51 protein-coding genes, 1 tRNA gene, 2 pseudogenes and 1 riboswitch (2 of these 55 running past the window's edge) are annotated in these 57,671 nt (G+C 39.6%); of the genes and pseudogenes, 49 read left to right on the top strand and 5 right to left on the bottom strand.

The annotated features are described in order from the left end of the window. The 9 genes from ACWJAF_RS00595 to ACWJAF_RS00555 form a co-directional block, all read left to right on the top strand. Positions 1-726, top strand: partial view of a hypothetical protein gene (locus ACWJAF_RS00595; protein WP_448861492.1) — the 3' end only. It extends 777 nt beyond the left edge of the window; only the last 726 of its 1,503 coding nucleotides appear in the window; the start codon falls outside the window, past its left edge; it ends in the stop codon at positions 724-726. Positions 727-779: 53 nt separating this feature from the next. After that, positions 780-1,067 (top strand): hypothetical protein, encoded by a 288-nt coding sequence (locus tag ACWJAF_RS00590; RefSeq protein WP_448861489.1) that lies wholly within the window; start codon positions 780-782, stop codon positions 1,065-1,067. Between the two features lie 146 nt (positions 1,068-1,213). Continuing rightward, entirely contained in the window at positions 1,214-2,320 is a 1,107-nt protein-coding gene (locus ACWJAF_RS00585; protein ID WP_448861487.1) for an AAA family ATPase, read from the top strand. Continuing rightward, positions 2,313-3,116: a hypothetical protein gene (locus tag ACWJAF_RS00580; RefSeq protein ID WP_448861485.1), complete on the top strand. Its 804-nt coding sequence runs from the start codon at positions 2,313-2,315 to the stop codon at positions 3,114-3,116. Before ACWJAF_RS00585 ends, ACWJAF_RS00580 begins: the two co-directional genes overlap by 8 nt. Positions 3,117-3,579: 463 nt before the next feature. After that, on the top strand, positions 3,580-4,797 hold the full coding sequence (locus ACWJAF_RS00575; protein ID WP_448861483.1) for a PD-(D/E)XK nuclease family transposase: 1,218 nt from the start codon (positions 3,580-3,582) through the stop codon (positions 4,795-4,797). 57 nt (positions 4,798-4,854) lie between these two features. Beyond that, positions 4,855-5,421, top strand: a complete 567-nt coding sequence (locus ACWJAF_RS00570; RefSeq protein ID WP_296033089.1) for a chromate transporter — start codon at positions 4,855-4,857, stop codon at positions 5,419-5,421. After that, positions 5,418-5,981, top strand: coding sequence for a chromate transporter (locus ACWJAF_RS00565; RefSeq protein WP_448861480.1), 564 nt, complete (start codon positions 5,418-5,420; stop codon positions 5,979-5,981). The genes ACWJAF_RS00570 and ACWJAF_RS00565 overlap by 4 nt, the downstream gene beginning before the upstream one ends. 4 nt (positions 5,982-5,985) lie before the next feature. Next, positions 5,986-7,374, top strand: a complete 1,389-nt coding sequence (locus ACWJAF_RS00560) for an MATE family efflux transporter (protein WP_448861478.1) — start codon at positions 5,986-5,988, stop codon at positions 7,372-7,374. A gap of 268 nt (positions 7,375-7,642) precedes the next feature. Next, the gene (locus tag ACWJAF_RS00555; RefSeq protein ID WP_448861476.1) at positions 7,643-9,676 is read left to right on the top strand and encodes a diguanylate cyclase domain-containing protein; all 2,034 of its coding nucleotides are present in this window, start codon (positions 7,643-7,645) and stop codon (positions 9,674-9,676) included. Positions 9,677-9,750: 74 nt separating this feature from the next. On the opposite strand, the gene ACWJAF_RS00550 is transcribed toward ACWJAF_RS00555, so the two are convergent. Together ACWJAF_RS00550 and ACWJAF_RS00545 are read right to left on the bottom strand one after the other, a co-directional pair. Further along, a complete protein-coding gene (locus ACWJAF_RS00550) occupies positions 9,751-11,160 on the bottom strand; it encodes an alanine/glycine:cation symporter family protein (protein ID WP_296033083.1) in 1,410 nt (469 codons plus the stop codon). Positions 11,161-11,355: 195 nt separating this feature from the next. After that, positions 11,356-12,213, bottom strand: coding sequence for a MurR/RpiR family transcriptional regulator (locus ACWJAF_RS00545; RefSeq protein ID WP_296033082.1), 858 nt, complete (start codon positions 12,211-12,213; stop codon positions 11,356-11,358). A 284-nt stretch (positions 12,214-12,497) separates the two neighbouring features. On the opposite strand from ACWJAF_RS00545, the gene ald reads away from it, so the two are divergent. The 16 genes and pseudogenes from ald to ACWJAF_RS00465 all read left to right on the top strand — a co-directional run. Further along, positions 12,498-13,613, top strand: coding sequence for an alanine dehydrogenase (gene ald, locus ACWJAF_RS00540; RefSeq protein WP_296033079.1), 1,116 nt, complete (start codon positions 12,498-12,500; stop codon positions 13,611-13,613). Between the two features lie 361 nt (positions 13,614-13,974). After that, positions 13,975-15,354, top strand: a complete 1,380-nt coding sequence (locus tag ACWJAF_RS00535) for a dicarboxylate/amino acid:cation symporter (RefSeq protein WP_448861473.1) — start codon at positions 13,975-13,977, stop codon at positions 15,352-15,354. Continuing rightward, positions 15,354-15,830 carry a hypothetical protein gene (locus ACWJAF_RS00530; RefSeq protein WP_296033075.1) on the top strand — a complete coding sequence of 159 codons (477 nt, stop codon included), beginning with the start codon at positions 15,354-15,356 and terminating at the stop codon, positions 15,828-15,830. Before ACWJAF_RS00535 ends, ACWJAF_RS00530 begins: the two co-directional genes overlap by 1 nt. 152 nt (positions 15,831-15,982) lie before the next feature. Then, a complete protein-coding gene (locus tag ACWJAF_RS00525; protein ID WP_448861470.1) occupies positions 15,983-17,467 on the top strand; it encodes a hypothetical protein in 1,485 nt (494 codons plus the stop codon). 277 nt (positions 17,468-17,744) lie between these two features. Further along, positions 17,745-18,389: a redoxin domain-containing protein gene (locus tag ACWJAF_RS00520; RefSeq protein WP_448861469.1), complete on the top strand. Its 645-nt coding sequence runs from the start codon at positions 17,745-17,747 to the stop codon at positions 18,387-18,389. After that, on the top strand, positions 18,379-18,558 hold the full coding sequence (locus ACWJAF_RS00515; protein ID WP_296033069.1) for a CD1871A family CXXC motif-containing protein: 180 nt from the start codon (positions 18,379-18,381) through the stop codon (positions 18,556-18,558). Before ACWJAF_RS00520 ends, ACWJAF_RS00515 begins: the two co-directional genes overlap by 11 nt. Positions 18,559-18,567: 9 nt before the next feature. Continuing rightward, positions 18,568-19,419, top strand: a complete 852-nt coding sequence (locus ACWJAF_RS00510) for a 4Fe-4S binding protein (protein ID WP_448861467.1) — start codon at positions 18,568-18,570, stop codon at positions 19,417-19,419. A gap of 132 nt (positions 19,420-19,551) precedes the next feature. After that, the gene (locus tag ACWJAF_RS00505) at positions 19,552-20,991 is read left to right on the top strand and encodes a carbon starvation CstA family protein (protein ID WP_448861465.1); all 1,440 of its coding nucleotides are present in this window, start codon (positions 19,552-19,554) and stop codon (positions 20,989-20,991) included. Between the two features lie 112 nt (positions 20,992-21,103). Beyond that, complete coding sequence (locus ACWJAF_RS00500) at positions 21,104-22,108, top strand: ATPase P (protein WP_448861463.1); 1,005 nt, start codon at positions 21,104-21,106, stop codon at positions 22,106-22,108. Positions 22,109-22,751: 643 nt separating this feature from the next. Further along, positions 22,752-24,278, top strand: coding sequence for a Y-family DNA polymerase (locus tag ACWJAF_RS00495; protein WP_448861461.1), 1,527 nt, complete (start codon positions 22,752-22,754; stop codon positions 24,276-24,278). A gap of 122 nt (positions 24,279-24,400) precedes the next feature. Continuing rightward, positions 24,401-24,589 (top strand): hypothetical protein, encoded by a 189-nt coding sequence (locus tag ACWJAF_RS00490; protein ID WP_296094797.1) that lies wholly within the window; start codon positions 24,401-24,403, stop codon positions 24,587-24,589. A 128-nt stretch (positions 24,590-24,717) separates the two neighbouring features. Beyond that, on the top strand, positions 24,718-25,095 hold the full coding sequence (locus tag ACWJAF_RS00485; RefSeq protein ID WP_448861459.1) for a hypothetical protein: 378 nt from the start codon (positions 24,718-24,720) through the stop codon (positions 25,093-25,095). Then, positions 25,085-26,170, top strand: coding sequence for a MerR family transcriptional regulator (locus ACWJAF_RS00480; protein WP_448861457.1), 1,086 nt, complete (start codon positions 25,085-25,087; stop codon positions 26,168-26,170). The genes ACWJAF_RS00485 and ACWJAF_RS00480 overlap by 11 nt, the downstream gene beginning before the upstream one ends. A gap of 5 nt (positions 26,171-26,175) precedes the next feature. Then, entirely contained in the window at positions 26,176-26,418 is a 243-nt protein-coding gene (locus ACWJAF_RS00475) for an RDAC family protein (protein ID WP_296033060.1), read from the top strand. Positions 26,419-26,630: 212 nt separating this feature from the next. Further along, positions 26,631-27,135 (top strand): annotated as a pseudogene (locus ACWJAF_RS00470) (hypothetical protein); the annotation flags it as partial. Beyond that, positions 27,128-27,415, top strand: a pseudogene (locus ACWJAF_RS00465) (solute carrier family 23 protein); the annotation flags it as partial. The pseudogenes ACWJAF_RS00470 and ACWJAF_RS00465, both read left to right, overlap by 8 nt. Before the next feature lie 112 nt (positions 27,416-27,527). On the opposite strand, the gene ACWJAF_RS00460 reads toward ACWJAF_RS00465, so the two are convergent. Next, the gene (locus ACWJAF_RS00460; protein ID WP_448861456.1) at positions 27,528-27,881 is read right to left on the bottom strand and encodes an SH3 domain-containing protein; all 354 of its coding nucleotides are present in this window, start codon (positions 27,879-27,881) and stop codon (positions 27,528-27,530) included. A 154-nt stretch (positions 27,882-28,035) separates the two neighbouring features. Here ACWJAF_RS00460 and ACWJAF_RS00455 point away from each other — a divergent pair, with 154 nt between their 5' ends. The 4 genes from ACWJAF_RS00455 (at position 28,036) to ACWJAF_RS00440 (ending at position 30,909) form a co-directional block, all read left to right on the top strand. After that, positions 28,036-28,731 carry a response regulator transcription factor gene (locus tag ACWJAF_RS00455; protein ID WP_448861453.1) on the top strand — a complete coding sequence of 232 codons (696 nt, stop codon included), beginning with the start codon at positions 28,036-28,038 and terminating at the stop codon, positions 28,729-28,731. Continuing rightward, entirely contained in the window at positions 28,724-30,034 is a 1,311-nt protein-coding gene (locus tag ACWJAF_RS00450) for a HAMP domain-containing sensor histidine kinase (protein ID WP_448861451.1), read from the top strand. The genes ACWJAF_RS00455 and ACWJAF_RS00450 overlap by 8 nt, the downstream gene beginning before the upstream one ends. Positions 30,035-30,338: 304 nt before the next feature. Further along, positions 30,339-30,548 (top strand): hypothetical protein, encoded by a 210-nt coding sequence (locus tag ACWJAF_RS00445; protein WP_448861449.1) that lies wholly within the window; start codon positions 30,339-30,341, stop codon positions 30,546-30,548. A gap of 85 nt (positions 30,549-30,633) precedes the next feature. Beyond that, positions 30,634-30,909, top strand: a complete 276-nt coding sequence (locus ACWJAF_RS00440; RefSeq protein ID WP_448861448.1) for a hypothetical protein — start codon at positions 30,634-30,636, stop codon at positions 30,907-30,909. Positions 30,910-30,913: 4 nt separating this feature from the next. On the opposite strand, the gene ACWJAF_RS00435 is transcribed toward ACWJAF_RS00440, so the two are convergent. Then, positions 30,914-31,825 (bottom strand): LysR family transcriptional regulator, encoded by a 912-nt coding sequence (locus tag ACWJAF_RS00435; RefSeq protein WP_448861446.1) that lies wholly within the window; start codon positions 31,823-31,825, stop codon positions 30,914-30,916. Positions 31,826-32,047: 222 nt separating this feature from the next. Here ACWJAF_RS00435 and ACWJAF_RS00430 point away from each other — a divergent pair, with 222 nt between their 5' ends. The 5 genes from ACWJAF_RS00430 (at position 32,048) to ACWJAF_RS00410 (ending at position 39,317) form a co-directional block, all read left to right on the top strand. Continuing rightward, a complete protein-coding gene (locus tag ACWJAF_RS00430; RefSeq protein WP_448861444.1) occupies positions 32,048-33,943 on the top strand; it encodes an ABC transporter ATP-binding protein in 1,896 nt (631 codons plus the stop codon). Then, positions 33,943-35,649, top strand: coding sequence for an ABC transporter ATP-binding protein (locus ACWJAF_RS00425; RefSeq protein ID WP_448861443.1), 1,707 nt, complete (start codon positions 33,943-33,945; stop codon positions 35,647-35,649). The genes ACWJAF_RS00430 and ACWJAF_RS00425 overlap by 1 nt, the downstream gene beginning before the upstream one ends. Positions 35,650-35,793: 144 nt before the next feature. Then, entirely contained in the window at positions 35,794-36,855 is a 1,062-nt protein-coding gene (locus ACWJAF_RS00420) for a LacI family DNA-binding transcriptional regulator (protein WP_448861441.1), read from the top strand. A 233-nt stretch (positions 36,856-37,088) separates the two neighbouring features. Further along, positions 37,089-37,715, top strand: coding sequence for a glucose PTS transporter subunit IIA (locus ACWJAF_RS00415; protein ID WP_448861439.1), 627 nt, complete (start codon positions 37,089-37,091; stop codon positions 37,713-37,715). 171 nt (positions 37,716-37,886) lie between these two features. Beyond that, on the top strand, positions 37,887-39,317 hold the full coding sequence (locus tag ACWJAF_RS00410) for a glycoside hydrolase family 32 protein (protein WP_448861437.1): 1,431 nt from the start codon (positions 37,887-37,889) through the stop codon (positions 39,315-39,317). Positions 39,318-39,473: 156 nt separating this feature from the next. Here the strand turns inward: ACWJAF_RS00410 and ACWJAF_RS00405 are convergent, their stop codons facing one another. Continuing rightward, a complete protein-coding gene (locus ACWJAF_RS00405; RefSeq protein ID WP_448861435.1) occupies positions 39,474-40,361 on the bottom strand; it encodes a pyridoxamine kinase in 888 nt (295 codons plus the stop codon). Between the two features lie 307 nt (positions 40,362-40,668). On the opposite strand from ACWJAF_RS00405, the gene ACWJAF_RS00400 reads away from it, so the two are divergent. From ACWJAF_RS00400 to ACWJAF_RS00330, 15 genes are all read left to right on the top strand, one after another. Continuing rightward, positions 40,669-40,742 (top strand) — tRNA-Arg (locus ACWJAF_RS00400). A gap of 223 nt (positions 40,743-40,965) precedes the next feature. Beyond that, positions 40,966-41,154: riboswitch (cobalamin riboswitch) on the top strand. A 183-nt stretch (positions 41,155-41,337) separates the two neighbouring features. Further along, positions 41,338-42,543, top strand: a complete 1,206-nt coding sequence (locus tag ACWJAF_RS00395) for a sirohydrochlorin cobaltochelatase (protein WP_296031664.1) — start codon at positions 41,338-41,340, stop codon at positions 42,541-42,543. Positions 42,544-42,567: 24 nt separating this feature from the next. Then, a complete protein-coding gene (locus tag ACWJAF_RS00390; RefSeq protein WP_448861433.1) occupies positions 42,568-43,116 on the top strand; it encodes a hypothetical protein in 549 nt (182 codons plus the stop codon). A 367-nt stretch (positions 43,117-43,483) separates the two neighbouring features. Next, a complete protein-coding gene (locus ACWJAF_RS00385) occupies positions 43,484-44,731 on the top strand; it encodes a 6-phosphofructokinase (protein ID WP_296031660.1) in 1,248 nt (415 codons plus the stop codon). 458 nt (positions 44,732-45,189) lie between these two features. Then, the gene (locus ACWJAF_RS00380; RefSeq protein ID WP_296092842.1) at positions 45,190-46,758 is read left to right on the top strand and encodes a bacterial transcriptional activator domain-containing protein; all 1,569 of its coding nucleotides are present in this window, start codon (positions 45,190-45,192) and stop codon (positions 46,756-46,758) included. Next, on the top strand, positions 46,743-48,923 hold the full coding sequence (locus ACWJAF_RS00375; RefSeq protein ID WP_448861431.1) for a hypothetical protein: 2,181 nt from the start codon (positions 46,743-46,745) through the stop codon (positions 48,921-48,923). The genes ACWJAF_RS00380 and ACWJAF_RS00375 overlap by 16 nt, the downstream gene beginning before the upstream one ends. A 457-nt stretch (positions 48,924-49,380) precedes the next feature. Further along, positions 49,381-50,397, top strand: a complete 1,017-nt coding sequence (locus tag ACWJAF_RS00370) for a glycosyltransferase family 2 protein (RefSeq protein WP_296031653.1) — start codon at positions 49,381-49,383, stop codon at positions 50,395-50,397. A gap of 219 nt (positions 50,398-50,616) precedes the next feature. After that, a complete protein-coding gene (locus ACWJAF_RS00365) occupies positions 50,617-51,426 on the top strand; it encodes a metal-dependent transcriptional regulator (RefSeq protein WP_296031651.1) in 810 nt (269 codons plus the stop codon). Positions 51,427-51,466: 40 nt separating this feature from the next. Beyond that, a complete protein-coding gene (locus tag ACWJAF_RS00360) occupies positions 51,467-52,303 on the top strand; it encodes a hypothetical protein (RefSeq protein ID WP_448861429.1) in 837 nt (278 codons plus the stop codon). Between the two features lie 319 nt (positions 52,304-52,622). Continuing rightward, positions 52,623-53,174, top strand: coding sequence for a hypothetical protein (locus ACWJAF_RS00355; RefSeq protein WP_448861427.1), 552 nt, complete (start codon positions 52,623-52,625; stop codon positions 53,172-53,174). Positions 53,175-53,343: 169 nt separating this feature from the next. Continuing rightward, positions 53,344-54,303 carry a hypothetical protein gene (locus ACWJAF_RS00350; protein WP_448861426.1) on the top strand — a complete coding sequence of 320 codons (960 nt, stop codon included), beginning with the start codon at positions 53,344-53,346 and terminating at the stop codon, positions 54,301-54,303. A 107-nt stretch (positions 54,304-54,410) separates the two neighbouring features. Then, positions 54,411-55,274, top strand: coding sequence for a hypothetical protein (locus tag ACWJAF_RS00345; RefSeq protein WP_448861424.1), 864 nt, complete (start codon positions 54,411-54,413; stop codon positions 55,272-55,274). A gap of 3 nt (positions 55,275-55,277) precedes the next feature. Continuing rightward, entirely contained in the window at positions 55,278-56,312 is a 1,035-nt protein-coding gene (locus ACWJAF_RS00340; RefSeq protein WP_448861422.1) for a heme-binding Shp domain-containing protein, read from the top strand. After that, positions 56,302-57,333, top strand: a complete 1,032-nt coding sequence (gene isdE / locus ACWJAF_RS00335; protein ID WP_448861420.1) for a heme ABC transporter substrate-binding protein IsdE — start codon at positions 56,302-56,304, stop codon at positions 57,331-57,333. The genes ACWJAF_RS00340 and isdE overlap by 11 nt, the downstream gene beginning before the upstream one ends. Further along, on the top strand, positions 57,330-57,671 hold the 5' portion of the coding sequence (locus ACWJAF_RS00330; RefSeq protein ID WP_448861418.1) for a FecCD family ABC transporter permease. 642 nt of this gene lie beyond the right edge of the window; the window shows 342 of its 984 coding nt (coding positions 1-342); the start codon lies at positions 57,330-57,332; its stop codon lies off the right edge, out of view. The genes isdE and ACWJAF_RS00330 overlap by 4 nt, the downstream gene beginning before the upstream one ends.

Raw genomic sequence — 57,671 nt, 5'->3', positions numbered from 1 at the left:
GCAAAATTTACACTTTTTTTGCCTGTAAGAATTGTATTGTTCTTATACACAGAATTTACAGGAGATAATTTCTGGGAGATTTGGAGAGCTGAAAAAAATAATCTGTATCATGACGAAAAAATGAAAAAGTATGCAAGCAAAGAACTAGAACTCTACAGAAAGATTTTTATTGAAGGACCAATTGCTCCAGTTACAACATCGGATTTTTTACGCCAAGATGGATACTTTACATTTTGGGAAACGCCCCCGGAACTAGGTGGAGAAGAAAATTATTATATATCAGATTGGGATCGTTTATATTGCTGGGGAAAAATAGAAGATGTAGAGATTACGGAAGAGATAGATACATGGTTAAACATGCTGGTGAAAGAATACGAAATGATATTGAAAGGCAAAGAACAAGAGACAGAAAATGCATTTGTGGGCCATATATTTAATACCATGGAATATTTAAATACATTCTACGGAAGAATTTATTTGTTCAAGGAATTTTATAATGAACTTTTGAATAATTCACACGAAGTGAGATTTCAGGCTATATTAGATTTATTGGATAAATTTGGAGAAAAGAATAAAGAAATAGGACGTGTGTATCAAAAATATGGAAATAAAGAATGGTGTATGCTAAGTAAGAATTTAAAATGTAATAGAGGAAGAATGGAAATAAAACGGATAATAGGTGTGATGGCAAATAAAGAATTAAGAAAGAAATATTTCGGATTTTAAGAGTACATAGGCGGATACGGAGAGTGTTCGCCTTTATCATATGAGGAAAAACAATGCAATTTAAGAATTTAGCGGAAGAAATGACAGAAAAAGATTTAAAAGAAGTACTGGAAATAATATATCCAGATACTATCTTTTGTGGATATAAAAGAATGGAAAGAGAAATAAAGATTTTTTTTAGACTACATGGAAAGATTAGGTCTTGTGTATTGATGGCAGATCAAGTTGTCGATATGCCAAGTGGCATGAGGTTAGATAATAACACGCAATATGAGTTTCAAAAGTATATGGTTGCTCATGGATACAGCGAATTATGGTTGAATAACAGGTATGCGGAATAAAAGTGTAAAGATAATATTATTAAAAGCTGGTTGATTATAAATGCGTTGGAAAATAATAAAATATAACCCGTAAAAAAACTACGGATAAACTTGAAAAAAACTACGGATAATCATATAATAAGAAAAAAGTATGGAGAGTGATTATCATGTTAAAGAAATTCAGTGTAGAAAACTTCAAAGGATTTAAAGAAAAAATTACATTAGATATCGGCTCACCGAATAATTATAATTTTAATTCTGAACTAATTGAAAAAGGATGCGTCACAAAAGGAATTATTTATGGTATCAATAGTTGTGGAAAATCGAATCTTGGATTGGCGATTTTTGATTTGATTACACACCTGACTGAAAAAGAAAAACTTCTTCGAAGTTATGATTTCTATCTTAACATGAGTGGCAGAAAATCTTTTGCGGAGTTTGAATATACATTTGTATTTGATAATCATGAGGTGATTTATCATTATTGTAAAACGGATGTGAATACATTGAAAATGGAGAGTTTGTCTATTAATGGAAAAGAGGTTATTTATTATGACTTTTTATCCAGAGATGGATTCACATTGTTAGAAGGATCAGATACGCTGAATGCTTCAATTAAGAATGAAAGTCCAATATCTCGAGTGAAATATGTAAATAACAATTCGATTCTTGCAGATACAGAGGAAAATCAGGTATTCAAAAAATTTATTAATTTTGTAGATCATATGCTTCTTTTCTATTCTCTGGACAGCAGAGGGTATGAAGGATTTATGAATGGAAGCGAAAGTATAGCAGAAGGGATCGTTAACAGCGGGAAGGTTAAGGATTTTGAAAATTTCCTGAGGGAAAATGGAATAGAATATAATTTGTATGACTGTGAGGTTGATGGTAAAAAAGCTATATATTGTCATTTTGATAATAAAGATGCGGATTTCTTTAAGATTGCATCTACGGGAACAAGATCCTTGGCACTTTTTTATTATTGGTATATCAGGATGGAACAAGCATCATTTGTTTTTATCGATGAGTTTGACGCATTTTATCATTTTGAGTTATCTGAGTCAGTGCAAAAAAGACTTGGAAAAATTTCAGGGGTACAGATATTTACTACAACGCACAATACAGATCTGATGAGCAATGATCTTCTGAGACCGGACTGTTATTTTTTGTTAAAAGATAATAAAATAAAAGCAATTTCTGATCTGACAGAAAAGGAATTACGTCAGGCTCATAATCTGCAGAAGATGTATAAGGCAGGTGCATTTAATGGCTAATGGAGATTACAAAGCATTTATTGTTGAAGGCGAAGCCAGAGAACCGCAGATTATTGACAATATTTCAAAAGTATTCTTTTCGCATAGAAATTATGAAATTATTACACTTCCGGCGGGCGAAAATATTTATATGTTGTGGAAGAAATTGAAAGAAGATGACTTCGATACAGATATTATAGAAGTATTGCGGGAGAGCAGCGAAGAAATTAGAAAACAATTGGAAATGTTATCGAGAGAAGATTTTTCGGAAGTATACCTGTTCTTTGATTATGATACACATCAGACAAATCTCGGGAAAAATGATGATGAAGATGTTCTTGCCCAGATGCTTGAAAGTTTTGATAATGAAACAGAAAATGGGAAACTATATATAAGTTATCCTATGGTAGAAGCACTGCGGGACTTTGAGCCGGGAGTATGTGGAAACCCGGAAAACTGTTTTGTGCCGGTGGAGGTTCTTGGAGAGTATAAGAATATTTCTTCAGCAAGGGCGTATAATCCACATTTTAAGGAGTACAAAATTGATCTCTGGAAAGAGATTATTGATGTATTTGCAATGCGTGTGTCATGTCTCTGCGGATTGTCTGATACGTTGGACTATGAGGGATATTCCATGCGAATCAATCCATCTGAGATAGAAAATTTGGAAAAAAAAGAATTGAAGAACAAAAGAGTTTATATCTTAAGTGCTTTTCCGGAATTTTTGATAGATTATTTTGGTATAAAGTTGTGGAAGACCTGCGTAAAACACAGGAAAAACCAGTTGGGAAAAAGTTGTACAAAAGTTGTACAATAAGAGCAGAGATGCCGCAAACCTCCTTTCTGTGGGCGTTTCCGCGTTCCCGAAAAGGTTCGATTCCGGTCTGCGGCATTAGTTAAAAATGGGAGAAACGTTGAAATGACAGCGTTTCTCTTATTTTTTGTTTGTAAAAAATTGTACAAATGATATATCAAAATCCTGAAAAGCAAGCATGTCATTTTATCTATTATTGATATTTCGCAAGTAATGTAATGGCGTAGTTGTTTGTATAAAAAGGTAAAGTTGCACAAAGTTTTGAAGATTCATAAAAAAGAGATTTCTTTACATTGTAAATTTATAAATGATATGTTATTCTGATTTCACTTCAGAGGGTAATCTAAATACTCTCTAGTAATTCTAAGCCGGGAGGCATCAAGTTTCGAAAGTTTCATATAAATTCTGAAACAAAATTCCAACTTGATAGAACATGAAAATTTTATATTTTGAGGAGGAAATGCCTATGACAAACAAACTGCAACAATATTTTCCAATGATCAGGACACGAGAGGAGGTGTTAAAAGAAATTGAAAGTAAAGCGAAACTAAGCATGATTTATTATGGATGGAATCCGGAAGAACAGGAAGAATTTCTGAATTTCTGTACAGGAGTCAGAGGAGTGAAGATAATGTATGATTTCATGATAAAAGAGATTCTAAATCCGGAGAGTTCACCAGAACGGGTAGATGAATTACTTTCATTATTGTTAAAGCAAAAGGTAAAGACGATAGATATTTTACCGAATGATGGAACAAGACTTGCAGATGAATCTTCATTGCTGATTACAGATATAGTTGTACAGCTGGAAACTGGAAGTATCGCTAATCTGGAAATACAAAAAGTGGGATATTATTTTCCGGGAGAAAGAAGCGCCTGTTATTCTGCTGATCTGTTATTAAGGCAATATAAGAGAGTACGGGGAATGAAAGGAAAGAAATTTTCATACAGGGATATTAAGCAGGTTTATACAATTGTATTTTTTGAAAATAGTCCAAAAGAATTTAAAGAGTATACGGAGGATTATATTCACAGGTTCATGCAAAAGTCTAATACAGGAGTAAATATAAATTTATTACAAGAATATTTGTTTATACCTCTTGACATATTTAAGAAGATTCAGCAAAATGAAGATGGAAGTATAAAAATAGAGAATCGGTTAGAAGCATGGCTTGCCTTTTTTTCAGTGGATGATCCGGAATCGGTGATAACATTGATTGAAAAATATCCGGATTTTAAAGAAATGTATGAGCAAGTGTATGATGTCTGCCGGAATATTGAAGAGGTGATGCAGATGTTTTCAAAAGAATTGCTGGAATTAGACCGAAATACGGTAAAACTTATGATTGATGATATGCAGAAAGAATTGGAAGAACAGAAGAAAGAAAAGAAACAATTGGATGAAGAGCTGAGACAGAAAAAGGTGCAGTTAAGCCGGAAGAACGAGCAGTTAAGCCAGAAGGATGAAGAGTTAAGCCAGAAGGATGAAGAGTTAAGCCAGAAGGATGAAGAGTTAAGCAAGAAGGATGAAGAGTTAAGCAAGAAGGATGAAGAGTTAAGCCAGAAGGATGAAGAGTTAAGCAAGAAGGATGAAGAGTTAAGCCAGAAGGATGAGGAATTAAGCCAGAAGGCTGAAGAAATACGAAGATTAAAAGAAGAACTGGAAAGAGAAAAAAATAAGTAAGGTAAAGTGTCTCAATTCCTGACTGATCAGGAATTGAGGCTTTTAGAGTTGCAGAATATGGAAAGTAAAAAGAATATTTTATGGAAAATATTTATTTCAACATTATATTTAAGTGCATTTACATTTGGCGGTGGATATGTCATTGTGACATTGATGAAAAAGAAATTTGTAGATGAATATCACTGGATTGAGGAAAATGAGATGCTGGATCTGGTGGCGATTGCACAGTCGTCACCGGGTGCAATTGCGGTAAATGGAGCGATTGTAGTAGGTTACAAATTAGCGGGACTTTTGGGCGTTGTAGTTTCAATTATAGGTACGATAATTCCGCCATTTGTAATTATTTCGGTTATTTCAGTCTGTTATAATGCATTTCGGAGCAATTATTTTGTCAGTCAGATGCTGGAAGGGATGCAGGCAGGAGTTGGAGCAGTTATAGCATCCGTTACCTACGAAATGGGATCAGGAATTGTAAAAGAGAAAAGTATCACATCGATAGTGATTATGGCAGGGGCTTTTATTGCCTCCTGTATCTATAAAATCAATGTCGTGTATATTGTAATTGTATGTGGCATAATAGGCGTTATCCGGGCCTGTATGAATAAGAGAGGAGAAAAGCAATGATATATTTACAGTTGTTTCTCAGCTTTTTACAGGTTGGAATGTTTAGCTTTGGCGGTGGATATGCCGCTATGCCATTGATTCAGGGACAGGTTGTAACAGCACATCACTGGCTTCGTATGTCGGAATTTACGGATCTTATTACGATTTCCCAGATGACACCGGGACCGATTGCGGTGAATTCAGCTACTTTTGTCGGAATTAAGATAGCTGGAATTCCGGGAGCATTTGCCGCAACGTTTGGATGTATTTTACCGTCATGTATTATTGTTACAATTCTTGCAAAGCTATATTTAAAATATCGCAATATGACAATGATGCAGGAGGTGTTACATTCACTGAGACCAGCTGTTGTGGCAATGATCGGAGCAGCAGGAATTTCGATTCTGGCGACGGCATTCTGGGGAAGTGAAGAAATTATTACATTCGTAGGAACGAAGTGGAGTCTGGTTATAATATTTTTCATTTGTCTGGTATTACTTAGAAAGGTAAAGATGAATCCTATATGGGTGATGTTGCTGGCGGGTGTGATGAAAGTTGTTGTTTCAAATGTTGTGAAGTAGAGGTATGAAAAGTAAGAGAGGGATAAAAGTGGGGGAAAAAACGATTGAAAAAAATGCGATTACGGAAGGAATTATCTGGAAACAGCTTCTGATATTTTTCTTTCCGATCATGCTGGGAACATTAATTCAGCAATTATATACAACCGTAGATACGATTATTGTCGGACGTTTTGTGGGAAAAGCGGCACTGGCAAGTGTAGGCGGTCCTGCGGCGGTATTATCGACGATCGTTGTAACATTCTTTAATGGACTGGCCAATGGGGCAGCAGTTATCATTGCTCAATATTACGGTGCAAAAGACAGAAAAAGGCTGCATGTGGGATTACATACTGCATACCTGTTTTCCATCGTGATCAGTCTTGTGATATCTGTTGCTGGTGCAGTGCTTACACCGTGGTTACTGAAAATTATGAATACGCCACAGGAGATGATGGCATCATCAACGACATATCTTAGAATTTATTTTATGGGAATTTTATTTACACTGGTTTATAATATGGGTTCGGCGATCATGAGGGCTGTGGGTGATTCAAGAAGACCGCTTTTGTATCTGGTGGTTTGCTGTGTATTGAATATTGTTCTTGATATTTTCTTGGTGGTCGTACTGAAAATGGGAATTGCCGGGGCAGCACTGGCAACGGTTTTCTCACAGTGCATCAGTGCGCTGCTGGTTACATATTCACTGACGAAAGATTATGATGCTATGAAGCTTAGATGCAGGGAGCTTCGTATGGATGCAGGGGTTCTGTCTAAGGAATTGAAAATAGGGGTTCCTGGGGCATTACAGGCATGTGCTTATGGTGTGACGAATGTAGTCATCCAGGCATCTGTTAACAGCTTTGGAACAGATACCGCAGCAGGGTGGGCAGCCTATGGAAAACTGGATCTGATCTTCTGGACTGTATCCAGCGCACTTGGAGCGGCGGTAACAACTTTTGCCGGACAGAATTATGGCGCAGATAAATTGGACAGGGTATATAAGAGTATTCGTGTTAATATCGGGATTTCGTATATATTTACAGGAGCGATCATTGTGATTCTGTATGCGTTCTGTGAACCGATGTACCATATGTTTACGACGGATCCGAATGTGATTCAGATCGGAGTTTATATGCTGCGTTTTCTGGTCCCGAGCTATTTACTTAGTATCCTGCTTGAGAATCTAAGTGGAGGACTTCGTGGTGTGGGAGATGTGCTCTGGCCGACGATATTTACGTTTGGTGGTTTGTTTTTGGTCCGGCTTCCATGGATTATGATTATGACACCAATACATCATAAAGTAGAGATTCTCTTGATCAGTTATCCATTGGCATGGGGAGGAACACTTTTATTTCTGATACCGTATTATTTCTGGAAGAAGAAAAAGAGGTATAAAAGATATAATATTAGATGATTCTGAGGCTTCTTATCAGAAAACAGACACTACCGGTTGTGCAGGAAATTCCTGAAAATTGGTGGTGTTTTTGTACAGAATATGCTGAAAAATGAAAAAATGTATAATTTGTATTATAATAAAAAGCATTATATAGTATAGATAGTGGATGCACAGCAGGATGGTACAGATAGTAATCGTACTGTGCAAGAAATGTGTAAAACGTATAAAAAAAGATATAACACAATATTTGTACGTGAAATATAAGAAAAGTAAGTAGGTGAGCCGGATGAATCATAAGGATTTTATGACAAAAAGACAGGCTGAAGAAAAGATGGAATGTCTGCGGGAGGTGTTCGATGTCGTACGACTTGTGGACGGCAGGATGTTAAAAGAACGGTCAGAATGCCTTGAAAATATAGAACCATGTCAGTGCTATTCGGTCTGGCATAAGCAGGAACCGTGTGAGAACTGCATATCAATTCATGCACTGGAAGGCAAAACACAGGCATCAAAACTTGAATTCATGGATTCTGATATTTTCCAAGTATTTGCAAGATATGTAGAGATTGACGGAAAACCATACGTCATGGAGATGCTAAGAAAGCTGGAAGAAGATACACTGATTGATACGCTTGGATATGAGAAAATCGTAGAACGGCTTGCAATATACAATGAAAAGCTTTATAAAGATGCGTTGACTGGTGCCTATAACCGGCGTTATTACGAAGATGAGATGAAAAAAGTAGAAGGCGCTGCAGGAATTGCAATTCTGGATCTGGATGATTTTAAACTGTATAACGATACGCATGGACATAGCGCCGGGGACAGAGCATTGATTACGGTTGTCAAAGTAATCAAGCAGTACATACAGAAAACAGATAAGCTGATCCGGTACGGGGGAGATGAATTCCTTTTAGTAATCCCAGACATAGACAAGGATAGTTTTTCAAAAAAATTAAATAAGATACAATCAAAAATTGCAGGAACAAAAGTGCCGGGATATAACCGTATGCAGTTGTCGGTAAGTATAGGCGGGGTTATGGCAGGTGAAGAGACGGTAGAAGAGGCAGTAGTCCGTGCAGACCGGCTGATGTATCTTGCCAAGACACAGAAAAATATGGCTGTGACAGAAGGTGAAGAAGCGAAGGTTACAGAAGAACATGACGGAAAAGAGGAAGATAAGATACGGCAGCAGATTTTGATCGTAGATGATTCGGAGCTGAACCGCGAGATATTAGAAGAGATGCTGCATAATGAATACAGGATACTGGAAGCAGAAAATGGCGAAGAATGTGTGGCAATGCTTGAGCAGTATGGAACGGGAATTTCCCTGATTCTTCTGGATATCGTAATGCCGAAGATGGATGGGTTCGAAGTTCTTGCATATATGAACAGGGAAAAATGGATAGAGGATATTCCAGTTATTATGATTTCCAGCGAAGATGCGGAGAATTCCATAAGACGGGCATATGAACTGGGAGTATCAGATTATATCAGCAGACCGTTTGATTCTAAAATTGTGTACCGGCGTGTATTCAATATGATTAAGTTATATGCAAAGCAGCGCAGACTGATCAGGCTTGTGACAGACCAGATTTATGAAAAAGAAAAGAATAACCAGATGATGGTCAGTATCTTAAGCCAGGTTGTAGAGTTTAGAAATGGAGAAAGCGGACTTCATGTACTGCACATTAATAAATTGACAGGATTTCTGATAGAACACCTGGTAGAAAAGACAGATCGTTATTCACTGACCTGGGAAGATCAGTATGTAATTGCAACGGCATCAGCATTACATGATATTGGTAAAATCGGAATTGATGAAAAGATACTGAACAAGCCGGGAAGACTTACCAAAGAAGAATTTGAGATCATGAAGACACATGCACAGATTGGTGCAGATATGTTAAAATCATTGGAGCTATATAAAGATGAAGAACTAGTCAAATATGCATATGAAATCTGCAGATGGCACCATGAACGTTATGATGGAAGAGGATATCCAGATGGATTGAAGGGTGATGAGATTCCAATCTCCGCACAGGTTGTATCAATCGCTGATGTGTATGATGCGCTGGTAAGTAAGCGCGTATATAAAGATGCATACACTCACGAAGAAGCAATTCAGATGATCCTGAATGGGGAATGTGGGACATTTAATCCAATATTGCTGGAATGCCTGATGGAAATAGAAGGAAAGATTAAACAGGAAATGCAGCAGAAGAGTTCGAAAGAATATATACAGGATACGAAGATGAAACATCCCGATATAAAGGATACGCATTTTTCGGATGTGGCAATGCTTGAAAAAAGTAAATAGCGGAAAATAATTTTAGATAAAAATAGTACGGACAACAGATATCCGTACTATTTTTATGTCCAGACCTTCCGGTTTTAATCAAATTCCTGAAAACCTTCAGGAGTTTCTGAAATCTCTGGAATGGTTAAAGAATCTTTCTGATTAAAATATTTTTTGGTCTCACTGATGACAACTTTACGAAGGCCAAGAAGCGCGATCAGGTTAGGAATAACCATCAGGGCATTTGTAATATCAGCAAGCATCCAGATTGGTTCAAGTGTCATGAATGGTGCAATGGCAATTGCAAAAATGTAAATGATTTTAAAAGGCTTAATACTCTTTGTAGTTCCTGTCAGATATAAAACACAGCGTTCGCCGTAATAATTCCAGCCAAGGATAGTAGTAAATGCAAAAAAGATCAAGCCAAATGAAATCAGGTAAGTACCGATGTTAATTGGAAGTCCTGCGTTATAAGCTGCGGTCACAAGAATACTTCCACTTAATTCAGAATTATCAAGGAGTCCACTGGAAATAACAACCAGTCCAGTCATTGTGCAAACTACAATTGTTGTAAAGAATACGCTGGTCATAGAAATAAGACCCTGTTTTACGCAGGAATTGGTTTTTGCGGCAGCGGCAACGATCGGGGAACTTCCAAGTCCGGCTTCGTTTGTATATACACCGCGTGCAACGCCCATTCTCATAGCTGTCATGAATGAGATGACCGCAGTTCCCGCAGCGCCACCAAGTACAGACTCCTTGGAAAATGCACAGGCAAAAATATGTCCAAATGTAGCCGGAATTACTTTATAATTCCATACAAGAATGAGAACAGATCCACCGACAAAGAAAAGCGCCATAAAAGGAACAATGAATTCTGCTACTTTGGAAATAGATTTAATTCCGCCGAGTGTTACAACCGCAGTCATAATTGTAATGATTGCACCTACAAGCAGTACAGGAAGATGGAAAGAGGCATTCACAGATTCAGTGATTGCATTTACCTGTGGGAAAGTACCACTTCCAAGAAGTGCGGTTACAGCTCCAAAGAAAGCAAATAACTTTGCAAGCCATTTGAATTTGTCTCCAAGTCCGTTTTGTATATAGTACATAGGACCACCGGCTATTTCTCCGTTTTCATCTTTTACACGATATTTTATAGCGAGAAGACCTTCGGCATATTTTGTCGTCATACCAAGAAGTGCAGATACCCACATCCAGAAGAGGGCACCAGGACCACCAATGCGAAGAGCGGTAGCAACGCCAACAATACTTCCGGTTCCGATACAGGCTGCCAGTGTAGTACAAAGAGTTGCAAAGGAAGAAACATCCCCAACACCATCTTCCTTTTCAAAAATACACTTCAGTGCTTTTGGAAATTTCGTAAGCTGCAATCCGCCAAGCTTGATTGTAAAATAAAGTCCTGTTCCCATAAGAAGAACGAGAGTAGGGGGTCCCCAGACAGCTGTCTGGATTTTTTCTAATACATGTGTCAATGTTTCCATATAAAATTCCTCCAATATTTTTCGCTTTATTGATAATAGACGGAAGTGAAAAATATTCTTCAAAAAACACACATGATGAAAAAAATTATTTTATGTCTAAACCAATCCTAGCATAGGAGAAATAAATATGCAATGAAAGTTATTTCTTTCACGTGGTTGATATTTTTTGAACACGGGCATCAGAATTCATAATGATTAATAATTTCCAAGTTTGCTCAGATATTTGTCAATGGTATCGAGGCGTTTTTCGATTCCTTTTGCCTTGTGACTAATGGTTTCTAATAAAGCTTCAGAGACAAATTGCGGAGCAATCATAGAATTGAAAAACGTATTACTGTCTACGGGAACAGTTAGAAGCACAGTGGCATACTGGGCCAGTTCAGAACTTGGTTTATCTGTAATAACGATAATCGAAGCTCCGGCATCGTGGGCCATTTCAGCAGTAACCTTATCCTGAAGGGAATATCTTGGAAAGCTGAAAAGAATCAGGCAATCTGTCTGTGAGATATTGCACATATGGTCGATCGGGCTCATGGTAGTCGTTGTTGTCATGGTAACATGTGGAACCATCTGTTTCAGATAGAGAATAAAATAATCAGCAAGGCAGATATTTCCTCTGGTAGCTGCTATGTATTTGTGTTTACTGGAAATAATGGTATCGGCAGCCTGTTCAAAAGTCTGAATGGAATTCTGGATAAAAATCTCTTCCAGATTATGAGCAGCATTTTTAAAATGCCGGTTGATATAATCAGCAGAAGATTCCAGCTTTGCCTGCTTGGCAATTCTCTGGGAAGGCACAGTGATGCTGCTGGAGATACTAAGAACTTTATCCTGGTAATCTTTTCGAAGTGCTTTTTGAAAATCCATAAATCCGGCAAATCCGATCGTACGGCTGAAGCGTATGACAGAAGATTCGCTGACACCAAGTTTCAGGGCAATTTCGGTAGATGTCATGAAACAGGCTTCGGACGCATTGTCGAGAATATATTCGGCAATCACTTTTTGAGTTTTTGTTAGTCGTTTTGAGTGAAGTAGTTCCTTCATATTTTCCATAATCTATTCCTCCGGGGGGTTCTATTGTTAATTAGATTTAAGCATGAAACGAGGATTCTTGCAAGATGCAGAAGATATTAATTATAGAAGAAAGAACGGCATATCAAGTGAAAAAAATAACTTATTGGTGAAAAAAATAACTTTTATTGCAATGTAAAATGATATGTGCTAGTATGTAGTCAGACGGAAATGAAGAATATTATTCAACAATAATGAAATGAGAAAAATAATATTCATTCAAAAAAGAAGATGTAACGGATTATAATTTTAGGAGGTTTTTTAAAATGAAAGTAGGATGTGTAAAAGAAATTAAAAACAACGAGTTCCGTGTAGGTATGACACCAGATAACGTGAAAAGTTATGTAAATGCAGGACACGATGTTTATATCGAAAAAGGTGCTGGAGAAGGATCTGGATTCTTTGATGCTGAATATGAAGCAGCTGGGGCAAAGATGATCGATACAGCAAAGGAAGTATGGGATACTGTTGAAATGATGATTAAGGTAAAAGAGCCACTTCCGGAAGAATATCCATTATTCCACGAAGGACTGATCCTTTATACATATCTTCATCTTGCAGCAGACAAACCACAGACAGATGCTTTACTTGGAGCAAAAGTAAAAGGTGTTGCTTATGAGACACTGATTGAAAGAAACGGAAGCATTCCTCTTCTTGCTCCTATGAGCCAGATCGCAGGACGTCTGAGTATCCAGGAAGGTGCAAAATATCTTGAAAAGAGATTCGGAGGAGAAGGCGTTCTCTTAGCAGGAGTTCCGGGAACACCAAAGGCGAACATCGTAATCCTTGGTGGCGGATCTGTAGGAACAAACGCTTGTAAGATTGCTGTAGGAATGGGCGCTAATGTAACAATTATGGATATCAACCTTCAGAGACTTGCATATCTGGATGATATTTTCGGAGCACGCGTTCAGACACTTGTTTCTAATGATGCAAATATCGAGAAAGCTGTCAAAGAAGCAGATCTCGTTATCGGATGTGTTCTGATCCCTGGAAAATCAGCTCCTAAGATCTTCAAGAAAAAATATCTGAAAGAGATGAAACCAGGTGCTGTATTTGTAGACGTTGCTGTAGACCAGGGCGGATGCGGAGAGACTACAAAGGTTACATATCATGATGATCCGATCTTTATCGAAGATGGTGTTGTTCACTACTGTGTAGGAAATATGCCAGGAGCAGTTCCAAGAACATCTACAATTGCACTGACAAACGCTACACTGTCTTATGGACTGCAGATTGCAGGAAAAGGACTTGAGCAGGCTTGCAAAGATAACGAGGTTATCTATTCTGCTATCAATACATACGATGGAAAATTAACATGTAAGAACGTAGCAGACAGCTTTGACTGCTATGAATATACAGATGTAAGAACCGTATGCTAATACATACAATATAATCGCTATATAAATAAGAAGAAACTAAAACTAAATGATTAATTCCTGTGAGAAGGAAAAGCGCTGGTGTCTTGGGGGTACCAGCGCTTTTTCAGATATATTAAAAAATACATAGATAACAGTATATTTATATATAAGTTTGTATTATAAAAAGAACTTGAATATTAGTTCGTATTATGATATATTTATTTTTAACGGCGATTCAATACTTTAATTCACTAATATATGAAAGGCTATTTATAGATATATGCTATAAATAGCCTTGTTTATTAATATTATCTATTTCCTGTATTGTTAAAAAAATGTTACACTGGAAGACGGTAATCTTAAGGAAAGGGGAAAAGAAAAAATGGATTTACTTTGTAGTGTTAACTGGATAGCACTTCTTGTGTTAGCCATAACATTATTGCTGTTCAAAGTTTTGAATCAGTTAGCGATGAAGATCAACTGGACATTCGTTGTTCTGATCAGTATGGTAATGGGTGCTGTAATCGGTCTCGTATTTGCATCTGAGAATAACAGTTATCTTGTCTGGGTTGATTTGATTGGTGACATTTACATCAACGTAATTACTGCTCTGGTGGCACCAGTTATCCTGATTTCTATTATGTCAGGTTTTATTTCTTTAAATAGTAAAGAAAAAATGAGGAGTATAGGCCTTACATCTGTACTCTGGCTTCTGGCTTCATCTGCAGCAGCAATCGTTCTGTCATATATTTTTGGAGCCATTACAGGGCTTGGAAAAGGGGCAGAGGCTGTATTTGCTGATATTTCATCAGTAAGTGACAGCACAATCAGTTCTTATGAAGAACTTGCAACATCATTTGACCAGGTTATTTTGAAATTCTTCCCAACAAACGTCATCGGAGATCTTTCTAACGATAACGTTGTTGCGATCATCATCATTGCTATTGCAGTAGCTGTAGCATATGTTGGAATCTCAACAGAAGAGGGAGAAGAAAAAGTAGTCGCATTCAAGAATCTGGTAGAGGCACTGAAGAATATTATCTATCGTATTCTGGCATTTGTTATTGACCTGACTCCATTCGCAGTTCTGTGTCTGGTAGCCGGATCTGCAAGTCAGATCTTCGAGGATAAGAAGTCTCTCGTACAGCTGGTACTTCTGGTCGTTATGATCTATGTGGTATGTCTGGTACACAGCTATGGATTTAATGCGATTTTGATCAAGTTTGTTGCAAAACTTAGCCCAATCAAATTCTTTAAAAAGATTCTTCCTGCACAGATCACAGCATTTACAACTTCAAGTAGTGTTGGATCAATTCCTGCTTCTATCGAAGGTCAGAGAAAACGTGTAGGTATTGATGAGGAAATCTCAAACTTTACAACATCCCTTGGTACAACCATTGGCATGCCGGGATGTACATGTGTATGGCCAATTCTTCTGGCTATCTTCTATACCAATGCGGTAGGTATCTCATGGACAGTATCTGACTATGTAATGTTAGCTGTTGTCTGCCTGATCCTTTCACTCGGAAGTGCAGGAGTACCTGGTATCGGAGTGGTATCTGCTATGGCAGTGTTCAAAGCAGTGAACCTTCCAATCGCAGCGATCGTACTTTTGGTACCAATCAACAACATTTCAGATATGATCCGTACATTCGACAATGTAACTGCTGGTAACGTAACAGCAGCAATCGTTGCAAGAAAGATGGGCACTCTGGATGACAATATCTTTAATGCAGAAGAAAAGAAAGGAGAGAACGCATAATGAAATTGAAAAAGTCTACAATCGTACTGATCGTGTTAGCTGTCATTTTCCTTGGTCTCTCTGTAGTTTCAACAAAGTATTCTGTAACAAGAACAATCACTGCAATCGATGAGATTGGTGATATGAAACTGAATGACGATAGTATCGACAGATTTAAAAAAGCTGCTGAATATTATCAGGCATTAGATCCGAATCAGAATCTGGAAGAGAAGATCACAAATCTGAAGACCTATAAAGAAGCAAGACTGAACTACGCAAGACTTATGATCAAACAGGCTTCTCTTGCCGATAAGAAACAGGACGGAGCAGCAGATGCTGTAAAAGAAGCACGTGAAGCAGTAGATACATATGTACCTGCAGATGATAAATGGAGCATTGAAAACTATCAGGATCTTCTGGATCTGGAAGCTACATACAACAATGATGGCGGATCAGGATCCAGTGATGACGCTGGTGAAGCACCTCCGATGTGCTAATTATGATAGTATACAGGACAGGCTGCCAGGGATTGAAAATAAGGAGCCTGTCTGTATGGCATAAAAGACACGAAGTGTCTGGATGGATCTGCAGATGGCAGATCGGAAACAGTAAATGAAAAAGTTTATTTCAAACAAAAAGGAGAAAAGAGATGAAAAGAAGAGTTCTTTCATGTGTACTTGCTCTGTCTATGTCAGCTGCATTACTTGCAGGATGCGGAAGCTCATCATCTGATAGCAAGAGTACAGACAGCAAAACAGAGACAACAAAAGAAGCAAAAGCAGATACAACAAAAGCATTATCTGCAACAGATTACAACTTTGAACCAGATTATTACTTCAACACATTCAATACAAATTCCTTAAAAGACAAACCGCGTCAGGGAATCAAGACATTCAAGAGTGTTGATGAAGTTGTATACGAAGACATCACATATGATGAACTGATCGACCTGTTCCAGAAAGAAGGAACATACATGATCGCACTTTGCGGATCATGGTGCCACAACACAAGAGCTATGACACCTTCTCTTACAAAGTATGCAAAAGAGAATGGTATTGACACAATCTATACATATGACTTCAACCTGGATGACAACGAGAATGGTAATACATTCATCCGTATGTCTGACGGAAGTGAAAATGCAGGTGTAAACTACAACTACATGTATGGTGAAGTTGTAAAACAGTATCTGACAAACATTGATGACTGGATCGAGTTCCCATCAACAACAGAGAGAGCAATCTCTTATACAAATGCTAACGGTGAAACAGAGACAGTTGGAAGAATCCAGCAGCCAATCGCTTTCATCTACAACAAAGACAACACAACAAACTACAGCGACAATAAAGATGACAATGCTGAAAAATTCCCAGTAATGTACGCGTTCGAGAAGATGGTAGAGCGTGACAAAGATGGTGTATACACAAAAGAGTATGACGATGAAGGTAATGAAGTTACAGATAAAAACGGAGATCCTGTAAAGAATTACTGTACAAAGGAATACAATGCAGAGATGAAGAAGATGTTTGATTTCATCAAAGATAACAACATCGAATTCACAGAGTACTCTAAAGAAGAATTTGTTCGTGAGAACTACCCAGCTCTTAAGGATGCTGAGAAAGTTAACATCAAGACTGTAACATATCGTCAGTTTGCATGGCTGTTACAGCAAGATGGAAACGCTATCTACATGGTAGGCGGACCATACGATGAAGCTACACAGAACGAAATCGCTGATGTAAATGCTAAGGCAGTTGAAAATGATGTAAATGTATACTTATGGGATCCATACGTTGATGGAAAGATCAGCGAGGATGACTGGGGATACAAGAATACAGGCGATATCATGAAGAGCGACAGCATTGGATTCATGTACACAACTCTGATCGAGAACTCTCTTACAAACCTTACAACAGACGAGTTCGAAGCAGGTGCTGCCGATGCAAGCCTGACATACAAGAACGATGCTGGTGAAGAAGCAACTGTTCCTGTAATCAAATCACCATTTGTATTCTCATTCAACAAGGATGCAACAGATGAGGACGGAATCGCAGCTCCAGTTACAGCTTACAGCGAAAAAGCAGATACACTTGATGCTGTATTTGAAGCTTACGCTGACGGAATTGCAAAATAATTATATCAATGATGTATAAGCCGGAGTGATCTGGATTACAAAAGTGATGAATAAAAGGGAGGTGTTACTTCGGTAACATCTTCCTTTTTGCGTTGCCATGCTGGAAGAATCAGATGACTGGGGATAAGGGATTAAATACGAGCTCTTTTATGAGAATCAAGTAGCATGTGTAGAAAAATCTGGTTATAATAAAGAAGGTATATTTGGAGTCGGGATATGCTTTTACAGATTTTGTAGAGAATAAGCTTAGAATAAGAATAAAAGGAAAGTATAAGATATGAAGAAAAGAATGAAAAAGATAAGTATATTTTGTCTGACAGGAATGCTTGCTCTTGGACTGTGGGCATGCAGTTCTTCGAAAGATGGTTCAGCTGACAGCAGCACATCTGAGACAGCAAAGATCAAAGATTCCTCAGAAGAAGGAAGCAAGACAGAGAAAAATACCGGTAACAGTTCGGAAGAACAGGAAATTGGAGAGAATGGATTCCCTGTCAATATGCCACAGTTTACAACGAAAGATATGGATGGAAATAAAGTGACGAATGATATATTTGCAGAGTATGATCTTACAGTTGTAAATTTCTGGGCAACATACTGTAATCCATGTATCGATGAATTACCAGAACTGGCAGAGTGGAAAAAAGAACTTCCGGATAATGTGAATCTGATCGGGCTTCTGGTTGATGTTGATGAAAAGGGCAGCGAGCAGTATAAGCTGGCAGAAAAGATCATCAGTCAGACAGGAGCAGATTATCAGCACCTGATCGCAACGGAAGAATTTGACGATATAATCAGTAATCTGGTCGGTGTGCCGACGACATTTTTCGTGGACAGTACAGGAAAGATCATCGGGGAACCATTTGCCGGAGCGGATGTCAGTGCATACAAACAGACGGTAGAGGATTATCTGAATGGAAAATAATAACAGAGATACGAACAAAGGAATAGAAGAAGGAACGAGACGGCTGATTGCCGGAGTACTATTGGTTGTGGCGGTTATGATGATCATATATGGGATGTACAGAGGGGAAGTATCCATTGTATTGAACAAAGCGATCAATGTGTGTCTGGAATGTATTGGTCTGGGATAAAAAGTAAGTATGGGAAAATTAACATTTGAAATAAAACGAAAAATCATACAGGTTGCAGCATTCGGATACTCCAATCTGTACCTCGGTAATTTTCTGGATGGAAGATTATATAAAGGAAAATGGAAAAGTTTCTGCAATCCGGGAATGAACTGTTATTCCTGTCCGGCAGCGACCACGGCATGCCCGATCGGGGCGATGCAGGCGGTGAACGGTTCGATTGATTTTAAGATGAGCTTTTATGTCTGGGGAATGATCCTGGCATTCGGAGTCGTTCTGGGACGCGCGGTCTGCGGTTTCTTATGTCCGTTCGGACTGATACAGGAACTGTTATATAAAATTCCGTTTCCAAAGAAAAAATTATGGAAGGGATTTACCTGGATTAAATATATCCTGCTCGTTGTATTTGTCCTGATACTTCCAGTTGTAAAGACAAATGTTGTCGGAAGCGGTGCGCCTGCGTTTTGTGAATATATCTGTCCGGTCGGGACACTGGAAGGAGGAATTCCACTCCTTTCCACACATCCGGAACTCCGCCGGGTGATTGGGACACTATTTTCCGTGAAAATGGTGATACTGGTGATTACACTTGCAGGATGCTTAAGTATTTGCAGATTCTTCTGTAAAGTAATGTGCCCACTTGGAGCAATATACGGTATCCTGAATAAAGTCAGCATCTTTCGCATGAATGTGGACGGGGACAAATGTATACATTGTGGTAAATGTACACATGTCTGCCCGATGGATGTGGATCCGGTAAAGACACCGGATTCCGCGGAATGTATCCGCTGTGGTAAATGTGTGAGTGCGTGTCCGGAAGATGTGTTGAAATTGGGGATAAGACAGAATGAATCCGGAAAATAAGAAGTGCTGACAGGTTAAAATTGTATAAAATAGACGGAAAATTCGAAAAAAACTTGAAAAAAATGTGCACAATCCTATAATGAAGGTAGGTTAAGGAAATGTTAAGAAACAAAGGACATTGGAGGTGTTGGTATGATTAGTTTTATCATTTGCTTGGCGCTGCTTATAGGAGGGTATTTTGTCTATGGTAAAGTGGTTGAGAACACTTTTGCACCGGATGACAGAGAGACACCGGCGGTCCGGATCAATGACGGTGTCGATTATGTGGTAATGCCACAGTGGAAGTTGTTCCTGGTACAGCTGTTGAATATTGCAGGTCTGGGACCAATTTTCGGAGCTATGCAGGGTGCGTTATGGGGACCGGTTGTATTCCTGTGGATTACATTTGGTACGATCTTTGCAGGTGGTGTGCATGACTATTTTTCAGGTATGCTTTCTGAAAGAAATGACGGAGCATCCATTTCTGAAGTGTGCGGAATTTATCTCGGAAATGTAATGAAGAATGTGATGCGTGTATTCAGTGTTGTACTTCTGGTCATGGTTGGTACGGTATTTGCAGTAGGACCGGCGGGACTGATCGTTACATTGCTTGGAAATAAAGGTGTGACAGGAGCACTGGCGAATCCTGAAGTATGGCTTTGGATCATCCTTGCATATTATTTTATTGCAACATTTATTTCCATCGATAAGATCATCGGACGTATCTATCCATTGTTTGGTATCTGTCTGATAGTTATGGCAGTCGGTGTTATCTTTGGTATCTTTATGAATCCGAATTATACGATTCCTGAGATCTGGACGCATTTTACCAACATGCATCCGGCAGGAAAACCAATCTGGAGCTTTATGTTCATTACTGTAGCATGTGGAGCCATTTCCGGATTCCATTCTACACAGTCACCACTGATGGCACGTTGTATGAAATCTGAGAAACAGGGACATTTCGTATTCTATGGTGCGATGGTTGCAGAAGGTGTGATCGCACTGATCTGGGCAGCAGCAGGCTGTTCTATCTATAAAGTTACAGGCGGACTGAATACGGGGCTGAATGATATTCTTGCAAATGGTCAGTCAGCAGCAATCTATGATGTATGTATCAAGACGATGGGCAGCGTCGGTGTTGCACTTGCAATGATCGGAGTTATTGTATGCCCGATTACTTCCGGTGATACAGCATTCCGTAGTGCACGTCTGGTACTGGCAGACTGGTTCAAAGTTGATCAGAATAAGATGCAGAAACGTCTGATGTTATGTATTCCGCTTCTGGCAGTCGGAGCATTTGTCGGACATCTGGATTATGCAATCGTATGGAGATACTTCAGCTGGACAAACCAGACACTGGCTATGATCGTTCTGTGGACAGCAAGTATGTATCTGTTCCGCGAGAAGAAGAATTACTGGATCACAGCGGTACCGGCAACATTCATGAGTGCAGTTTCTATGACATATTTCTTCTGTGCAGAAGAGTGCCTGGGACTTTCCACGAAGGTTGCTTATCCAGTAGGAATTATTCTGGCAGCAGTATTCCTTGGAATCTTTATCCATGCGACAAAGAAGCCAATGAAAGCATAGTTACAAGACAGAGTAATTTGAATCGCCATGCGTTCGAAAGAAGCTGCCAGTGGCAGGTTCTGTAGATACATAAAAGACAGAAAGAAACTGACAGAAATGAGATGATGAAGAGATGAAACCACAAAGACTGGGTAATGTATCGATTCCGGATGAAGAATTGATAAAAGATAAAAAAGAATGTAAGAAGATCGGACCTTGTGGAATTGGGAAAAAGGCGGTGTATCTTAGCAGTTTCTATATTGACAGAAGATATTACATACCGATCAGTTCTGTAAAAAGGATTTTCAAAAGAATCGCCATGAGTAAGGGTGGATTTACAGGAAAAGGTGTATTCGGTACATTATCCTATCTTGTGGTCGTATACGAGGACGGAAAAGAAAAGCAATGTAACTTCAAACATGAAGAAGATGTAGACAGGTTTCTTGCCTATATAGAGGAAGAATATCCGGAGATTCCGGTACACAGTCTTGAAGCTGAGCGGAAGCTGGCAGAGAAGGAAAGATGGCTGGCAGAAAAGCAAAGAGAAAGAAAGGTATCGGAGGAAACGAAAAGATGTCTTGTGAAGTTGGAACAGGCAGAACAGTATCTGAAAAAACAATCGGATTTCTATATGGACTTGAGTCAGTCGGCCAAGAAAAAGCGTATTTACGACAGAAGTAATCCGGCGTATAAATGGGTAGCTCTTGCAATCGTACTGATGGGCGGCGCAGCATTTATCTATGGTATCTATGCACTGACGACGCATGCGGGATTTGGAATGTATTTCCTTTTGTTCGGTCTGGCCGCAATCTTCTTGTTTGCCGGAGCGAATGTACTTCCGACTTCGAAGAATAATAAGAATTATATTGAGAAGCATCTGACGGAATCCATCCGTCAGATGGAAGATTATATCAGAGAATATCCGGATTTCCCGGTACCGGCTCACTATGCACATCCGGTTGTGTTAAAGAGAATGCAGGAAATTATGAAAGAGGGGCGTGCGAGAAATATCCCGGAAGCATTACAGGTCTTGAAAAAAGATCTGAAAGCGTTGAATTCCAGCGTGGTCGTCGAGAAAGAAGAGTATGACGAAGTGGTAGCGATCAAACCGATGTTTCTGGTGATGGATTATAAATAAAATAATGGTAAACGGATTTTGAAATATGGCTGGCATATATCATGAAAGAATATATGCCAGCCATATTTTATACGTCATGCATTCAAAAGAAGCTGCCAGTGGCAGGTGCCTAGATTCTAAGTTTAAATATATATGCCAAAACCAGGAATAGTATTGCGATACATTTCACACCAATAGACACTCCGACATACCCCGGCAACAAATATCCTTTTTGCTTGTTCCCTGATATTAAAGAAATAATATCGATTATGAAAAAGACGATTAGAACGATTGCAGCACCGAAGATCAGCAGCATAGCATCACCATTATTATGTGTCAGTGCAGTTATGACTCCAACATTTGTAATTGACATCCAACTGTAGATTAGATATGTCATACATACGAAATTAAAAATAATATCAAATAAGACTTTTTTATCTTTCTTCATTTTAATTGCCCCTTTCTTTAAAGAGATTTGCTAATAGCCGGCATCATTATCAAATATTTTTTTCTTTTCTTGTCTATAATATAAACTGTCAAGTAACTTGAAAGTCAATAGTTTTGGAAAAATAATTTGTAACTGCTTGTGTATTGTGGAAAAATCAGAATGTTGGTATAATAAGAACATATATTCGAGATGAGAAAAGGAAGGAGGAGAACAGGCATGACGGATAAAGAACAGCGAAGCTATATCGCAATTGACCTGAAATCATTTTACGCATCGGTAGAATGTAAAGAAAGAGAGCTGGATCCGATGACAACCAATCTGGTAGTAGCGGACAAAAGCCGCACGGAAAAGACCATCTGTCTGGCAGTGTCTCCTTCTTTGAAATCGTACGGGATACCGGGCCGTGCCAGACTCTTCGAGGTCGTGCAGAAGGTAAAAGAAGTGAATAAAAGAAGAATCTGCATGGCACCCGGAAAACAGTTTGCAGGAACTTCCGTAGATAATGAAGAAATAAAACTACATCCGGAATTGGAACTGGATTATATCACAGCAGTTCCGAGGATGGCATTATATATGAAATACAGTACGGAGATATATAACATTTATCTGAAATACGTTGCATCGGAGGATATCCATGTCTATTCCATCGACGAGGTATTCATGGATGTGACTGATTATCTGAATACTTACCGTATGACGGCGAGGGAGCTGGCTGGGAAGATCATTCGGGAAATCCAGCAGGAGACGTCGATTGCGGCAACTGCCGGAATCGGAACGAATCTGTACCTGTGTAAAGTTGCCATGGATATTGTGGCGAAGCATATCGAGCCGGATCAGAATGGGGTGAGGATCGCAGAACTTACAGAAATTTCTTATAGGAAGCTCTTGTGGGCACATCAGCCGATCACGGATTTCTGGCGTGTGGGACCGGGGTATGCGAAGAAGCTTGCGGAAGTCGGATTATTCACCATGGGAGATGTGGCAAGATGCTCGCTTGGGAAAACAGGAGATTATTATAATGAAGATCTGCTGTACCGGTTGTTTGGCATCAATGCAGAACTTCTGATTGATCATGCATGGGGATGGGAGCCTTGCACGATCGCAGATGTGAAGGCGTATAAGCCTGAGAATAACAGTATGGGTGCGGGACAGGTACTGCACTGTCCATATGATTTCGAACAGACAAAGATCGTGGTAAAGGAAATGATTGACCAGCTGGCGCTGGATCTGGTGGATAAGTGTCTTGTGACAGATCAGATCGTTCTGACGATCGGATATGACATCAAGAATCTGGAAGAAGGAATGAAGAAAAATGTAGGAGAGATTACGACAGACTGGTATGGCAGGAAGCTGCCGAAACATGCACACGGAACCGCTAATCTGAAGCAGCATACTTCTTCATCGAGACTGATGACACAGGCAGTTGTAAAGCTGTATCATGAAATTGTGAATCCGGATCTTCTGATCCGCCGGATTACGATGGCAGCGAATCATGTGATCAGCGAGAAAGAGGTCCAGGAAGAACAGCGGTATGAACAGATGAATCTCTTTACAGATTTTGGAACTGCAAAGAAGGAAAAGGAAGAGAAGAATGAGAAGCTGGAACGGGAAAAGAAGATGCAGAAGGCGATGCTGGATATCAAGAAAAAATATGGGAAGAATGCAATCTTAAAAGGAATGAATCTGCAGGAGGATGGAACTGCGATGGAACGGAACCGGCAGATCGGAGGACATAAAGCGTGAGAAAGGAAAATATTTCGAAAGAAAATATTCCAACAAAACGGATTCTGCAAGAAAGAGAATCGGTAAAAAATATTTCTAAGGAAAACAGGATACAATTTTCTGGAAAATTGCAGAGATCAGTAATGGAAGTACAGCGGAAATATGGTGATATCCTGGGCTTTCCGCATCATGTATCGGAGACACATCCGCTGATGCCGACAGCAGACCGGGCAGCTCAGTTTGCACCATTTGCGGCTCTGACCGGATATAAGGAAGCAATCGAAGAGACAGAGCGGATAGCAGAGGAAAAAGTCGAGCGGGAATACGAATAAAGACAAAAAATAGAAGCAATGGAAAAGATATGGTGAATTTCTTGACCTTCAAGCGGCTTGAAGGAATATAATCACCTTAACAAAAAGAGAGAAGGATACAGATATCCGGAACAGGGGAAGGTGAGAGTATGGAAGATACGGGAAAGCTTGAAGAAAGAAATAAAATTGTTTCTGAGCTCCAGACAATAATAAAAGAACGGATTGAATTAAAAGAAATTGAAATACCGGGAACCATTACATTTCGGGTTATGTCTGTGGATGGCGGGAATGTATCGGTGGGAGCCGGTGAAGTGCTTCTGCTCCGTTACAGTGCGACTCATCTGGAATACAGTCATGAGTTGGAAGACGAGAACCAGAAATTTCATATGGCAGTTCATATCATTTATTGTAAAGAGCGGAAAGGTTTGTTTGGAAAAGTAAAGTACAAGACGATAAAACACCGCAAAGAAATCATTACAGAAGCAGACTGGAAAAATGGAAAGAAGGTGTCAATTTATGAAGATTAAGGAGGTAGAAAAACAGGTTGGCATTTCCAAGGCGAATATAAGATTCTACGAAGAAGAAGGACTGATCCATCCGGCACGTAATCAGGAAAATAATTACCGGGAGTATTCAGAAGCAGATGTAGAACAGCTTCAGGAAATTAAAAAGTTGCGTCTGATCGGTATTCCGATACAGGAGATCAAAGAAATCTATGAAGACAGACTGACCTTGCAGGAAGCGTTGTCTCACAGACTGGACGAAATCGAAAAAGAAGAACGTACATTAAAGGAAACGAAACTGACCTGCCAGAAAGCATTGAAAAGTAAGCTTGATATTACATCGATCGATCAGCTTGAGATTGAGGAAGAAAAAGAAGAGTGGCAGGTACGTCTGGCAATTCTTTTGAAAGAGGATATTGTACAGAAGAAATTAAGCAGGGATGAGATGAACAATGAGATTGCATGCTTTTTCATTGCAGGAACGATCTTAAGTGCGATATCTATATGGCTGCTCCCGAAAGATTATATCGAAACACATCTTTATGTCGGGCTGATTTCACTTGCAGCTGTGGTAGGTCTGCTGATCATAGGAACATGTTCGGCGAATATGAAAGTGCATTTGACATTGTTACTTCTGGGGGCAGTTGTACAGCCTGTCGGACTTTTTACAATCGGAACATTGATGGGAAGAGGATATATGGTGTGTCGTGATACGGCGGTATTGAAGCAGTATGTGATCTACCTGTATGGTGGGGCATTTATTCTTGCAATCATATTGTGGATGGGTTCAAAGCTGAACCGCTATATCCTGAACAAACTCTGGATCAGTATGCTTACAAGCCTGATCATGGCAGGAGTGATGACGCTGATGCTGAATCAGAAGTATGGTCATTTGATGGAAACCGGTGAACTTATCGTCGGATTCCTGTGTGCGGTTATTTACCTGTCTGCAGTATCCGGAACATGGACACTGGCGAATACAGACTGGGGAAAATATAACCGGTATCATGCAGTGTATACATCGAACAAGATGATTAATGTATTCGCAACGGTATTCAATGCAGCCGGATACTATAGTGGAAAGAACTGGAGGAGATAGCAGATATGAATTATATTACATTTAATGAGGTTATTGAAGTGAATGGATTGCTGGAGGAGAAAGGGCTGAATTTTAAGGTTCACTTGAGAGATGCCTGTGGAAAACAGTCCTGCTGGATCGAACCGTTAGGAAACTGTGCTTGTGAAGGACGGTATGAGGAGATGTATCAGGTTGTGGAGGAATATTTTGAAAGTAAGGGGCAGAAAATTGAGTTTGATGAGACGAAGTTGAATTTTTTTGTTGGGTAGTATTATAAAAGGTATTGTAAAATGTTTATTTATATATTAATCTATACCAAAGCATATTTCAAGAGAAATCTGAGGTATAGAACCCATATATACCATCTATATTCTAATTACATTTCGGAAATCTATGCTTTTTATACCAATCAATTGTAAAGGGCAGGAGATGACTGAAAGTGTAAGTAAGATATCCTCCTGCATATAGGAGGAAACTGAATATGGCGAGAAGAAAGAGTCAGAAGAGACATAACAAAAAGTATCAGGTAAATGATCGTCAACTAAAGGCAAAACGAGTGTATAAAGATACGATTTTTAGAATGTTGTATCATGATAAAGAAAATTTACTGTCATTGTATAATGCAGTAAATGGAAAAGATTACAAGAATCCGGATGAACTGCAGATAGTTACATTAGAAAATGCAATCTATATGGGAATGAAGAATGATTTGGCGTTTATTATGGATATGAATTTATATCTGTATGAGCATCAGTCAACGTACAATCCCTAATATACCACTCAGAAATTTATTCTATGTTGCGGAAGAATATCAAAAATTAGTTGTTAAGAAATCTCTATATTCAACCGCAATACAAAAGATACCAACACCAAGATTCATTGTATTTTATAATGGGACTCAAGAAGTAGAAGATTACAGTGAATTCCGGTTATCTTCGGCTTATGAGAAGCCAACAGAAGATCCAGATCTGGAATTAAAATTCACTTCCACAGGCAGTGCTTGGCGGATGTACGGTTATGATGTTTGGATCGATCATGTATGAAGGAATCAAGATGCTGAAAGAGTGCAAATTCGATGACAGAACGATGATCATCGTATCACTGTCATTCAGTATCGGAGTTGGTCTGACACAGACATCCGGGAACTTCTTTGCAGCATTCCCAAGTGCGGTAGGAGATGTATTTAATGGAAATGCGGTGGCAGGAGTGTTCGTGGTATCGTTACTTTTGAGTCTGTTTTTGCCGAAGAAGACGAAGGTGGAGTAGAAGAGAAGATACAACAATAGAATAATAAAGAAAAAAGATTATCTGGAGAAAAATATCTGGATAATCTTTTTTTCGTTATGCATTTATATGTTTCAGTTATGATTTATATCGGTTAAAGCTTTTTGATAGAAGAAGCCGAGATATAAACCCAATTGTTCCTAAGTTTAAATTTAGCCCAATTGTTAGAAATTGACACTACTAAGATAATGTTTCCTTTTTTGACGGTGCCGGCAGAAGAATAGTTATTTCCTGGTCCGGTGCGTAAGGTGGCTTGGGCAGATGTGACGACATATTTGGTTGTGTGAAGACTACGGTCACTGGAATCCGCTAAATTATCTTCTGAAGATTGTGAGGGAGGTAAAGAGAATTTTGAATAAGCAGTAGCAGCATAAGCGGTAGAACAAAAAGTTATACTTATTGTTATTCCAGCAATAATAAAAAATAGTGTTTGTTTAAGAAATTTCATTTACAACGATCCTCCTTAGTATTTGATAATTTATACTTTACAGATCAATTCTTAAATATGGGATTAAAAATCTGAAAAATTCTTAATTTTTTCTGGGTATTATGATTTGTATGTTATGATTTGAACAGTAGAATGTGTAGAAGGAGTGGAATATATGAATCATATTTTAATTATCGAAGATGATCCGGATATCCGGGAGAGTCTCAGAATATTGTTGGAATCTGAAAATTTTTTGATAACAGAAGCAAAAAACGGTTCAGACGGACTTAATAAATTTTCAGCAGAAATAAACCTTGTAATATTGGACATTATGATGCCTGGAATATCAGGTATTCAAACTTGTGAAGAAATAAGAAAAAGATCAGTTGTTCCAATTCTTTTTTTAACAGCAAAATTAAGTGAGGAAGATAAGATTACGGGATTAACAGCGGGAGCGGATGATTATTTGGTAAAACCATTTTCAGCGGCAGAATTACTTGCAAGAATTCATGCGTTGTTACGAAGACATCAGGTATATGATACCGAATTTCATAGAGATTCCCAAAAAGAGGAATGGATTGAAAGGCATGGGATAGTTATCAGCAGTTTGTATAATGATGTGTATATGGGAGAAAAAGAACTGTGTTTGACAGATATAGAATATAGAATCTTATTATTGCTGATGCAATATCCAGGAAAAATATTTTCTATACAAAATTTATATGAAAGTGTATGGCAGGAACCATTTTATAGGGCATCGGCCAATACGATTATGGTACATATCAGAAAATTAAGGTCAAAAATAGAAGAAGATCCACAAAATCCCAAAATAATAAGAACTGTATGGGGAAAGGGGTATACATTTGGTTAAGGTAAAGAATGCCAATCTTACAGTTAAAATGCTACTATTACTTTTGAAAGGAATTTTAATAGGAAGTATTGTTTTTATATTATTATATTTTGGTGGAAGCCATGTATTAATGAACTACTATTATGAATCCGATTATATATATAAGGCGGAAACACCTTATGTGAAGCGTCTGCAAAAATATGTTACTGAAAATCATGTGGCAGCTACAGACTCTGAAAAATTGAAAAAATGGTCAAATAAGCAGAAGATTTCATATTTTTCAGTTTCAAGAGAAAGAAAAATATTATTTGATAATTTTTATGTAGAAGCCAATTTATTAAAGCCAGTAGAAAATGACATGTTGAATTATACCTGGTATTTTTTGCAAAATGTAAAATTCGAAGATGGTGATGCGGATGTATATATTTATGCGGATTATGAAGTGAAGATAAAACTCTTTTTTATATTTACGATTACTGCAATCAGCTTTGGAATATGTTTTGTTGTATTTATTTTTGGAATAAGAAAAGAAGTGAAATATATACAAAAGTTAAGTGAATCTATCCAGCAGATAGAGGGCGGATATTGGGATGCCGATATAGAGGTGAGAGGAAAAGACGAACTGGGAAATCTGGCCTACGGACTGGATCAGATGCGTAAGACTTTGATAAAAAAAGAAGAAAATGAAAAGAAGATGAACAAAAACCAAAATAAATTGGTGCTTGCGATGGCACATGACCTTCGGACGCCGCTGACAAGTCTAATCACTTTTTTAGAAATTGCAATAAAGAAATCAACAAATGATGAGAATCAGGAATATATACAAAAGAGCTATCAAAAAGCAAATCAGATCAGGGAACTGACAGATCAGTTGTTTGATTTCTTTTTGATTCAAAAGCAGGAAAAAATAGAATTAGATCCACCGGCAAATGTGGAATATGCGATAGGGGAATATTTATCAGAGTTTTGTGCGTTTCTTGAAACAGATGGATATCGGGTAACTGTTGGAAATATGGAGTGGGGGGAAGCAAAGGTACAGGTTTATCCTAAATATATAGGGCGTATTATGGATAATCTGGTTTCAAATATAAAAAAATATGCGGATAAAGAGTATCCAATTATCTTAGAAGTGAAAAATAATGAAAATATGATTCAGATAGTTTTTGAAAATCAGAAAAATACTAAAAAAGAGTATGTAAAAGGAACAGGGATAGGAATACAGAATATAAAAAATATGATGGAGCAGATGAAAGGAGAATCTGAAATTATAAATAATGAAAACAGATATGCAATTGTTTTAAGTTTTCCGATATATATAGAATAAGATACTGCGAAAATCGCCTGTTAGAAATTAAGAATTATTCAGATTTGTTAAGAAGCAGGATAAGATTTATTGGGTATAGTAAGGGTAAGTAAATCGAGTTGTTTTGGTGTATTTGGAAAAAGGAATCATACCATTTTACTGAATTGAGAAAATGGACAATTATAGTTTCATGGTAGAAATTATTTTTGGCAAAGTTTGTGGTTGATTTTCTTTTTGTGAATACTGCGAATGACCGTTTTTGTGCTTTTATTATACATGGAATAGAGCAAAATTACGAATTTGCTCGTTTGTAGGAGGTAGATATATGAAAAAATCAGGTAATATCGTAGGAATTGTATTGGTTTCCTGGGGGATAATTTTACTTTTCATTGTAATGTGGTTAGGAAATAAGTATCCTGAGATACAACAGGATTTACTCCTGATAGTTAGAGTGTACATAGGACTAGTGGCAGTCTTTGTAATATCCAGGATTATTTTTAGGATAGTGAAGAGGAGAAAAAGTGAACATTCATAAAAATATAAAATCACTAAAAAGAAATGCTATATTGCTATTATTATATGATTTACTGGTGTTATGCATTGCATTTGCAAAAAATGGAATGACAAATATGTCAGCAGAAGCCCTTACGTCACTGATCGTATCCTTAGTCTTTGGAATATTCATTAATTTACTCTGGATACTGGATTCCAAAACCTGGATTACAGATTGTGGAAAACGAAAATACATGTGGTCATATTGGTGTGGCGAAATTGCATTTCTGCTGTTGACATTTGTTTTGGAAAACAGGAATCAATCGATTGCTGCATCTGTCATATTGGGGGTGATGGCGGTGTATATCGCAGTTGGAATATGGTGGGTGAGCCGTAAGCTCTAATGCGCTAACGCTCACCACATACATCCAAAAATTCCTGCACCAATGGCACAGGCTTCTTACCTTTCGCCCAGATCAGAAGTATCTTGGTTACAAGATCCGGTTCATCCAGTTCTTGTATACAAAGTCCGTCACAAAGGCTTGCCATAGACTGAGGGAAGATGGCAGTCGCAAGATTTTCTTTCGCCCAGAGCATAGCGCCTCTCGGATCGTCGCAGACACAGAAGATGTCCGGATTCATATTCTGAGAATGAAAAGTATTCATGATCAGCTCTTCGTATCTCCGGTATAAGATCAGTGGTTTGTGTAGAAGATCAGCGAGTTTTAAGGAAGCGTTATGAGATGTATCTTCAGAACGAACGGTTGGAGAGGAAGTATCTGCTGTAACGGCAGCAGTCTTTGAAACAACATTTTCCGGCGCCGATACCGCGATCATCGGTTCGGAGCACAATTCCATATATGACACCTCGTCAAGACGCAGTGGTGTTCTGGCAACGGAGATATCGATGATCCCGTCCAGAAGATACTGATACAATGAGTAAGTGATCCCGTCGTGAACTTCAAAGTTCACGTCGGGATTTTTTTTCGAAAACTGGGAAATATAAGGCATGATGGTATCTACCGTTGTCGGGGTCAGGCCGATACGTAAGATACGTTTTTTCCCGGTTTTGGAGACTTCCAGTTCGGTAGATCTGGCGTATTCCAGCAGATTACCGGAGCGGTCGTAGAGAAGCTTGCCGGCTTCAGTCAGAGTAACGCCCTTGCTGGTGCGGTCGAAAAGTTTTACATTTAATTCATTTTCCAGCTGACGGATCTGGTAGCTGAGCGGCGGCTGGGACATGTTCAAGTGTCTTGCAGCTTCGTTGATGCTGCCGGTGGATGCGATTTCGCGGAAATATTCTAACTGCCTGAGTTCCATAGTAGATTACCTGCCTTATATATTTTTTGTATTGCAAAGCTATAAAAACAATATTATTCATATCAATGATAACGGACTATAATAGAACAGTCAAGGGACATTATAATAAGTAGATAACGAATAAAGAAACTTGAATATTATAAAGATTCATAGTGTGGTATTCAGATATAAACAGATATCATTTATTAGTTATCGGATAGAAAAAGGAATGGAGTGAAAATAATGAAGCGTCTTGAAAAGTTTCTGAGACCTTACCGCAAGGAAAGTATTCTGGCACCGCTTTTTAAGCTGTTAGAAGTTGTGTTCGACCTGATGGTTCCGGTTGTGGTAGCTCAGATTATTGATGTGGGCGTTGCGAAGAACGATCATGGATATATCGTGCAGATGTTCTTTGTATTACTGCTCATGGCAGCGGTTGGACTTTTATGTAGTTTTACCGCACAGTTTTTTGCCGCGAAGGCGAGTGTTGGATTTGCGACGAGTGTGAGACAGGCAATGTTCGACCATATCCAGAGTCTCTCATTTTCAGAGCTGGATGTGCTTGGAACGGATACACTGATTACCAGACTTACAGATGATGTAAACCAGGTGCAAAATGGTATCAACATGGGACTTAGGTTATTACTTAGAAGTCCGTTTGTCGTAATCGGAGCCATGGTGATGGCATTTACGATCAATGTGCGCTGTGCACTGATCTTCGTAGTGACGGTACCGATCCTGTTTGTGGTGGTATTTTCTATTATGCTAATCAGTATCCCGCTGTTCAAGAAAGTGCAGGCCGGACTTGATCGTGTGACGGGACTTACAAGAGAGAACCTGACCGGTGTCCGTGTCATCCGTGCATTCTGCAGGGAAGAACAGTCAGTAGATGAATTCGAAGAGGGCAACAGAGAACTGACCAGACTGAATGAATTCGTAGGAAGAATCTCAGCGTTACTGAATCCGGTTACGTATGTACTGATCAATGGGGCAACCGTATTGCTGATCGCACGTGCCGGTGTGCAGGTGAATATTGGCAATCTTCAGCAGGGACAGGTAGTAGCGTTATATAACTACATGGCGCAGATTATCGTAGAGCTGATCAAATTAGCATCGCTGATTATTACACTGAATAAATCTATGGCGTGTGCAGACCGTGTGGCTGGTATTCTGGATGTGAAGTCTAGTATGGAATATAAAGCAGTGGCTGGAAATAAAGATGCCAAAATTGCAGAGAATGCAGAAAATGCTCAGATGAAGGATGACCAAACAAAAGGTGTGACGGACGGCGGGAATGATAAAACAGATAACAATCTGGCAGTCGAATTCAACCACGTTACATTTACCTACGAAGGCGCCGGAGCATCAAGTTTATCTGATATTACGTTCCAGGCTAAGAAAGGCCAGACGATCGGAATCATCGGAGGAACCGGTAGTGGTAAGAGTACACTGGTAAGCCTGATCCCAAGATTCTATGATCCACAGGAAGGAACGGTGACGGTGAATGGTATTCCTGCCAAAGATTATCCGCAGGGGGAGCTGTGCCGGAAAATCGGTGTAGTCCAGCAGCGGGCAGTCCTTTTCAAAGGAACAATCCGCGAAAACCTGAAGTGGGGAAATGACCACGCAACAGATGAGGAACTGTGGGATGCAATCACAATCGCACAGGCGAAAGATGTAGTAGAATCAAAAGACGGAAAGCTTGATTTTAAGGTGGAACAGAATGGACGGAACCTTTCCGGAGGACAAAAACAACGTCTGACGATTGCCCGCGCACTGGTTGGACATCCGGAAATCCTGATCCTGGATGACAGCTTAAGCGCACTGGATTTTGCAACAGATGCAGCACTTCGTAAAGCAATTGCAGGTCTGGAGGGAGATGTGACTACATTCCTCGTATCCCAGAGAATCTCGGGTATCCGTCAGGCAGACAAGATCCTGGTTATGGATAATGGATCACTGGCAGGTCAGGGAACACACGAAGAACTGATGGAATCCTGTGAGACATACCAGGAAATCTATTATTCACAGTTCCCGGAAGAACGCCCGGTTACAGACAAGTCTTCAGAGGAAGCCGGAAAAGCTTTGGATAAAGCGGATAAACTGACAGAGAAGATAGAGGAAGGAGCGGCAGAGTAATGAAAAAATTATTAAAACTGATTGGAAGATATAAGATTTTTCTTGGATTCAGTGTCATCTTTGCCGCAATTTCTGTAATACTTCAGTTATATGTGCCGGTTTTATTCGGAGATGCAATCGATGAAGTAGTTGCGGCACATGAGGTTAACTTTGATGGTATGTGGTATTATCTGAAGCAGATTGTGATATTCATTGTGATATCAGCACTTGCTACATGGCTTATGAACCTGTTAAATAATCGCATGACCTACAGAATCGTGCAGGATATCCGTTCGCAGGCAATCAGACATATCCAGGTACTTCCATTATCTTATCTGGACCAGCACAGCACCGGAGATATCGTAAGCCGTATCATTGCAGATACAGATATTTTATCCGATGGTCTGTTACTTGGATTTACACAGTTATTTTCCGGAATTGTGACGATCGTGGTAACGTTGATCTTCATGTTTTCCAAAAATGTGTGGGTAACATTACTTGTAATCGTTCTGACTCCATTTAGTTTTGTGGTTGCAAAATTCATTTCATCCAGATCTTATACGATGTTCAGAAAGCAGAGTGAGACAAGAGGTCGTCAGACAGCATTGATTGAGGAAATGATCGGCGGACAGAAAGTAGTCAAAGCATTTGGCTATGAGAAAGAGTCTTCCAGAAGATTCGATGAGATCAACAAAGAACTGCAGACATACAGCCAGAAAGCGGTATTCTACAGCAGTTTAACAAACCCGTCCACACGATTCGTCAATAATATCATTTACGCAGGAGTAGCACTTCTTGGAGCATTTTTAATTCCGGGAGGAACACTGACCGTTGGTGGTCTGTCTGTACTGTTATCTTATGCGAACCAGTATATGAAGCCGTTCAACGACATCAGTTCCGTGATCACAGAGATGCAGAATGCACTTGCATGTGCGGACCGTATCTTTGATCTGTTAGAGCAGAAAGAAGAGACACCGGATGCAGAAGGCACACTGGTTGATGTAAGTGGAAATGTAGCAATCGAAAATGTAGCATTTAGTTATGACAAAGAAAAGAAGCTGATTGAAGACTTTGATTTGGATGTAAAACCAGGTATGCGGATTGCAATCGTTGGTCCGACCGGATGTGGCAAGACAACATTTATCAATCTGTTGATGCGGTTCTACGATGTAGACGGTGGTAAGATCATGGTAGATGGGAAGGACATCCGTGACGTATCCAGACATGCGCTTAGAAGCAGTTTTGGCATGGTATTGCAGGATACGTGGATCAAGAGTGGGACGGTGAGAGATAACATTTGCTTTGGAAAACCGGATGCAACGGATGAAGAGATCATCCGTGCGGCAAAAGAAGCAAGAAGCTGGGAGTTCATCCGCAGACTTCCAAAAGGACTAGATACAGTGCTTCACGAAGACAGTATCAGTCAGGGGCAGAAACAGCTTCTGTGTATCACAAGGGTAATGCTCTGTCTGCCGCCAATGCTGATCTTAGATGAGGCGACATCAAGCATTGATACACGTACGGAACTTCAGGTACAGGAAGCATTTGATAAGCTGATGAAGGGAAGGACAAGCTTTATCGTAGCCCACAGACTGTCTACGATACGTAATGCCTCGTTGATTCTTGTTATGAAAGACGGCAAGATCATCGAACAGGGTAATCATGAAGAATTGCTGAAAAAAGGTGGCTTCTATCATAAGTTATATCACAGCCAGTTTGAAAATTAATATGAAAAGGGGACGGGGTATTTTTAAAAAACCTCCGTCCCTTTTTTTAAATGTCCTGTCCCTTTTTAAAAAACCTCCGTCCCCTTCGTTTATTTATCTGCTATAATAACAGGTAGTTAGAAGTAAAAAAGGGAGTAAGTTTATATGACAATCAAAGAAATTGCAAAGCTGGCAGGCGTATCCAGTGCCGCAGTATCAAGATATCTGAATGGCGGTTATGTCAGTGATGAGAAGAAAGAACAGATCAGGAAGGTTATCGAAGAGACCGGATATCAGCCGTCAGCCCAGGCCAGAATGCTGCGTACGAAAAAAGCATGCCTGGTGGGAGTCGTTGTCCCGAAGATCAATTCAGAATCTATCAGCCATATTACAGCAGGTGTGGAGCAGGTCCTTTCAGAGAGAAATTATCAGATGCTGCTTGCAGGAACGGACAATACACCGGCAAAAGAAATCGAGTATATGCGTCTGTTTGAGAACTATCCGGTAGACGGAATTATCCTTGTAGGTACAATGATCACTGCAGAGCACAGAAGATTCCTGAAAGAATCCAAGGTACCGGTAGTGGTGATCGGGCAGCACACAAAATTTGCAAACTGTATCTACCATGATGATTATGGTGCAGGAGAAGCCATGGGACGTGCAGTAGCAGCCAAAAGCAAAAAAGAGATTGCTTATATCGGAGTATCCAGAGAAGATAAGGCAGCAGGAGCAGCAAGAGAAGACGGGTTCCGCGCCGGACTTAAGTCGATGGGAAAAGAATTGAAGGAAGAAAATTATAAAGTATCAGAGTTTACAACAGAGTCCGGGTATGAAAAAGTACTGGAATTATTAAATGAAAAACATGACATCGATATCATATCGTGCGCCACAGATACGATTGCTGCAGGTGCGATAGAAGCTATTCATGCTTATGTGGGAAGCCAGATCCCGAAAAATGTAGAAGATACAGGCTCCAGATTCCGTTATATATTGGAAAATACATCGATCCAGGTAACCGGATTTGGAGATAATCAGCTTTTAAAAGCCGTAACAGGCGGAATTCCGACGGTGCATTTTGGCTATAAGACCAGCGGAATCAGAGGTGCAGAACTTCTGTTGGATGTAATAGAACGTGGGGAAAATATACCGGTAGAGGTAAAATTGGGATATAGATTAGCGGAAATTGCCGAACCAGAGGAAAATATAGAAGATATGGTTATCGATTAAAAGCAAAAAAGTCAGGTATCAACACAAGACGAAGATATTAAAATGTATCATTCATGGATGAATAACTCCAAAATCGGTCAAAAACATCGAAAATCGTGCAAATCGCACAAAAATGAATATTAAAAATCAGTAAAAATGCCATATTTACAAATGGCATTTTTTTTCTTATCATTAAATCAAGAAATATGAAAACGATTACATATAAAACGCATGAAAAGGGAAGGAGAGTTATTATGGATTACAGAAAGATCGCACAGGAAATTTTGAATCATGTCGGTGGAAGTAAGAACATTGCATCTGCAGCACACTGTGCAACGAGACTAGTAGCAGACGACACAGCAAAAGCAGAAGAAAAAGAAGTAGAAGACAAGACAGAAACAACAGCAGATGATACAGAAGAAGTAGCAGAAGAGGCATTAACAAGCCCGGTAAATGGAACACAGATTCCATTAGGAGAAGTAAAAGACGAGACATTTGCATTCGAGATGCTTGGAGCAACCGTAGCAGTAGAGCCTGCAGATGGTAAGATCGTAGCACCATGTGACGGAGAGGTCTCTAACATATTTGAAACCGGTCATGCCGTATGTATTACAACAAAAGCAGGCGGGGAACTTCTGATCCATATCGGTATCGACACCGTGAAGATGGACGGAAAAGGATTTACCAAGAAAGTATCTGATGGAGATAAAGTACATGCAGGAGATGTCCTGGTAGAAGCAGATCTTGATGAGATTAAGAAGGCAGGATATCAGACAACAACCATGATGATCCTGACGAACACAGATGACTTTGGAAATGTAACAAAGGCAGAACCTGCTGAAGTTAAGACAACAAGCAAAGTAATGACACTTGCAAAATAATAGTACGATATGGGGCCGAAAGTAATATAAACTTCCAGCCCCATAACTATAAGAAGATGTAAGGATTTTGGGATTGCGGGAAATGCATAGCAATGGAGTAATCCAGGTACATCACAAGATACAAAAGCAGCATAAAAATAACATAATAAAATAGATGGAGACGATAGGATTATGAACGCATTAACAAGAGATCTGGTAAAATTAGTAGATATAGCAGAGAAGAATCAGAAGGCAAAAGAAGAATTATCCGCATCAGATAGAAAGTTCCGCGAAAAACTACATCTGATGCCGCCGGTTGGCTGGCTGAACGATCCAAACGGACTCTGTCAGTTTCAGGGAATCTATCATGCATTCTTCCAGTATTCACCATTCAATCCGGAAGGCGGCGTAAAGATGTGGGGGCATTACACCAGTACGAATATGATCGACTGGGAGTATCAGGGCAATGCACTTTATCCTGACCAGCCATTTGACTGCCACGGGGTATATTCCGGATCCGCATTTATCGAAGATGGGAAAATGTATCTGTATTATACAGGAAATGTCAAATTAGAAGACGGGGATTACGATTACATCAGAAACGGACGTGAGGGCAACACTGTTCTTGTAGTGACAGAAGACGGTAAGACATTTGGAAACAAAAAAGAATTGATGAGAAATTCAGACTATCCGGACAATCTGACCTGTCATGTAAGGGATCCAAAAGTATGGAAAGAAAATGATACCTATTATATGGTACAGGGTGCAAGAACCAATGAAGATGTAGGACAGGTGCTTGTGTTTGAGTCTGAGGATAAAGTAAACTGGAAGTTCAAAAGCCGCGTAGAATCCGAAAAACCATTTGGTTATATGTGGGAGTGCCCGGATTATTTTGAAATTGGAGATAAAAAGATTCTTTCTACATCTGTACAGGGACTAGAAGGCGGCGTGTGGAATGACCGAAATGTATATCAGTCCGGATATTTTGAAGTAGAAGGAGACATTCTCGGAGAATATAAGTTATCGGATTATTACTTATGGGATTACGGATTTGATTATTATGCACCACAGAGCTTTGAGACTGAGGATGGAAGAAGAATTCACATAAGCTGGATGGGAATGCCGGACTGCGAAGAATATACGAATCCGACGATCCAGACAGGATGGCAGCACTGCTTTACATTTCCACGTGAAATCTTCGAAAAAGACGGTAAGATCTGCCAGCGTCCGGTAAGAGAGCTGGAAGAAAAGAAGAAGCTGGTAAGTAAAGGCAAAGATATGCTGAGTGTAGACGGCTATGCAGTATATGAGATGGATATAAAGAACATATCCGGTAACCAGTTCAAAGTTATACTTTCGGACGAACTGATTCTGGATTACAAAGACGGGAAATTCCAGATGCATTTTACAAGCCAGAAGAAGACTTCGCTATCTGCAGGAAGAAGCTTGAGATATGTGGAAGTTGAAGAAGTGAAGAACCTGAAGATTCTGGCAGACGCATCTTCGGTAGAAGTATTTGTAAATGAAGGAGAGTATGTATTCTCCACAAGATACTATCCGGAAGAGTATAAAGTGCAGGCAGAAGCAAACGGGGCACAGATTACATTCGCAAGTATTTCGTAAGATTATATAAAAACATCACTATATGACGCCTGAAGAATTCCGGGAGAGGAAGGAATAAGCGGATATAGTGATGTTTTTTTATATCATTATGTGTTCGGAAGAAGATGTTGGTGACAGATTCTCTGTATAATGGTTCAACATTTACAGAGAACATTTTCAGACACACGGATGTAACATATACAGATATTTCTCAAAATTAACGCCTTCATTCACGGGTACATCTTCTGAAACAGAATCAATCAAAGCTTTTTCAAGAAATCGTCCGGCAATGTGTATGATCTCCGAAAGTTCCTGTCCACGGGCAAGTCCGCCGGTAATGCAGGAAGCAAACAGATCCCCGGTTCCGGAATAACTGCCTTTGCAGCACGGGAAGGCAGAAAGAACAGGCGGCACATAAGTATCTGCATCCGTATGATCTAATAGAAGATTTCCAATCTTATGGACAGAAGTTCCCTGCTCCTTGTCTGTAAAATGAATGCCTGTAATGATGATTTTTGCAGGATGTCCCGCGGGCAGCTTCTGACTGGCTGTCTGTAGTTTTTCTGTGATATCCCGGATAGAGAGAAGCGGATTTTGAAAATCGGCATAGTCCGTATCCGTCAGAAGACAGAATTCGGTGAGATTCGGGGTAATAACGTCTGCGCGGGTAACAAGCTGCTTCATGGCAGCGAGAAGTTCACCGGTATACATATCATAAGTAAGCCCGTCATCACCCATAACAGGATCTACGACGAGAAAGGTATTGTTTTTCTGAAATGTATCTAAAAAACGGAAAATCTGCTCGATCTGTGCTACGCTTGCGGTATAGCCGGTATAAATCCCTGAAAACTCTGTTTCAAGCTTTTTCCACTCCTGACGGAAATGATCCATCTTACCGGTAAAATCATAGCTATAATAGCTCGGATATTCCGTCTGGGAACTTAAAATAGCAGTCGGAAGTGGACAGGGCTGGACGCCCATGGATGATAATACGGAGATGGCAGCCGTCAGGGAACAGCGGCCAAGACCGGATAAGTCATTGATTACGGCAATTTTTCTGGTCATGTGTAAGTCCTCGTGTTTTAGAATGATTTAATTATAGCATTATAAAAATCAGAAAGAAAAGTCCAGACGTAAAAAAGAAAGACAAGCCACAGGATTTATATTACTGTTCATACGCCCGGCAAACAGTGGCTTTATCACAAAGAAAGCGAATAATTAATAAGAAAAAATGGGGACTGGAATGTGTCTGGAAAAGTTAATTTGAAAAAATATAAAAAAATTTAAAATATGTGTTGACAGATTGAAAATGATGCGCTATACTTAATTTCGTTGCTGAGGTACACAAACAACTGAAGCAAATAAATAATATGTGCGCGTAGCTCAGCTGGATAGAGCGTCTGGCTACGGACCAGAAGGTCGGGAGTTCGAATCTTCTCGCGCACGTATGAGAAACCCTTGTTTGACAATTAAGTCGGGCGAGGGTTTTTTACTGTGTTTCTATATTTGAAAGAGGAAGCGGTGTTTGCACAACGTATGAATTGGAATAAAGAGGTTACTGTTTGCATAACGTGTGAATAGTAACATAAAGAGAAGGTTCGTAGTGAGGTGCGGTGTGAATATGTTGACAGAATGTATCTGACTGTGCTAAGGTAACAAAGAGCAAATAAATATTAAGATTGTGTGAGGTGTCAGTCAGATATGATCTGGACTGGTGAAAAGGGAAACAGGTGAGAATCCTGTACGAACTCGTCACCGTATTTTGCGAGCAGAAGCAATATTTCCACTGGAATACCGGGAAGGAAGCAGAAGCGTTCGAGCAATAAGCCGGGAGACCTGCCTTTCGCAGTACAGGAACGATAAGTTCAGGCCACGAGGAATTGGCAGTACGAAATGGATAGAAAACTGTTAGTTTATTTAATTTTTAAAGATTTAACAGTTTGTTTTCGTTGTCTTCGTTTTCTGGCGGAGGCTTTTTTTATATAAAAAGTGAGCCGCAGGGATTGTACTGCTCGACAATCAGAACCAGGAGGTAGAAAGCATGAAAAAGAAACTAGTAGTATTATTACTGACAGCAGCGATGTGCGTATCAGCGCTCGGAGGATGTGGAAGTAAGACAGAAAGCTCTGACAGTAGCAGCAAAAAAACTACAGAAGAATCATCAAAAGATGATGATCAGAAAGCTGCAGATGAGGTCGCAAAGAAGATAGATGCAATCTATGTGCAGGAAAGAAATGATAAGACAGATGAACAGTGTAAAGAAGCAAAAGAGGCGTGGGACAAATTGACAGATGCACAGAAAGAACTGGTAGAAGGTGAAAATGCAGATCCGGATTACTTTGGAAGAGATACCGGAGATGCGTCAGCAGATGATCCGTTAAATGAAGATAATATCGGAGAGAAAGAGCTTCTGGTAGTAAGTTTTGGAACTTCTTTCAATGCAAGCCGTGCAGCTGATATCGGAGGAATAGAAAAAGCTCTTCAGGCAGCAAATCCGGACTGGTCAGTAAGAAGAGCATTTACAGCTCAGATCATTATCAACCATGTGCAGGCAAGAGATGATGAGAAGATTGATAATATGGATCAGGCACTGGAAAGAGCTGTAAAGAACGGTGTAAAAGAACTGGTCGTACAGCCGACACATTTGATGCATGGTGCCGAATATGATGAGTTAACAGAAGCAGTTAACAACTATAAAGACAAATTCGAATCTGTAAAGATTGCAGAGCCGCTTCTTGGAGAAGTAGGAGCTGATGCAACTGCTATTAATGCAGATAAAGCAGCCGTAGCAGAAGCAATCACAGCAGAAGCAGTTAAGACAGCAGAGTATGACAGTCTTGATGCAGCTGCGGAAGACAGCACAGCATTCGTATTCATGGGACATGGAACATCTCATACCGCAAAAATCAGCTACTCCCAGATGCAGGCACAGATGGAGCAGCTTGGATATAAGAATGTATTTATCGGAACTGTAGAAGGTGAGCCGGAAGAGACTTCCTGCGAATCGGTAATTGAAAAAGTAAAAGAAGCAGGATATAAGAACGTAATCCTCCGTCCGCTGATGGTTGTAGCAGGAGATCATGCGAACAATGATATGGCTGGAGATGACGATGATTCATGGAAGAGCCAGTTCGAAGCATCTAAGAACTTCGACAGCGTGAAGACTCAGATCGCCGGACTTGGTGAGATTGAAGCAATCCAGCAGTTATATGTAGCTCATACAAAAGCAGCTATGGATGCTCAGTAAAAAGGATAATTAAGGGAGATAGCAATGTTGAAAAAGAGATTAATGGCAGTTATTTTGTCAACAGTAATGACAGCAACGGTATTTACAGGATGTGCAGGTAAGAGCGAAAGCAGTAAATCAGACACCGCATCAGCAAAGACAGAACAGCAGAAAGCGGATGCAAAAGAAGAAAAGTCAGAAGATCAGGAACAGAAAAAAGCTCCGATCGAGGATGGAACTTATACTGCAGAGTTTAACACGGACAGTTCGATGTTTCATGTAAATGAAGCGAACGAAGGAAAAGGCACATTGACGGTAGAAGACGGGAAGATGACAATACACGTTAGTCTTGTATCAAAGCATATTGTGAATCTGTTCCCTGGTACAGCAAAGGAAGCTCAGAAAAAAGGCGCAGAGCTTTTAGAGCCAACTACAGATGAAGTTACATACAGTGATGGAACGACAGAAGAAGTCTATGGATTCGATGTTCCTGTTCCGGCATTAGATGAAGAATTTGATCTGGCGCTGATCGGAACCAAAGGAGTCTGGTACGATCACAAAGTAAGTGTAACCAATCCTGTAAAAGCTGAATAAACGAATTGTGTCATACGTCTTGTAGAAAACCTGTTTAAGACACGCTTTAAGATAAGTAAAATATGAATAAAAACTCTTATTTCTCATATAATGTAGAGATTACAAAAGATGGGAAGTAAGAGTTTTTTATTGTCGTCATGCGTTCGGAAGAAGTGATGATGTCGGAGTCTCTGGATGTAGACATCTTAATATAAAATAGTAAAAATGCATAAAAAAACAAATAAAAGCTAGACTTTTATGTGGAAATACACTAATATTATATTAACGACGAAAGCAGTTACAGTTCTTCCGGTAAGAAATTTCCGAATTGAAAATTTTAAGAGAACCGTAACATGGGGCGTGAATAAAACAGGAAGGAAACAAGTGAATGAAAGGAAATGTAATTGTAGGACAATCTGGGGGACCAACAGCAGCAATCAATGCAAGTCTTGCCGGTGTATACCGGACAGCAAAAGACCGTGGGGCAAAGAAAGTATATGGAATGCTTCATGGAATTCAGGGATTATTAAAGGAAAAATATATTGATCTTTCGGATCATATCAAGACAGAACTGGATGCAGAATTATTAAAACGGACACCGGCTGCATTCTTAGGATCATGCCGGTACAAACTTCCGGAAATCCATGAGAACAGGGAAGTATATGATAAGATATTTGAAATCCTGGACAAACTGGATATCGAGGCATTTATTTATATTGGTGGAAATGATTCCATGGATACAATCAAGAAATTATCCGATTATGCGATTGTATTCGGACATGCAATCCGTTTTATCGGATGCCCGAAGACCATTGATAATGATCTGGCACTGACCGATCACACACCGGGATATGGAAGCGCAGCAAAGTATATCGGTACATCCATGAAAGAGATCATCCGTGACAGTTTCTGTCTGGAGTACGAAAAAGGTGTGGTATCTATCGTAGAGATCATGGGACGTAATGCAGGATGGCTGACAGGAGCCGCAGCACTGTCAAAAGGGGAAGACTGTGAGGGACCTGACCTGATCTATCTGCCAGAGCTTCCGTTTGATCTGCAGTTATTTGGGGAAAAGATCAAACAGCTGCTGCAGGAGAAGACATCGATTGTAGTTGCGGTATCAGAAGGTATCAGAACGGCAGATGGGACCTATGTATGTGAACTGGGGAACAGCATTGACTTTGTAGATGCATTTGGACATAAGCAGTTGTCGGGAACGGCATCTTATCTGGCAAGTTATATTGCAGGTGAGATCGGCTGTAAGACACGTGCGATTGAATTAAGCACACTGCAAAGAGCAGCGTCTCATGCAGCATCCAGGGTAGATATCCTGGAAGCATATCAGGTAGGTGGAGCAGCAGTAAAAGCAGCAGATGAGGGCGATACAGGCAAGATGGTTGTATTAAAACGTCTCTCAGATGATCCATATCAGTGTGGAACAGAGGTTAAAGATGTGCACAAGATTGCCAATGATGAAAAACTTGTGCCAAGAAGCTGGGTGAATAAAGAAGGAACCTATGTAACAAGTGAATTTATCTCTTATGTACGTCCGCTGATCCAGGGAGATGTATCACCGGTTATGGTAGATGGAATCCCGAGACATCTGTATACACCGAAGGAATTAAGTCACAGATAAGAAATGATAGAAAAGTAAAAGATTCATCCGTAATGTTCCAAAATGCAGACGGCTGGAAAAGCTGCCTGACAAGAACTTACGGATGAATTTTTTTGACAAATTATGCAGGAAGGTCAGAGTGTGTCATATATCTTGCGGAAAGCATTTTTAGATACATATTAATACTGGCAGTTTTCACAAGATTTTGCGATTCTTAAAAAGTCTCTTGTTTTTTTGAAAAGTATCAAGTAATATAGGCTTACTTTATATATTCAAAATAGAATCTATTAACAAATCAATAAACATCCCGTAACAATGAAACTGATTTAACAAAATATAGCAAGGATTCTCGTTCCTCTACGATGGTAGATGGATTGCAGAAAAAGCAAACAGAGCGTTTGTGATACATATGGCAACAGGATATAGTCATTCGAAGATGAAGAAAGGATGGATTATATGGAAAATATAGAGGTGGTAGCATGACAGAAGTATCGAAGAAAACAAGTTATGATGTATTGCGGTTGATCGAACATGGAAAAAGCTGTTATATCAGTTCAGAAAATGTAGAGGGGAAAACACTTGTAAAATATTTAAAATATCACCCGGCGCTGGAAAAATCAGAATTATATGAGATATTAAGAGAGATTACCAGACAGCTGGAATTGATTCACCGTTGCAGGGGGAATCCCTGTTATCAGTATGTGAATCCCTATAGTATGATCCGGGCAGATGACGGAAGGATTTATTATCTGGATATGAAATCAGAAGATGGAAAGGAACATATCCGCTTTATGCAAAGAAGAGATATCAGGGAATATTTCCTTCCGTCAGATGAAAAATACTACCAGCATGCCAGTATGGAACTGGATATTTATGGGTTAGGGAGAACATTTCAGTATATTCTGGCTTCTACAGAACCAGAGCCGCATCTTAGCAGACGGGAAGAGATCCGTCTGAAGAAAATAATATCAAAAGCACTGGGAAACCAGTCTTCCAATTATTCAAGTATATCAGATATTCAAAAACAAATTCCAACATATAAAGAGAAAGAAAAAAGACAGAATTCATCACGGAAGAGAAAATCTCTGAAGAAATTGTGCATAATAGGCAGTCTCGTATTACTGGCGGGTGGATATCTTTTCTGGCAGACGCTGGAAAGGAGAAAAAGTGTACAAGTAAGTAAGGTATTGGTGGAAAAAACTGATCAGAAGACGGGAAAGAATGCCGGTAAAGGAATAGGAGGGGCAGGCAGGTCTACCGGAAACAATAATCCGGATCAGGCATATATAGAGCTTGCAATGGCATATTTCCTGGATGTGGGGGATGCAGATAAGAGCATGAAATATCTGAAAAAAATGAAAGATAGCAAAATAGCAGAAAATCTGGGGATACTGATTGCATCTTACAAAGAACATGAGATGACTGTAAGCGGAACAAGATACCAAAAAGGAATGCAGGAGTTAGAAAACTGGTTAGCAGATAACAAACCGGAGAAAAAAGAGCTGCAGGTGAAATATCTGAGATGTCTGATAAGAGGATATGGACTTATGAACGGGAAAAAAGGCGCAGATGAAGTCCTACGGTTGGTGAATAAAGAACAGGGCAATAATGGAATGGCTAATAAGCATCTTGATAAAGAAGCGGAGAAAGAATTAAGAAAGTACGAGGCAGCAGCATATGAGAAAAAAGGAGAAAGAGAAAAAGCGGCAGAAGTCTATACAGATCTGCTGCAATTGGAACCGGATTCAAAATTGCGTGAGCAGTTGTACAAAAAAATGGTGTTATTGTATGAAAAAAGTGGACGGAAAGATATGGCAGGAGAGATATGCAGACAGGGAATGAATGAACTGAAGGAATCGGAAGAACTGAAATTACTTCATATCAGAATACTGTGTGCAGATACATCCATCAGCAGAGAAGAATGTGCACAGGTGATAAAAGGATATTTGACAGAGTATCCGGGATTATCAGAGACAGAAGAATTTAAAAAACTACAGAAAGAATATGAGATTCGAAGAGAAGGTGAAGAAGTATGGGTAGGAAGATAAAAAGATATATCATCATTATGTTACTGGTAGTTATGACAGGAACAAGTCTGAAGATGGGCGCGCATCTGGGGGAAGCAACAGAAGTATTCGCAAAAAATACATCGGCAAAAAAGAATAATACAGGAAAGACGCAGAACAGACAACAGAAAACAGCAGATCAGGCACAGGCAGAAGGTAAAAAGAGGACTATAAAAGACATAGAAAATAAAAAAGCAAAGCAAAAGAATGTAGAAAAAAAGAATAAAAAAATAAGAATAATGGGACGGGAAGAAATCGATGAAAAAGAAGAAACAAATGCAGGTGATGCGATAGATAAGAAAGAGAATGGAAGTGGGGAAGAACCGGAAGATAAGAAAAAAGAAGGTGAAACAGAGAAAGAAAAAGATAATGAGAAAAAAGAAGATGAAACAGAGAAAGAAAAAGATGATGAGAAAAACGATAGAGAGGATATAGAAGAAACAGATAAAAATCAAGATCAAGAAGCAGATGAAGAAGAGAATGAAGAAGATGATAATGATTTTACCTTTGTTTCGAATGAAATTATCAAACAAGTAGAAGAAGTAGAACTATATCAGATATCGTATAATGAGCCGGATGGAAAAAACGGATATTATATAAAAAAACCACAGGTCAGTCTTAAGCATATAAGTCCGAATGGCATTACAAAATACCGGACAGTGAACGGAGTTGGAGATAAACAGGAAGGGATATTAGATAAAGCAGGAACAGAATGCAGTGTTTCGGACCGCTTTATGGAAGGAAAGAATATTCTGGAAGTGTGGATGGAAGATGCGAATGGACAGGTGATAGGAGAATCGGAAAGCAGACAGGAATTCGATATGGATATGCTGAATCCAAAAGTAAAGATAAGTGTTCCACAAGGATTCCGGGCATGGTATCCGGAGGATGTACCGTTATCGGTAGAGGCAGATGATGGTGCGAGAGGAAGCCAGATTGCAGAGATACAGTGCAAGATAGGGGATAAATTGGTTGGACGGACGGAAAATTCTACAGCACAGTTTCAGATTACAGAAGAGGCAAATAGCGGACAAGGAGTATTGGTTCATGTAATCGTAACAGACCATGCAGGAAACCGTACGGAGCTGGCGGACCGGGTTTGTCTTGATAAGAAGCTGCCGGTAACTACAATAGAAGGAATTCAGGACTATCTGATTACGAGTAAACCGGTGAATGTTATATACCGTGCAAAAGAAGAAAACCGTATGAAAGAATTACAGGCAGGAACCAGTCACGAAGATGAAAAAGGGAATACCACACAGCAGAATATCACAAAATGGGAAGAGAATGGAAAAGAAAAGTCAGGCAGCCAGACACTGTCAAAAAACGGAATCTATAAGCTTCAGGTTCTGGCAGAAGACATGGCCGGAAATCAAAGTAAGACGGAAAAGCAGGTGATCATAGACAAAGATAATCCGGTCATCATGCATGTAGAAGAACTGGATGGAAAATATATGAAGGAGTTCCAGTGGCAGTACGAGTCCGGAGAATGGATACAGGATTTTACCAGTTATACATATCTGATGCAGTTAGATGATGAACTGTATAAGCCGGGAGAAAAGATCGAAAAAGAAGGAACCCATACCTTGCGTGTAAGCGCAGAAGATGCAGCAGGAAATACAGGTGAGGCAAAAGCAAAGTTTGTCATAGACCATACACCACCGGTAATCCGGTTTGAAAATGTAGCAGAGGGTGAAACATACGAAAAAGAGCGGACAGTGAAGATACAGACAGAGAAAAAAGAAGATTATATAGAAGCAGTAAAGATTAATGGAAAGGAACAAAAATTAAAAAAGAAGAACACAGACAGTTATGAATGCAAACTGGATGAAGAAAAAGAATATGAAATTGAAGTACGGGCAAAAGATCTGGCACAAAATGAAACTGTTTCAAGAGTAAGCTTTCGGATCGGGGCGGAAAAATCCATACTGCAAAAAATCATAGACCCTGTAAAACGGACATTTTTCGGTGGAAAAGATGGAGATAAAGATGTCTCAAAAGGGGATATCAATGATGAAAAAGAGACAGAAGGTGGATATCTTTTATGGAAGATAACAGGTGCTTTGGTGATAGGAAGCACTGTTTGTATAATTGGATACCGGAAAAAGGAATACTTGAAAAATCTCATGAAAAAATTTAGAAAGTAGATTGGAATGTGCAGGAATTGTCATAAGAATCTGTCACAGGCAGTTCTTTGAGAATATATGCTGGTAAAAAAGAGGGCTGCCGAGGCAGCCCTGATAAAATTCATGATAAATGCTAATGCATCTTGCAAAAGCAGGTAGTGAAAAGGATGAAAAACATCCTCAAAAAAATCCTTTAGGAAGGGAGGATGCCGGGTAACCGCTTCCGCAATTCCCGGCATGTATTATGAAAAAGTTTATTCCAAATAGTATTTACATACTAGATAACGTCTTTTGTATTTATCTGATGGTTATAGTATAGGCAATACCTATGAAGAAAGAATGTTAAAGAAGTGAAGGAATTTTGAAAGATAAATGAACAAATTGTGAACAAGGGGGTTTACAAAGATTTTGTTGGAAAATAGCGCGAAATGGATTATACTAAAAAGAAGTCAAGTTTAAAGAAAGAGGAGAAAAAAGAATGAAATATATTTCTTTTGCCATTCCGTGCTATAATTCGCAGGATTATATGGCGCATGCGATAGAAAGCATTCTTCCAGGTGGAGAAGATGTAGAGATCATTATCGTAAATGACGGATCAAAAGACAGAACATCAGAGATTGCTCATGAATATATGGAAAAATATCCAACAATCATAAAAGTTGTGGATAAGGAAAACGGTGGACATGGAGATGCCGTAAACTCAGGACTTACACATGCAACAGGAAAGTATTTTAAAGTTGTAGATAGTGATGACTGGGTAGATGAAGAGGCACTTCATAAAATATTAGATGTTTTACGTCATATGGAAGAGGATGAAGTAGAACTGGACATGCTGATTGCTAACTATGTATATGAAAAGGTTGGAGCAACGCATAAAAAAGTCATTCACTACCGTAATGTACTGCCACAGGATGAGATTTTCCGCTGGGATGATATGGGACATTTCCATCTGGATCAGTATATCCTGATGCATTCTGTTATCTATCGTACGGATATGCTGAAGCTGATTCAGCTGCAACTGCCAAAGCATACATTTTATGTAGATAACATCTATGTATATTATCCATTGCCACATGTGCGTAAGATCTATTATATGGATGTGGATCTTTACCGTTACTTTATCGGAAGAGAAGATCAGTCGGTGAATGAAAAAGTCATGATTAAGAGACTGGATCAGCAGATCTTTGTTACGAAGACAATGATCGATATGTACCAGATCAAAGATATCGGAAGTAAGAAGTTAAGACAATATATGTTGAATTACCTTGCGATTATGATGACGGTATCTTCTATTCTGTGTATCCGTTCAAAAGATAAAGAGAATCTGGCGAAGAAGAAGGAACTCTGGCAGTATTTGAAGAAGAAAGATTTAAGAAGTTTCATGAGAATCCGTTATGGAATTCTCGGACAGACAATGAATATTCCTGGAAAATCCGGTCGTAAGATATCATCACTTGCATATACAGTTGCAAGACGTCTGATTGGATTTAATTAGTAGAAAATTCTTGTAAAGCAGAATAAATAAAAAGACACCCCTTGAAAGAAAAGGTTGGAGTGTATCTGAAATATCATTTCAGAAATCTATATGTCCGACTTTACGGTATATTTTGCTTTCATCCGGTTGACAAAAGAAAAATATCGTGGATATAATACAGAGAAGTAAGTTTAAACTAACTAAAGTATGTCTGAAAATATGTAAAATCGGAGGCAGATTATGGGGAGAAGAAAAGCATCAGAAGTAGACAACCAGAAAGAAAAAAGAGAGGATCTTCTGGAACATCTTTATCAGATCTACCGGCAGGGCGAAGAATTGACAGTGGCAGAATATGCCACAGAAAAAGGTTTTTCCATGCGGGAGACCAATGCGTTGGTAAGGGAATTGAAGTTGTCAGGATATGTGGAAGAAGAGAAAAAAACAGGAAGACTGATTCTGACAGAATTAGGAAAAATGGAAGGCATGGATTGCCTCGAACGACATGAAAAATTGACACAATTTTTCCAGATGGTCAGTGGAATGGAACAGGAAGAGGCCCAGGAGGATGCGTGCAGGATTGAACATGTGATCAGCCAGAAGGCACTGGAAGGGATAGATGGATTCTTAAAATACGGAGATGTATATGACCGCAGTTATAAGGGGATGGATATGTACAATGTATTTGGAGAAGGAACATTTGAAATCCTGCTTGGTATCTATCAGCCGGAACGAAGAAATCCAAGATTGCTGGCCGGGGAAGATGAAAAATTCCAAAGCAAGGGAATATTAAAAATTGAAAAAGGTATCAGCTGGTTTGTATTAAAGGCAAAAGAGGATATGGATCCAGGAGTTATCTGGTACCGCAGGAGCACGGGATGGGTTCAGGCAAAAAAAGAGGAAAATGCTTTTTATCTGCCAACAGATATATTTTCTTATATGAAAAATGTGAAAGTGCCAGTGACGGAAGCTGAGGCGCTTATTGCGATTACTCCGTTTGAACAGGAGCCGGTAACGATTGACTGCCGGGAAGTGAACATACATATATGGTAATAGAGAATAAAAGAAAGAACAACAGGAGAAGGAAGTTCACATGGAAAAGGGCGCACATCTTAAGAGAAAAAATCAACCGACGATGGCACAGATCCAGTATGTGCTGGAGCTTGATAAACTGGAGAAGAAAAAAGGAGCACAGGGAGAAGTGGCAAAGATCTGCGGGGTAAATGCATCGACCGTATACCGCTTTTATAAAACCTGTATGGAACAGGGATATCTGGGGGAAGATCTTACATTTACAAAAGCCGGGAGAGTCTGGATTGAACGTTATAAGAATCTGCTCACAAGATTAGAAAGATATTTAACAGATATTGGGGGAACAGAAGATTCGGTGAAGGAAACATTGGGAAATATGCTTGAAAATGTGGATCTCTATATGCTGGAACTGATGCTGAAGGATTACGAGCAGAAAAAGAGTGTTGTAATCAGCAGGAAGAAACAGTTAAACGAAGATGTAATATACAATATCAAACGTTATGGAAATTATCAGGTAAAATACGGAATCTACAGACTGAACCGCCGGCCGGATACGGCTTCATTATCCATGGCGATGCATGGATTTGAAGAAAGAGCAGAGATTGTATGGGAAGAAGATACACCATATCTGGTATTGAGAGTAAAAGCTTTAACGGCAAAATCAAGATTGGACGGTAAAGAAAGAATAGGATATCTGGACACACTTAGGTATGAGGATAACAGCAGATTGATTGTTGCAAGGTCTGAAGAAGGAAGAATCTATATTCCGATATCGGCCTGTGAAATACACTATTATCAGGGGGGGAGTATCGTGGCAAAAGTACCGGTCACGGTAACAAGCAGTGTGGGAAGACAGCATATGCCGGAGAGTACAGCACTATTGCTGTTCTGGTTATAGTAGTGTTGAAAAGAATTGTTGAGAAAAGTTATCAAAACAAAAAACGACTTAAAAAATAGAAATAACAAGAGTATATACAAAAACGGAAAAATCAGAAAAAACCTTGTAAATACAGGAAAATACGAGAATTTGACTTTTTAGATAACGCAATTTTTTGCATTTTAAGAAAAAGAAAATCCCGTGTTTTCCTGTTTTTTTATTGCATTAAATGCAAAAAGAAAAACGGGAAAATTCATTGACGGAGTTTGAAATGGTATGTTATATCATTGGTGTCAAAAAAAGTTGGAAGCAACTAACCGTAAAACAAAGGGATGATAAGATGAGTGATAAAGAACAGATACAACCAGAAACAACACAGACAGTAAACATACAGACAACTACAGAACAAAAAAACCGGAAAAAAAGAAAACTGATCGTAGCCGGAATCGGTCTGGCAGCAGTCATCGCAGCCGGGATTATATATAACCGTATGCAGCCAAAAGAAGTAACCAATTACGACACTGCATTTGAAGAAGAGCAGACAAAGCCGGAAAGTGAAGGTCAGAATGCCAGTACAGAAAAAGGAATTCAGATACCGGGATACAAGACAATTACTGTGGCATCCGGAAGTAAAGATGTAGATGTAGAACTTATGAACCCGGAGGAGAACGAAGTATATTTTGAAATATCGTTCTATCTGCCGGATACAGACGAGACCATTTACACATCAAAAAAGATAAAGCCGGGACAGCACATTTACCATATCACACTGAACAGGGAACTGATGGCAGGTGAATATCCACTGACAGTAAAATATGCAACATGCAGTGCGGATGAAAAGATGACGCCGAAAAACGGTGCGGAAGTGAACTGCACGTTAAAGGTGGTATAAAGCAAAGTATTACAGAACAGCAAAAAAATAAAATTCATAAAAATAAAAGTAATACAAATGAAAACCGATATAAAATTCCAGAATCACACAGACAGATTTGAAGGCGCGCTCAGATTCTGTGGAAGTCAGGAGTTTATATAATAATTAAAAACCAGGGAGGCTAAATAGAATGAGATTAAGAAAGATTTCAGGAGTTATTTTATCAGCAGCACTTGTAGCAGGCATGTGCAGTACAGCATTTGCAGCAGACAACACATCAGCAGATTATGAGAATGGGGCATATACAGGAACGATTCATTTTATGAAAGGTGAAGATGCGACTCAGACAAGTATGTGTGATTCCATCTTTGCGCATGAAGCAGATGTTACATTATCAGATGACACAGCAGAACTTACTTTTTATGTAGCATATCCGGTTCCTAGCTTTGCGGATCAGGGAGCTGACGGAACTATCAAAGATGTAGTTATGACAGTTGACGGAGCTGCTTATACAGGAGAATCAGATCTCACTACAAAAGCAGTAAAAACATTTGATACAGAGGGAAAGATGTTTGGAATCAAGGCAGGGGATGAACTTACAACACAGGCTGTAACCGTTGATCTGCCTCGTTCCGCAGTAGACAGCTTTGAAGATGGAATTGCAACATCTGCATATGTCAATATCGTAATGAATACAACACAGAATTTCTATGCAAAAGTAACAGACCTGACAAAGAAAAATTCCGGATCAGACACAGGCAATACAACAACAGATTCCAAGGACATGGAGATTACTGCAAACGTAGAAAAGAAAATCTCAGAGCCGGCTTACACAGTAACCGTACCAGAAAGCGCAGCAATGGGAACATTAAGCAGAGACAAAGATAACAAAGTAAAATATGACGTAACAGTAACAGCAACTGACCTCAATGGTACGTTATCTGTAACAACTCCGGCAGCCGGAGAGCTCACAAGTGGAAGCAACAAACTTGCATTTGCGAACAGCTTTGGAACACAGCAGATTACAGAAGACACCACAGGTGGAAAGCTTTCAGGAGAACTGAGTGTATCGGCAGAAGCTGTAAAAGCTGCAACAGCAGGAAATTATACAGGCACAACAACCTTTACAATCTCATATGCTGGAAAATAAAGAGAAGTACAGGCTGGAATAACTGAATAATAAATAAATCAGGAATCCTCCGTTCATAGTTAGTTATATGTTCCCGGAGGATTCTTGTTATTTTGGAGAAATTCTAAATGAAAAGAAGACAAAAAAGAAAATCAAATATATTAATTCTGGCAGGAGTAACAGGATGTCTTCTGGTTACACAGCCGGTCTGTGCCCAGGAAACAAATAGGCAGAAAAGCGAACAAAAAACCGTGATAACAGCAAATGTTGCGCATTATATCGAGGAGCCATCCTATATTATGTCGATCCCGTCTGCAGCGAACTTTGGTGCGCTGGATTCTGAAAATGATCAGATTCAGAATTACAGTATTGATATCGATGTAAAAGATAAAACCGGAATCCTGACGGTATCAGCACCGGAAGGAGGGATATTAAATTCCGGGACGAATACGCTGAAATTTGAAAATGATTTTGGCAATCAGGAGATCGTACTGTCTGATCTGAAGGACGAGGAAAAGATTACAAAAAGTCTGTCCGGCACATTGACGATCCGGGGAGATGAGATAAAAGCTGCTGCACCGGGAAATTATACGGGAACGACCACATTTACCATTACATACACAAGTAAAAAAAGCGATACAGATAATAAAAATAATGGAAACAGTGGAAATAACAACAATAATAACAGCGGGAACGGCAATCAGAATGCGGCAAACGGTATTAGCAACACGTTAAAAAAGAATACATTTGGAAGTAATACGCTGGGATCTGGTAAGCTTGGGAGCAGCACTCTTGGGGGAAGCAAATTAGGCAGTACCTCCGGAAGTCTTGCGTCAGCTAATAAGACTGGCAGCAGCTTAAAAACAGCCAGTGTAAAAACAGGGGATACAGGAAATTACGGAGTCTGGATGGCAGCGATGGTGTCGAGTGTGGTATGTCTGGCATTAGTTTTCCTGAAGAAAAAGAGACAGAAAAAAGATATGGGAGAGTAGAGTATGAAGGAAAGGAAAGCAAAAAGATCCGTCTGGCACCGGTTTCTGGCGGTGGCAGCGGTATTGATACTCGGAACCGGAGGACTTGCGGTAAAAAGTTATGCGGCAAGTGGAACGGTATATACCTGTGCGGTGAACCGGTGTTATGCACATCCGGTAACCGGAGTAATCGAGGATTCCGGTGGGGAAGCTTCCTATGCAACCGGACAGGGAATGGCAGAGACCTGTATCTATTCCAATGGAATTCTGGAAGTAACAGACAGTGGGGAATATTATCTGACAATCCGCATGAGTATGATGGATTATACGAGCGGACTGGATTTTAAGGTGCAAAATGTCGGAGACTCCGGCTGGCAGACCCCGGCGATGGGTGTGACGGGGAATGGCACGGATGGCAATGGTTCGACAGCCGATATCTGTATGCAGGTACCAAGTGAAAACAGCATTGTGAGAATCTCCATGTATGTAACGGCAATGGACCGTACCGTTATCTACTATGCATATCCAAGTGATTATGCGGAAGGTAACAATACAGATATGAATGCCACGATGGTGACAGAAGCTTCGGGATATGAGGAAAATAACAGTACAGGCGGCCAGACGGAATCTGGCACAGTATCCGGTGGTACATCTGCGGAAGCATTAAGCGGAAGTGGCCAGACGACAGGAGGCACAGCGTCAGGAATTACCTCATCCGGGTCAAAAACAACCGGAACAGCAAAGGCAGAGGCATCTGCTTCAGAAAATGTGAAAACAGGCACTTCGGGACTGAAAAGCAGTGTTTCTGAAGCCGCTAAAGCTGCGGGAAACACATCGGGAGACTCCAGTCTGAATACAGCAGAAGGATTAAGTCTTTCAACGGCGGAAGATGCGGATACAGATACAGCGAATAAGTCAGGGACAGGAAGCCGGATATTCCAGGTGGCACTGGCAGTTGTGCTCTGTGGTCTGATCCTGATCGGTGCCGTTGCGGCAATCGTATATTTCTTCCGCAGAAACTGGAGAAGATGGGGAGGCGCAGAAGACGATGATGAATAGATGGTGGAAACGGGGAATGGCAGTGCTGCTTACAGCCACAGCCCTGACTTCGCTGACTGCATGTGTGAACCAGAACCAAAAAGAACTGAAAAAGCAGGAAAGCAGTGCAGATGTTCAGACAGATGATACGATATCTCTGGAAATCGATGACCCACAGGAAAAGAAGGCCGTAGAAACAGCGAAAAAGAAGGTGCAGGAATCGGGTGGTGATCCGAAGATCATCGCTACCTCACCTGCAGTTGCAGAGATCTGTGACAAACTGGAACTTGATCTGACCGGAGTATGTGAAAGCTCCGTATCAACGATTCCGAAACGCTATAAAGATGCAACGACGGTAGGAACCGCGATGAGTCCGGACATGGAAGTTGTGGCATCTCTGGATCCGGACTGGATCTTAAGTCCAATCTCGCTGCAAAGTGATCTTCAGCCAAAATACGAAGCAATCGGTACCGACTGGGCATTTTTAAACTTAAGAAGTGTGCAGGGGATGTACCGATCGATTCAGGAATTAGGAGAAATCTTCGACAGAGAAGAGCAGGCACAGAAAGAGGTAGACAAGTTTACGAAGTTCTATAAAGAATATAAAAAGAAGAGCAAAGACCAGGAAAAGCCAAAAGTCATGATTCTTATGGGCCTTCCGGGATCTTATGTTATTGCCACTCCGAATTCGTACGTAGGAAGTCTGGTAGAGCTTGCCGGAGGGGAAAATGTCTATCCAGATTCAGATCAGGAGTTCCTGAACGTTAATACAGAAGATATGAAGACAAAAGAGCCGGATATTATCTTGAGAACTGCACACGCACTTCCGGATCAGGTTATGGAAATGTTCGAAAAAGACTTTGCGGAAAATGACATCTGGCAGCATTTTGAAGCAGTGAAGAACAAAAGAGTATATGACTTATCTTATGGAAGCTTTGGAATGAGTGCTAATTTTAAATATCAGGATGCATTGGAAGAACTGCAGGGGATCCTGTATCCGGAAAGTGATGTAGATAAAACAGAAACGCAGGAGGGAATATGAAAGAAAAAAGGATAGCAGCATTTGTAATTATGCTCATACTTCTGGTTGGGTTATTCTTTGCAGCGGTAAATATCGGAAGTTTAAAGATCAGCTTTCAGGAGCTGTTAAAGGGATTGTTTGTAGAATATAATCAGGATGTAGCGACGATCTATGATCTGCGATTTCCAAGAATTATCATCTCGATGCTGGCAGGTGCGGCAGTAGCGGTATCTGGCGTATTATTCCAGGCAGTTCTGAAAAATCCACTGGCAGATCCGGGCATTATCGGAATTTCGAGCGGGGCAAGTTTTGCAGCGGTATTAATTACGGCATTTGCACCGACGTTATTTTTCTTTACT

This window comes from Dorea sp. (assembly GCF_977044405.1).
Note: the sequence above shows the minus strand (reverse complement) of the source record. Positions and strands in the feature narration are given on the sequence as shown.

Excerpts from the sequence above, each read along its gene's own strand:
- ACWJAF_RS00590 (WP_448861489.1), top strand. The coding sequence starts at position 780 with ATGCAATTTAAGAATTTAGCGGAAGAAATGACAGAAAAAGATTTAAAA.
- ACWJAF_RS00585 (WP_448861487.1), top strand. The coding sequence starts at position 1,214 with ATGTTAAAGAAATTCAGTGTAGAAAACTTCAAAGGATTTAAAGAAAAA.
- ACWJAF_RS00580 (WP_448861485.1), top strand. The coding sequence starts at position 2,313 with ATGGCTAATGGAGATTACAAAGCATTTATTGTTGAAGGCGAAGCCAGA.
- ACWJAF_RS00575 (WP_448861483.1), top strand. The coding sequence starts at position 3,580 with ATGACAAACAAACTGCAACAATATTTTCCAATGATCAGGACACGAGAG.
- ACWJAF_RS00570 (WP_296033089.1), top strand. The coding sequence starts at position 4,855 with ATGGAAAGTAAAAAGAATATTTTATGGAAAATATTTATTTCAACATTA.
- ACWJAF_RS00565 (WP_448861480.1), top strand. The coding sequence starts at position 5,418 with ATGATATATTTACAGTTGTTTCTCAGCTTTTTACAGGTTGGAATGTTT.
- ACWJAF_RS00560 (WP_448861478.1), top strand. The coding sequence starts at position 5,986 with ATGAAAAGTAAGAGAGGGATAAAAGTGGGGGAAAAAACGATTGAAAAA.
- ACWJAF_RS00555 (WP_448861476.1), top strand. The coding sequence starts at position 7,643 with ATGAATCATAAGGATTTTATGACAAAAAGACAGGCTGAAGAAAAGATG.
- ACWJAF_RS00550 (WP_296033083.1), bottom strand. The coding sequence starts at position 11,160 with ATGGAAACATTGACACATGTATTAGAAAAAATCCAGACAGCTGTCTGG.
- ACWJAF_RS00545 (WP_296033082.1), bottom strand. The coding sequence starts at position 12,213 with ATGGAAAATATGAAGGAACTACTTCACTCAAAACGACTAACAAAAACT.
- ald (WP_296033079.1), top strand. The coding sequence starts at position 12,498 with ATGAAAGTAGGATGTGTAAAAGAAATTAAAAACAACGAGTTCCGTGTA.
- ACWJAF_RS00535 (WP_448861473.1), top strand. The coding sequence starts at position 13,975 with ATGGATTTACTTTGTAGTGTTAACTGGATAGCACTTCTTGTGTTAGCC.
- ACWJAF_RS00530 (WP_296033075.1), top strand. The coding sequence starts at position 15,354 with ATGAAATTGAAAAAGTCTACAATCGTACTGATCGTGTTAGCTGTCATT.
- ACWJAF_RS00525 (WP_448861470.1), top strand. The coding sequence starts at position 15,983 with ATGAAAAGAAGAGTTCTTTCATGTGTACTTGCTCTGTCTATGTCAGCT.
- ACWJAF_RS00520 (WP_448861469.1), top strand. The coding sequence starts at position 17,745 with ATGAAGAAAAGAATGAAAAAGATAAGTATATTTTGTCTGACAGGAATG.
- ACWJAF_RS00515 (WP_296033069.1), top strand. The coding sequence starts at position 18,379 with ATGGAAAATAATAACAGAGATACGAACAAAGGAATAGAAGAAGGAACG.
- ACWJAF_RS00510 (WP_448861467.1), top strand. The coding sequence starts at position 18,568 with ATGGGAAAATTAACATTTGAAATAAAACGAAAAATCATACAGGTTGCA.
- ACWJAF_RS00505 (WP_448861465.1), top strand. The coding sequence starts at position 19,552 with ATGATTAGTTTTATCATTTGCTTGGCGCTGCTTATAGGAGGGTATTTT.
- ACWJAF_RS00500 (WP_448861463.1), top strand. The coding sequence starts at position 21,104 with ATGAAACCACAAAGACTGGGTAATGTATCGATTCCGGATGAAGAATTG.
- ACWJAF_RS00495 (WP_448861461.1), top strand. The coding sequence starts at position 22,752 with ATGACGGATAAAGAACAGCGAAGCTATATCGCAATTGACCTGAAATCA.
- ACWJAF_RS00490 (WP_296094797.1), top strand. The coding sequence starts at position 24,401 with ATGGAAGTACAGCGGAAATATGGTGATATCCTGGGCTTTCCGCATCAT.
- ACWJAF_RS00485 (WP_448861459.1), top strand. The coding sequence starts at position 24,718 with ATGGAAGATACGGGAAAGCTTGAAGAAAGAAATAAAATTGTTTCTGAG.
- ACWJAF_RS00480 (WP_448861457.1), top strand. The coding sequence starts at position 25,085 with ATGAAGATTAAGGAGGTAGAAAAACAGGTTGGCATTTCCAAGGCGAAT.
- ACWJAF_RS00475 (WP_296033060.1), top strand. The coding sequence starts at position 26,176 with ATGAATTATATTACATTTAATGAGGTTATTGAAGTGAATGGATTGCTG.
- ACWJAF_RS00460 (WP_448861456.1), bottom strand. The coding sequence starts at position 27,881 with ATGAAATTTCTTAAACAAACACTATTTTTTATTATTGCTGGAATAACA.
- ACWJAF_RS00455 (WP_448861453.1), top strand. The coding sequence starts at position 28,036 with ATGAATCATATTTTAATTATCGAAGATGATCCGGATATCCGGGAGAGT.
- ACWJAF_RS00445 (WP_448861449.1), top strand. The coding sequence starts at position 30,339 with ATGAAAAAATCAGGTAATATCGTAGGAATTGTATTGGTTTCCTGGGGG.
- ACWJAF_RS00440 (WP_448861448.1), top strand. The coding sequence starts at position 30,634 with ATGACAAATATGTCAGCAGAAGCCCTTACGTCACTGATCGTATCCTTA.
- ACWJAF_RS00435 (WP_448861446.1), bottom strand. The coding sequence starts at position 31,825 with ATGGAACTCAGGCAGTTAGAATATTTCCGCGAAATCGCATCCACCGGC.
- ACWJAF_RS00430 (WP_448861444.1), top strand. The coding sequence starts at position 32,048 with ATGAAGCGTCTTGAAAAGTTTCTGAGACCTTACCGCAAGGAAAGTATT.
- ACWJAF_RS00425 (WP_448861443.1), top strand. The coding sequence starts at position 33,943 with ATGAAAAAATTATTAAAACTGATTGGAAGATATAAGATTTTTCTTGGA.
- ACWJAF_RS00420 (WP_448861441.1), top strand. The coding sequence starts at position 35,794 with ATGACAATCAAAGAAATTGCAAAGCTGGCAGGCGTATCCAGTGCCGCA.
- ACWJAF_RS00415 (WP_448861439.1), top strand. The coding sequence starts at position 37,089 with ATGGATTACAGAAAGATCGCACAGGAAATTTTGAATCATGTCGGTGGA.
- ACWJAF_RS00410 (WP_448861437.1), top strand. The coding sequence starts at position 37,887 with ATGAACGCATTAACAAGAGATCTGGTAAAATTAGTAGATATAGCAGAG.
- ACWJAF_RS00405 (WP_448861435.1), bottom strand. The coding sequence starts at position 40,361 with ATGACCAGAAAAATTGCCGTAATCAATGACTTATCCGGTCTTGGCCGC.
- ACWJAF_RS00395 (WP_296031664.1), top strand. The coding sequence starts at position 41,338 with ATGAAAAAGAAACTAGTAGTATTATTACTGACAGCAGCGATGTGCGTA.
- ACWJAF_RS00390 (WP_448861433.1), top strand. The coding sequence starts at position 42,568 with ATGTTGAAAAAGAGATTAATGGCAGTTATTTTGTCAACAGTAATGACA.
- ACWJAF_RS00385 (WP_296031660.1), top strand. The coding sequence starts at position 43,484 with ATGAAAGGAAATGTAATTGTAGGACAATCTGGGGGACCAACAGCAGCA.
- ACWJAF_RS00380 (WP_296092842.1), top strand. The coding sequence starts at position 45,190 with ATGACAGAAGTATCGAAGAAAACAAGTTATGATGTATTGCGGTTGATC.
- ACWJAF_RS00375 (WP_448861431.1), top strand. The coding sequence starts at position 46,743 with ATGGGTAGGAAGATAAAAAGATATATCATCATTATGTTACTGGTAGTT.
- ACWJAF_RS00370 (WP_296031653.1), top strand. The coding sequence starts at position 49,381 with ATGAAATATATTTCTTTTGCCATTCCGTGCTATAATTCGCAGGATTAT.
- ACWJAF_RS00365 (WP_296031651.1), top strand. The coding sequence starts at position 50,617 with ATGGGGAGAAGAAAAGCATCAGAAGTAGACAACCAGAAAGAAAAAAGA.
- ACWJAF_RS00360 (WP_448861429.1), top strand. The coding sequence starts at position 51,467 with ATGGAAAAGGGCGCACATCTTAAGAGAAAAAATCAACCGACGATGGCA.
- ACWJAF_RS00355 (WP_448861427.1), top strand. The coding sequence starts at position 52,623 with ATGAGTGATAAAGAACAGATACAACCAGAAACAACACAGACAGTAAAC.
- ACWJAF_RS00350 (WP_448861426.1), top strand. The coding sequence starts at position 53,344 with ATGAGATTAAGAAAGATTTCAGGAGTTATTTTATCAGCAGCACTTGTA.
- ACWJAF_RS00345 (WP_448861424.1), top strand. The coding sequence starts at position 54,411 with ATGAAAAGAAGACAAAAAAGAAAATCAAATATATTAATTCTGGCAGGA.
- ACWJAF_RS00340 (WP_448861422.1), top strand. The coding sequence starts at position 55,278 with ATGAAGGAAAGGAAAGCAAAAAGATCCGTCTGGCACCGGTTTCTGGCG.
- isdE (WP_448861420.1), top strand. The coding sequence starts at position 56,302 with ATGATGAATAGATGGTGGAAACGGGGAATGGCAGTGCTGCTTACAGCC.